Genomic DNA, 57,671 nt, shown 5'->3' on the forward strand with positions numbered 1-57,671 from the left:
ACCTCGGGACCGGCGAGGTGCTCACCCGCCGGCTGGCCACGGCCGGCGTCGGGCTCGCCGGCGGCTGGGTCGACCTGCGCTTCGCCGACCCGGACGGGTTCACCGCGGACCTGGCCCAGCTCGACGCGGCCCTGGACGTGTTCACCGCCGCGCCGGTCGACGACCCGCGCTTCGCGCCCCGGCCCACCCTGGCCTGCTCCGCCAACCCGGCCCGGATGGCCCGGCCCGGCACCCCGCCGGACCTGGCCTCGGCGCTGCCCGCCGCCGCCTGGCCGGGCTTTGCCGCCCGGGTGCAGCAGGCCGTCGACCGGTGCCGGGACCGCGGCCTGGAGCCGGTGTTCCACTACCACCTGGGCACCGACGTGGAGACCGAGGCGGAGGCCGACCGGCTGCTGGAACTGACCGACGTGGCGATCTGCCTCGACACCGGGCACCTGACCCTGGCCGGCGGCGACCCGGTCGCGGCGGTCCACCGCTGGGCCGGCCGGACCGGCCAGGTACACCTCAAGGACGCCGACCTGGCCGCGCACCGCCGGGTCCGCGACGCCGGCGGCGGCCTCGGCGAGGTGGTCGCCGCGGGCGGGTTCTGCGCCCTGGGCGCCGGCGACGTCGACCTCGCCGGGGTGCTGCGCGGGCTGGACGAGACCGGCTACACCGGCTGGCTGGTGATCGAGCAGGACGCGCCCGAGCGGGGCCGGAACCTGGACCGGATCCGCGCCGACCAGCGGGCCAACCTGCGCTGGTTGGCGGAGGTGCGGCGATGACCGAACCGGGCAAGCGGATCCGGATCGCGGTGGCCGGGCTGGGGGTCATCGCCCGTACGGTGCACCTGCCCCTGCTGCAGCGCCGCGCCGACCTGTTCGACGTCGTCGCGCTCAGCGACCTGTCCCCCGCGCGGCTGGCCGAACTCGGCGACCGGTACGGCGTCGAACCGGCCCGAAGGTATGCGGACGCGGCCGACCTGCTGGACGGCGGCGGCTGCGACGCGGTGCTGCTGGCGACCTCCGGGTCACACGGCGAACTCGCCGCCGCGGCGCTGGACCGGGGGCTGCCCGTGCTCTGCGAGAAGCCGCTCGCCTACACCCTCGCCGAAACGGACCGGCTGACCGGGGCGGCGCTGATGGTGGGCTACATGAAGCAGTACGACCCGGCGGTGGCCGAGGCCGCCCGCCTGCTGGACGGGATCGGCGGTGCGGCGGCGGTGCACGCGGTCGAGGTGACCGTCCTGCACGCCGCCGGGGAGCAGCAGCTCGCCTTCGCCCACCTGCCCCCGCCACCGCGGGACGTGCCGGCCGCGGCGGAGGCGCGGCTGCGGGAGGCCGACGCGCGGCTGCTCGACGCCGCAGTGGGCCGGGACGCCGGGGCGCGCACCCTCTACCAGATCCTGATCAACAGCATCTCGCACGACCTGTCCCTGCTGCGGTTGTTCACCGGGCCACCGGCCACGGTGGACCACGTGGCGACCTGGCCGCTGACGCCCGACGGGCCGGCCGAGCCGTCGGTGGAGATCTCCGGCCGGCTGCCCGCCGGCGGCCGGTACGGCATCCGGTGGCTCAACCTGCCCGACTGCCCGGCCTACCGGGAGACGGTCACCCTGCACCACGCCCGGGGCACCCTGGAGCTGGTCTTCCCGTCGCCGTACCTGCTCAACGCACCGACCACGCTGACCGCGGTGGACCGGCACTCCGGCGGCGAGCGGCGAGCGCAGTTCCGGTCGGTGACCGAGGCGTTCGAGCAGGAACTGGTCGCCTTCCACGCGATGGTGACCGGGGGTACGCGCCCGCTGACCGGCGTCGCCGAGGGCGCGGCCGACCTACGCACCAGCCAACAGGTGGTACGCCGCTACGGGGAGCTGACCGGGGCGGCGATCGGCGGAGAGGCGGCGAGCTGATGGACCGGCTGACCGAGATCATCGTGGTGCCACACACCCACTGGGACCGGGAGTGGTACGAGCCGTTCCAGCGGTTCCGGCTGCGGCTGGTGGCGCTGCTCGACGAGGTGTTCGACCGGATGGCGACCGACGAACGCCAGCGGTTCACCCTGGACGGCCAGCTCGCCGCGGTCGACGACTACCTGGAGGTACGCCCGGAGCGCCGGGAGCAGGTGATCACGCTGGTCCGGGCGGGCCGGCTGGCCGTCGGGCCGTGGCAGATCCTGCTCGACGAGTTCCTCTGCTCCGGGGAGAACATCGTCCGCAACCTGGAGCGCGGGCTGGCCCGCAGCGCGGCGCTGGGCGGGGCCATGCCGGTCGGCTACCTGCCCGACATGTTCGGGCACATCGCGCAGATGCCACAGCTGCTGGCCGGCGCCGGGCTGGCCCACGCCTGCGTGTTCCGGGGCGTACCGGACCGCGTCCGGTCGCACGCGTTCGCCTGGCAGGCCCCGGACGGCACCACGATCCGCACCGAGTACCTGCCCGGCGGCTACGGCAACGCCGCCGGGCTGATGGACGACCCACGACTGGTCACCCGAAGGGCCACCGACCTGGCCGAGCGGCTGCGCGGCTGGCGGTCCACCGGCGACGACACTCCGATCCTGGCGATGTACGGCACCGACCACGCCGCGCCGGCCCCGGACGCCCCGGACCGGCTGGCCGCCGCGGCCGTCGACGGGGTGCGACTGCGGCTCGGCACCCTCGCCGAGTACTTCGCCACCCAGCCGACCACGGTGGACGGGCTGCCCACGGTGGCCGGCGAGCTGCGTTCGCACGCCCGGGCCAACATCCTGCCCGGCGTGATCTCGGTACGCGCCCACCTCAAACAGGCGATGGGCCGGGCCGAGCGGCGCGTCGAGCGGTACGCCGAACCGCTCGCCGCGCTCTACCACGACCCGTCCGTGCAGCGGTTCCTGGACATGGCCTGGACCCGGCTGATCGACGCGAGCTGCCACGACTCGGTGACCGGCTGCGGCTGCGACGAGACCGCCGAGCAGGTGGCCGCCCGGCTCGCCGAGGCGGACCAGCTCGGGCGGGCGGTCTGCGACCTGGTGGGGGCACGGCTGGCCGGCGCGGTGCCCCGCGACGGGTACCTGCTGTTCAACCCGACCCCCGCGGCCCGGACGGCGCTGGTACGGCTGGACGTCGAGGCCCCGGCGGACGGGCCGGTCGGGCTGGCCGGCGCGGACGGCAGGGTCGCGCCGGCCCAGGTCCTCGACCAGGCACGGACGCTGCTCGCCGACGACGTGGTGCCGGCCGCCGACCTGCCCGCGATCCTCACCCGGGTGCACGGCACCGAGCTGTACGGACAGGAGATCACCGCCTGGTCGGTGTCCCCCGCCGACGCCACCCTGACCTTCCAGGTGGCCCGGCACGGCGACCCCGCCTTCGACGTCGAGGACGTCCGGCTCGCGCTCGCCGCGGCCACCGGCCCGGACCGGTGGCGGGTACGCATCGTCGCCGCCCCGCGGATGACCGTCGCCGCGCTGGTGGACGTCCCCGCGCTGGGACACGCCGCGGTCCGCCCGGTCGCCCTGCCGCCGGGCACCCCGGCCGCCGCAGCGGTCCCGGCGGGCCCGGCGCGGGATGGCAGCACGCCGGTCACGGTGGCCGGCCGGACCGTCGACAACGGTCTGCTGCGGGTGGAGGTCGCCGAGGACGGCACGTTGCGACTGTCCACCCCGGACGGGCTCAGCGTCGCCGGGGTCGGCCGGCTCGTCGACGGCGGCGACGTGGGCGACAGCTACAACTACGCCCCACCCGTCGCCGACGAACTGGTCGACAAGCCCCGGGCGGTGCGTACCGTCGTCGTGCACGACGGCCCGGTGGTCGCCGTGCTCGACGTGATCCGGGAGTACCGGTGGCCGGTCGGCGCGGACGTGGACGCCGGCTCGCGCCGGGTGGAGCGGGAAACGGTCTCGGTGACCACCCGGGTGGAGGTCCGGGCCGGTGAGCCGTTCGCCCGGCTGCGGCTCGCCTTCGACAACCGTTGCGACGACCACCGGGTCCGGCTGCACCTGCCGCTGCCGGCGCCGGCCCGCTCCTCGTACGCCGAAGGCCAGTTCGCGGTCGTCGAGCGTGGGTTGACCGCCGAGGGCGGCGGCGGCGAGGTCCCGCTGCCGACCTTCCCCGCCTCCGGGTTCGTCGCGGCCGGGAGTGCGGAGGGCTCGCTCGCGGTGCTGCTGACCCAGCCCACCGAGTACGAGCTGACCGAGTCCGGCCGGGAGCTGGCGATCACCGTGCTGCGGGCGATCGGGATGCTGTCCCGCAACCGGCACGCCCTGCGGGACGAACCCGCCGGCCCGCAGCTGCCCACGCCGCAGGCCCAGTGCCGGGGCGAGCGCAGCGTCGAACTGGCGGTGCTGCCGTTCCGGGGCGACTGGGACTCCGCCCGGGTGCCGGCGGCGGCCGAGGCGTACCGGCACGAACTGCTGGCATTCCCGGGCACCGGTGATCCGTCGGCCGGACTGCCGGCGCCGGTGACCGGGCTGACGGTCGACGGGGACGGCGTCACGCTGACCAGCGTCCGGGACCGGGACGGCCGGGTCGAGCTGCGGGTGGTGGCGACCCGCGGCACCGCCGCCGTCATCGGAGCCGGCCGCCGCGTACGCGGCGCGTGGCGGGCCGACCTGCGCGGCCGGCCGGGCGAGGCCCTGCCGGTCGACGGGGAGGGCCTGGTCCGACTGCCGCTGCGGGCGTGGGAGATCGCCACCGTCCAACTGGACCTGGCGAGCTGAGGCGAGGGCCCGGCCCCGCCCCGCCCGGCCCTCAGGCCGTCGGCGTGACCGCCCGCAGCCAGGCCTGGGCGATCAGGGCGTGGCCGAACGGGGTCGGGTGCACGCCGTCGCGGGTCCACACCCGGTCGTCGACGTCGGCGGCCTGGAACAGCTCGTCCACGGCGACCAGCGTCGCGTCGAACTCGGCGGCGAGGCGGCGGACCACGTCGACCTTCGGGTCGAGGTCCTCCCGCCAGGCGCGCTGGGCGTCGTCGAGCGGGATGACGAAGGGCTCGACGAGGATGATGCGGGCACCCAGCCGCCGGGTCTCCTGGAGAATGTGCCGGTAGTCGCGGGCGAACTCGGCGACGCTGGTCGGGTCGTCCCGGTCGTACCGCCGCCAGGTGTCGTTGACACCGATCAGCACCGACACCACCTGAGGGGCGAGGGCCAGGCAGTCGGTCTCCCAGCGGACGCGCAGGTCGCGTACCCGGTCGCCGCTGATCCCCCGGTTGCGGAAGCTGACCCGGTGCTCGGGGTGCCGGGCGGTGAACCAGGCCGCGGCCATCATCGCGTACCCGGTGCCGAGGTCCTCACCACCGGACCGGTCCCGGCCGGCGTCGGTGATGCTGTCGCCGATGAAAAGCACCCGCCCACCGTGAGGCACCGCCACCGTCATCCACCCGTCTCCTCCCGCTCGACGACCCGCCCATGATCATGCCGCAGCCGTACGACGGCTGACTTCCGGCCGAGACGTGAGGGAAAATCCGCCATCCGGCTGTTGCGTTCCGGCCCTCGAACCCGATCAAGCATTCGTGGCTGCGCGGCGGCGGGCGGGAAAATCCCCCTAAGTTGACCTTGTCCGTTGCAATCGGCACACAAACGATGGTTGACTGCTGCACCATGCCAGAGCCGACGACCACGGACAGGCCGGTAATTTCGTGAGAAGCTCCGACATCACCCCAGTGTCCACAGTTGGTCGACGCCGGGTCACCTGGCGACAGCGGGCGGCGCGCTGGTTGGATCCGACCGTCGCGCAGTGGGACGTCGCACCACAGGAGACGCACGAGCCGCCCCCACCGCCCTCGGACGAACCGCCACCCAGTCCCTGGCCGGCGATCTGCGAGCAGTTCGCGATGCGGATCATGGCGTCGGCGTACCAGATGGGTTCCCACCTGGAGGCGATGGAGACCGACGAGCAGGATCCCGACCGGCTGGAGCGGCTCTACCGGATCGACCACGCGAACACCCGGATCCGGCGGCACGCGGAGAACCTCCAGGTCCTGCTGGGCCGCCGGGTCGAGGACGCCAACCCGCAGACCGTCACCCTGGTCGACGTCGTCCGGGCGGCCAGTTCGGCGGTCGAGCACTACCCCCGCATCCGGATGGGTCACGTGCTGGACCTGGCGGTGGTCGAGTTCGCCGCCGACGACGTGATCCGGGTGCTCACCGAACTGCTGGACAACGCCACCCGGTTCTCCCCGCCCACCTCCCCGGTGATCGTGTCGGCGTTCATCACCGAGGACGGCAGCGTCCTGCTGCGCATCGAGGACGCCGGGGTTGGCCTCCACCCCGATCATGTCGTCCAGCTCAACGCGTTGCTCGGCGGCCGACCGCTCAGCCCGGCCACCCTCGACCCCGCAGCCCACCTCGGGCTCGCCGTCGTCGCCCACCTGGCCGGCATCCACCGGCTGCGGGTCACCCTGACCAACCGACCCTCGGGCGGGACCACCGCGACCGTGCTGGTCCCCGGCGCACTGCTCTGCGAGATCCCCACCCCGGCGGGCCCGGACCCCGCCACCCCGTCGCCGGTCTGGCCGCCCCCGCCCGGACCGGTACCCGGCCAGGCCGGCGTGCCCATCCCCCCGCCGCCGGCCTGGCCACCCCCGCCTGCCGGACGCGGCACCGAAGCCTGGAGTACGCCGATGGCCACGCCCCCGGACAGCACCCACGCGCCGACCGTGCGCCTGGCCACGCTGGCTGGCCAGGCCGCCGAACCGCAGCCGTCCGGCGGCCTGCCCCGGCGGGTACCGGCGAGCGTCCGGGACGACCCCGCGGCGGCGCCCCCGCCCCCGGGCGACCCCGGCGCCGGATCCCCACCCGAGGCGTGGCCGGACGAGACGGCGGCCTTCGCCGCCGGCGTCAGCGACGCCCGGACCACCAGCGACGAAGGGCAGCAGCGATGAGCCACGCATACCGCCGCACCGGCCCGGCGGCCACCGGCCAGGGGCTGCCCGACTGCGCCTGGCTGATCCGTCAGTTCGCCGAGGACGTACCCGGGGTCACCCACGCGATGCTGGTGTCCCTGGACGGCCTCCAGCTCGCCGCCTCCCGCAGCGTCAACCGCGACCTCGGGGACCAGCTCTCCGCGCTGACCGCGGGCCTGCTGAGCATGGCCGACCGCAGCGCGTCCCTGCTGGACCTCGGCGCCTCCGAGTACCTGACGGTCCGGCTGCCCCGCGGGCACCTGCTGTTCATGCGGGTCGGCGAGTCGGCGGGCCTGGCGGTCGCCGCCGCCCCCGGCTGCGACCTGCGGGTCGTCTCGTACCAGATGACCCAGTTCGTCGGCGCGGTGTGGCACGCCCTCACCCCACAGGTCCGCCACGAGCTGCACCGGATGACCGCCGGTCAGCCCGGCTGACCGGGGCGAAGGAGATCATGTCGATGACCTACTGGAAGGTGCGGCCGTACGTGCTGACCGCCGGACGGACCCGCACCCGGCAGCCGCTGCTGGTGCACACCCTGGTGTCGGTGCCGCACTACGACGCCGTCTTCGCCTCCGCGCTGCTGCCCGAGGCCCGGACGCTGTACGAGCATGCCCGCCCGGCGGCCCGCTCCGTGGCCGAACTCTCGGCGGTCTGCGGGATGTCGCTGGGGGTGACCCGGGTGGTTGTCGACGACCTGGCCGCCACCGACCGGCTGCTGATCCACACCGACCACCACAACGTCGACTTCCGCCTCCTGGAGAGACTGCGCGATGGCCTCCGCAAGCTTGCCTGACGCCCCCCTGCTGACCTCGGCGAAGATCGTCATCGCCGGCGGCTTCGGGGTCGGCAAGACCACCTGCGTCGCGTCCATCTCGGAGATCCCGCCGATCAACACCGAGGCGTGGATGACCGCGGCCAGCGAGACCGTCGACCGGATGGACCCGGGGATCGACAAGAAGACCACGACGGTGGCAATGGACTTCGGCCGGCTGACCATCGGCCCCGACCTGGTGCTGTACCTGTTCGGCACGCCGGGCCAGCCCCGGTTCTGGCCGATGTGGGACGACCTGTGCCGGGGCGCGGTCGGCGCGCTGGTGCTCGCCGACACCCGGAACCTGGCCGCCGCGTTCCCGGCGGTCAACTACTTCGAGCAGGACAGCGACCTGCCGTTCGTGGTCTGCGTGAACCTCTTCGACGGGGTGCTGCACCACCCGCTCGAGGAGGCACGCGAGGCGCTCGCGCTGCCCGCCGGCGTACCGCTGACCGCCTGCGACGCCCGTGACCCGTCGTCGGTGGCGCGGGCGCTGCTGACGGTCGTGGAACACACCATGTCCCGCACCGCCCGGCCGACCGCGGGCGCGCTCGCCGGCCGGTAGCTCAACCTGGAGGAACGATGCGCAAGATCCTGATCGTCGGGGCCGGACAGTCCGGGCTCCAGCTCGCCCTGAGCCTGCTCGCCGAGGGCTACGACGTGACCGTCATGTCCGCCCGTACGCCGGACGAGATCCGCCGCGGCTGGGTGATGAGCACCCAGGCGATGTTCGGCACCGCGCTGGCCACCGAACGCCGGTACGGGCTGGACCTGTGGCAGGACCTGGCCCCCCGGATCGAGGGGCTGCAGGTCTCGCTGTCCGCCCCGCCCGGCGAGCGGGCGCTGCGGATCCCGTGCCCGATCGACGAACCGGCGCAGAGCACCGACCAGCGGATCAAGATGGCCGCCTGGCTGGAGCTGTTCGAGCAGCGCGGCGGGACCGTGCTCTACCAGACGGTGACCACCGCCGACCTGGACGGGCTGGCCCGGCTCGGCCGCTACGACCTAACCGTCGTGGCCGCCGGCAAGGGCGACCTGGTGGCCGTCTTCGACCGGGACCCGCAGCGCTCGGTCTACGACACGCCGCAGCGGGGGCTGGCCGTGGCGTACGTGCACGGGATGGCCCCGGACCCGCTGCTGCCGATGCCGCACGTCGGCTTCAACGCCGTTCCGGGGTTGGGTGAGCTGTTCGTCATCCCGGCGCTGACCCACTCCGGCCCCTGCGAGATCCTCTTCTGGGAGGCGGTGCCCGGCGGCCCGCTGGACCTGTGGACCGAACGGCGCGACCCGGCCGAGCACCTCAAGCTCACCCTCGACCTGACCCGTCGCTACACCCCGTGGGTCTACGAGCGGTGCCGCGATGTGGAGCTGACCGACGGCCGGGCCACCCTCTCCGGCCGGTACACCCCGACGGTCCGCCGCCCGGTGGCCGAACTGCCCTCGGGCGGGCTCGTGCTCGGCATGGCCGATGTGGTGGTCGCCAACGACCCGATCACCGGTCAGGGCAGCAATACCGCGGCCAAGTGCGCGTACTCGTACCTGGGGTCAATCATGGAGCGCGGCGACCGGCCGTTCGACCGGGAGTGGATGACGCAGACCTTCGAGCGGTTCTGGACGGCCGCCGGCGAGGCGGTCACCGGCTGGACCAACGCGATGCTGCAACCGTTGCCGCCGCACGTGCAGCAGATCCTGGGCGCCGCCGCGGGGAACCCGGTGGTCGCCCGCCGCTTCGCCAACGGCTTCAGCGACCCGAACGACTTCCGGGACTGGTTCATGACGCCGGACGCCGCCGAGCGTTACCTGGCCAGCGTCCCCGGCTGACCGGGCGGGCCGGCATCCACCCATCCCGATGGATCCGGGCTGCGGGGCCGATCAGCACCCGGCTCCCGCCGCCGGCGTCGCTTGGCCGCCGCCTTGCGCGGCATCGGCGCGGCCTGCCGCGGCACCGCGACCAGGGTCGACCGCCGGCGACGACAGCCCCGGTTCCGCCAGAGATCCCGGCCACCCGGTCCCGGAGGCCCTCCTGGCGGGCGAGACCGGGTGGGCCGGAAAGGCGAGGCTGGCCTGTAGATCTTGACGACTTCGCGTCGATGCGGGTGGATAGGGCCTACTCAACTGAAGGCCAGCGCTGCCCTGGCTTTCCCGGAGAGAGGATCCCCATGACCATCCCACGCCTGCGCGGCGCCGCGCTGGCCACGGTCGCCCTGGTGGCTGCCGGGTCGGCGGTGGCACCGGACGCGGCCGGCGCGGCACCCGGCGACCCCGGTGCCCCGCGCTACTCTGCCGGTGCGGCGAGCGTCCACGACCCGTACTTCCCTGACCAGGGCAACGGCGGGTACGACGTCCAGCACTACGACCTCAACTTCGCCTACGACCCGGCGACCCGGTTCATGGACGCCACCGCCACGATCACCGCGGTCGCCACCCAGGACCTCGACCGGTTCAACCTCGACTTCCGCGGTCCGGACGTCACCTCGGTGACGGTCAACGGGCACGCGCACGAGTTCACCCGCGAGGGCCAGGAGCTGATCGTCACCCCGCGCCCGAAGCTCAAGGCCGGGCAGACGTTCACCGTGGTGGTGAAGTACGCCGGCGTACCGGGCCCGATCACCGACCCGGACGGGTCGATCGAGGGCTGGGTGCCGACCGACGACGGCGTCTTCGTGGCCGGGGAGCCGCAGGGCGCGCCGGCCTGGCTGCCCACCAACGACCACCCGACCGACAAGGCCACCTTCCGGTTCACCGCGAAGGTGCCGGAGGGCCTCACCGCGGTCGGCAACGGCCAGCTCCTCTCCCAGGAGACCAAGGACGGCTGGACCACCTTCGTCTGGGACTCGACCGAGCCGATGGCCACCTACCTGGCGACCATCACCATCGGCAACTTCGTGGTCACCGAGTCGACCACGCCGAGCGGCATCCCGGTGTACGTCGCGGTCGACCCGCGGCTGGTCGCCGGCTCGGCCGCCGCGGTGGCGCAGATCCCCAAGATGATCGACTTCTTCGCCTCGAAGTTCGGCCCGTACCCGTTCGCCTCCACCGGGGCGATCATCGACCGGGCCCCGAACGTGGGCTACGCCCTGGAGACCCAGACCAAGCCGATCTTCTCCAGCACGGCGAGCGTCGGCACCATGGCCCACGAGCTGGCCCACCAGTGGTACGGCGACAGCGTCTCCCCGGAGCGCTGGTCGGACATCTGGCTCAACGAGGGCTTCGCCACCTACGCCCAGTGGATGTACACCGAGTACAACGGCGGCGCGTCGGTGAGCCAGACCTTCAACAGCAGCAGCAACTACGGGCGGGCCGCCTCGTCGTCGTTCTGGCAGACCGTCCTCGCCGACCCGGGCCCCGTGGACATGTTCAGCAGCATCCCGTACAACCGGGGTGCGATGACCTTGCACGCGCTGCGCGGCAAGGTCGGCGACGACACCTTCTTCCGCATCCTGCGCGAGTGGGCGGCGAGCAACCGCTACAGCCACGCCACCACGGCCGACTTCATCGCCCTGGCCGAGAAGGAGTCCGGGCAGGACCTCGACGCCTTCTTCGACGTGTGGCTCTACCAGAAGGGCAAGCCCACCAGCTGGTGACGCCGACGGGGCCCCGCGACCGGTCGGTCGCGGGGCCCAGCCCGCCCTGGGCGCTGACCGGCGGCCGCGACGACGAGGGCCAGCGCGGCGAACGCGGTGGGCCGGGGTGCCGGATCGGCCCCGCCGCCGTCCCCGGTCTGCCACCGTTGACGGCAGAGTCCGCGCAGGTCGGGGGTGACAGGGGTGACTGAGCAGCCGCCCGTTGAGCCCAACGCCGCTGGTCAGCCCGCTGGTTCCTGGTTGACCCGGAACCTGAAGGTCCTGTCCGGGGTGTCGCTGCTGCAGGACGCCGCGTCGGAGTTGCTGTACCCGATCCTGCCGATCTTCCTGACCACTGTGCTGGGGGCGCCCGCTGCCGTGGTGGGTGCGGTGGAGGGTATCGCCGAGGGCACGGCCGCGTTGAGCAAGGTCGTCAGCGGCCGGGTCGCCGACCGGTTCCGGGCCCGCCCGATGATCGGCCTCGGGTACGGGCTCGCCGCGCTCGGCAAGGTCGCCATCGCCGCCGCCACCGTCTGGCCGATCGTCCTCGCCGGTCGCAGCGTCGACCGGTTGGGCAAGGGCATCAGGGGTGCACCCCGGGACGCGTTGATCGCGACCGGCGTGCCGGAAACCGCGAAAGGGCGGGCCTTTGGTTTCCACCGGGCGATGGACACCGCCGGCGCGGTGATCGGACCGCTCATCGGTCTCGCCGGCTACGAACTGCTGCACCACCACATCCGGCCGCTGCTCGTCATCGCCGTGGTGCCCGCCGTGGCCAGCGCCATCCTGGTCGTCGCGGTCCGCGAGCCACCCCGCCGCCGCCACCGCACCGGCGGCTGGCACCCACGGCACCTGCCCAACCGCTACTGGCGGGTGGTCGGCGTACTGGCGCTGTTCAGCCTGGTCAACTTTCCCGACGCACTCCTGCTCCTCCGCCTGCACGAGATCGGTTTCTCCGTCCCCGCGGTCATCGGCGCCTACGTCACCTACAACGCGGTCTACGCCATGCTCAGCTATCCGGCCGGGGTCGTCGCCGATCGGCTGTCACCCCGCACGGTCTTCGGCGCCGGCCTGATTCTCTTCGCCCTCGCCTACACCGGGCTCGGTCTGACCCACTCCCACACCGCGGCGTGGCTGCTCCTGGCCGCCTACGGCGGATTCACCGCCTTCACCGACGGCGTCGGGAAAGCCTGGATCTCCGGCCTCCTGGCCCGCCACGAACAGGGCACCGGCCAGGGCCTGTTCCAGGGACTGACCGGCCTGGCGATCCTGGTCGCCGGCCTCTGGGCCGGATTCGCCTGGGGTCACGACGGCACCCTCCCCCTCCTGGTCTCCGGAATCGCCGCCGCCGTCCTCGCCGCCTGGCTCCTCACCGGCCCCGTCCGACACCGCGTCAAACTGCTCTCGGCAGGTGGCGGCCGGACCTGACCCGGTGCAGCCACGATCCGCTACGGCGTCAGCCGCCGCAGCAACCAGGCCGGCTCCGGGTTCACCACCGCCTCGCCACGCACCACGACGGTCGGGACCGTCTCGTCCCCGCCGGCGACCGCCCGGACCGCCGCGGCCCCGGCCGGGTCACGCCAGATGTTCACCCAGTACGCCCCGCCAGCCCGGTGGCCGAGCCGGAGCCGCAGCCGCAGGCAGTACCGGCAGCCGGGCCGCCAGTAGACGACCGGCCGGCCGTCCCGGGCGCTGCGCTGCTGCGCCTGCCCGGCCGGCAGCGACCGCGGGAAGACCAGCGGGGAGAACAGGGCCGCCAGCACCAGGAAGATCAGGAACTGGGTCACCGCGAGCCCGGGCGTGTCCTGGGTGACCGCGACGAGCACCCCGCACGCCAGCATCACGCTGGCCATCCACCAACTCCGCAGCACGCCGCGGAATGCTACCCGCCACCGATGGTCGACCTGCGCGCCCGGCCTCGGCGGCCGGACGGAGGCTTCAGGCCGTCGCGTCAGCCAGGAGTTCGAGCAGGTGGCGGTACGGTTGCCCGGTCGCCCGGGCCATTCCGATCTCACAGGTCCGGTTGACCGAGGCGTACCCGTCGAAGGGTCGGGCGGACACGGCGGCCGCCTCCTCGCGGGTGGCTGCGGCGGTCAGCTCCGGGTGCAGCAGCCCGCGGTCCCCGGCGAAGCCGCAGCACTGCCAGCCGTCCGGAACCACGACCTCGTCGGCGATCGCCCGGGCCACGGAGAGCAGCGCCTCGTCCAGCCCCAGCCGGGTCGACGAGCAGGTCGGGTGCAGCGCGAGGGCGCCGAGCCGGCGCCGTACGGTGAGCCGGGGCAGCAGCTCCGTGGCGGCGTACGCGACGGCGTCGACCACTCGCAGCGGGCCGGCGTCGGCGAGCAGCTTGGCGAAGCCCTCGGTGCAGGAGGCCGCGTCGCTGACCACCGGCAACGCCCCGTCGCGGCTGGCCGCCCGCAGCGCCGGCGGCACCCGGTCGTGGACGCGCTGGTAGCCGGCGGTGAGGCCCTTGGACGACCAGGGTGTGCCGCAGCACATGGTGGCCACCCCGTCCGGCACGAGCAGGCGCAACCCGGCCCGCTCGGCCAGGGTGAGCACGGCGGCGGCGACACCCGACCCGCCCTCGGCGGGGGCGAAGAGCGTGCCCAGGCAGGACGGGACGAAAACCGCGTCCGGCTCGTCGACCGGGCGCGGCCGGCGGACCTGGCCACCACGGGGCAGGTCGCGTCGCCACTGCGGGACCCGGTCGGCGCCGAGCACGGCGCGGGCCGCGCGGGTGGCCGCCTCGGGGAGCGCGGGCGGCAGCGCGCCGGCCAGGTCCAGGCCGCGGGCCATGCCCCGGGTGGCCGCGCCCCACCGGTTGGCCGCCCCGCGCCAACCAGCCTGCGCCACGCTGCCGGTGCGGTCGCTGCGCAGCCGTCTCACCAGGTCGCCGGTGTTGATGAGGACCGGGCAGGCGGTCGCACACATGCCGTCGACCGCGCAGGTGTCGACCGCGTCGTAGCCGTAGGCGTCCGCCAGCTCCCGGGCCAGCGCGAGGTCGCCGTCGGCGCGGGCGGCGGCGATCTCCCGGCGCAGCACGATCCGCTGTCGTGGGGTGGTGGTCAGGTCGCGGCTGGGGCAGACCGGCTCGCAGTAGCCGCACTCGACGCAGCGGTCCACCTCGGGTTCGACCGTGGGCACGGTCTTCAGGTGCCGCAGGTGGACGTCGGGGTCGTCGCTGAGCAGCACCCCCGGGTTGAGCACCCCGTCGGGGTCGCAGAGCGTCTTCACCTCGCGCATCACCGCGTACAGCTCGTCGCCGAACTGGCGCCGCACGTACGGGGCCATCACCCGGCCGGTGCCGTGCTCGGCCTTGAGCGTGCCGCCGTGGCCGAGGACCAGATCGACCATCTCCTCGGTGAAGTCGGCGTACCGGGCCGGGGCCCCGCCGTGCGCGAACCGCTCGTTGAGCATGAAATGCAGGTTGCCGTCCTTGGCGTGGCCGAAGATCACGCTCTCCTCGTACCGGTGCCGGTCGAAGAGGTCGGCGAGCGCGGCGCAGGTGTCGGCGAGTGCCGCCACCGGGACGGCGATGTCCTCCAACAGGGCGGTGGTGCCCGAGGGACGGGCGCCGGCGACGGCCGCGTACAGGCCCTTGCGGATGTGCCAGAGTGCGGCGCGGGCGGCCGCCTCGCCGCTGAGCCGGGCCGGGGTGGTCAGCGGCAGCTCGGCCAGCACCGGTCCGGCTGCCGCCACCCGCTCGGCGAGCGCGTCCGGGTCGGACTCCTGCCACTCGACCAGCAGCGCCGCGTGGTCGCGGACCGCGAGGCCGCGCAGCGCGGCGTCCGCCTTCGGGTCGCGCTGGGCGACCCGCAGCGCGGCGGCGTCGAGCAGCTCGATCGCCGCCGGCCCGGCGGCCACCAGCGCCGGCATCGCCGCCATCGCGGCGGCCAGGGTGTCGAAGACCAGCAGGCCGGTCGCGGCGTGCCGGTGCGCCGGTACGGTGCGGAAGGTGGCCGCCGCGACGAACGCGAGGGTGCCCTCGCTGCCGACCACCAGGCGGGTGAGCAGGTCCGCGGGCGAGTCGTGGTCGAGGAAGGCGTTCACGCCGTACCCCATGGTGTTCTTCATGGCGTACTGGGCGCGGATGCGGCGCACCGAGTCGGGGTTGCCGCGGACCCGGTCGCGCAGCCGCAGCAGGCCGGCGTGCAGCTCCGGCTCGGTGGCCCGGAGCCGGGCGTCGGCGTCCGGGGCGCCGGTGTCCAGCACCGTGCCGCTGGGCAGCACCAGCAGCAGCGACTCCAGCGTCCGGTAGGTGTTGAACTCGGTGCCGCAGGTCATCCCGCTGGAGTTGTTGGCGACCACACCGCCGACCGTGCAGGCGGACTCGCTGGCCGGGTCCGGCCCGAGCCGCCGGCCGTACGGGGCGAGCCGGTTGTTCACCTGCCGCAGGACCACCCCGGGCTGCACCCGGACCCGGCGGCCGTCGTCGAGCACCGCCAGCCCGCGGAAGTGCCGGCGGGTGTCGACGAGGAGCTGGTCGCTGACCGCCTGCCCGCTGAGGCTGGTGCCGCCGGAGCGGAAGGTCAGCGGCGTGCCGGTCTGCCGGCTGTGTCGCAGCAGCGCGGCGATCTGGTCGGCGTCGGTCGGGGTGACCACCGCGCGGGGGTGCAGCAGGTAGTGGGAGGCGTCGTGGGCCAGCCGGAGCCGGTCGGCGGCCCGGGTCCGCACCCCGCCGGGGACCGCCGCCTCCAGCCCGGCCAGCAGCGTCCCAGTCATCTCCGGCGTCATCGCCCACCTCCCCGGTTCCACCCTAACCAGCGGTGATCCGTCGGCGATCGACCCCTTGCAATGTGCATCGACACGGATGGATACTCGCGGCTGAAGCGTTCGCCGAGGTCAACCCCGACGCGCTCCCCGGCGACGTCCCCAGGCGCCGACGCAACCGGCGGCCAGCACCCTCCTAGGAGGAGACCGTGAGAATCCGCCGACTCACCCCACTGCTCGCCGCGGCCGTCGGCCTGGTGGCCGCCGGCGCGTTCACCGTGCCGGGCGCCGCCTCGGCCGCCCCGCAGACCTACGCCGCCGACCAGCTCGCCCGGGTCGAGGCCGCCGTCGGCGCCTCCGGAGTGGAGGGCATCGCCTGGCACGTGGACAAGGCGTCCGGCCGGGTCGTGGTGACCGCCGACGAGAGCGTCTCCGCCGCCGAACTCGCCACGCTCAAGAAGAGCGCCGGTGCCCAGGCGGGCGCGATCCGGGTCGACCGGGCCCGGGGCACCTTCCGGCCGCTGCTGTCGGCCGGCAACGCCATCTACGGCGGCGGCTACCGCTGCTCCCTCGGCTTCAACGTGGTCAAGGGGAGCACCTACTACTTCCTCACCGCCGGGCACTGCGGCGACGTGGCCAACACCTGGTACACCAACTCGAGCCAGACCACACTCATCGGCCCGACCGTCGGCTCCAGCTTCCCCGGCAACGACTACGCCCTGGTCCGCTACGACAACACGTCGCTGACCCACCCGGGCGGCTACACGGCCGCGAACGCGTTCGTCGGTGAAGCGGTCAAGCGCACCGGCTCGACCACCGGCACGCACAGCGGCACGGTGACCGCCCTGAACGTCACGGTCCGCTACGTCGGCAGCGGCACGGTGAAGGGCATGATCCAGACCACCGTCTGCGCCGAGCCGGGCGACTCCGGCGGCCCGCTCTACGACGGCACCAAGGCACTGGGCATCACCTCCGGCGGCAGCGGTGACTGCCGGTCCGGCGGCACCACCTTCTACCAGCCCGTCCCGGAGGCGGCCAGCGCCTACGGCGTGACCGTCTACTGACCCACCGCCGGCCCGGCACACCGAGGACCCGTACTGGGGAGAAGTGCGGGTTCTCAGGTGTGCGGTCCTAGAAGCTCCGAATGGGGGGATCGACAGGGTCAGCCCGCCGCAGCGGCGGTAGGCCCGACACCGCGACAATGGCCTTCCCGGCTGCCGCACGCCGGGAAGGCCATTGTTGATCGATTAGCGGAGCATCTCTCTGCTTCGGACTACCTGCTCGGACCGGAGCGGCAGGTAGATCCCCTGGGCTCTGACGAGCTGCTGGCCCTGTTCGCTGAGGATCAGGCGGAGGAGCTCCGCGAAGATTGGGTTCACCGGTCGCTGCGGGTCACGGTTGAAGTTCAGATAGATCAGCCGGCTCAGCGGGTAGTCTGCAGTGGCGATATTCTCATAGGTCGGCGCGTATACCGGGCCGTTGTTGTGATCGGACAGGGCCAGCATCTTCACCGGCTGATCCACGTACGCCAAACCGGTGTAGCCAAGGGCGTACCTGTCGTTGGCGATATGCTCGGCAACCTTGAAGACGGTGCTCTCCCAGGTGACGTCCGGATCCTTCGGGACACCCGGGGCGGCAACGCCGGAGCGCCATTCACCGCGGTTACCGTTGTAGTTCAGCACCCGCTGGCGGGTGAATTCCTCGAAGCCGTTCCACGGCGCAATGCCATAGATGTGGATCGGCTTGTCCGCCCACTCGCCGGTGAGCCCCAGGTCGCCCCAGGTCCGGATCGGCGCACCGCCGCGGTGACGGGTGATCGACAGGATGGCGTCGAGCTGGTCGAATGAAAGCCTTCCGATCGGATTGTCCTTGTGCACCGCAAAGCCGATGGCGTCCAGGAATCCATAATGCCGGTAGCTGCCACCTGAAATCGGCACGCTGAACGGGTCGTAGCCGAAGGCATCGCGGAAGCCGGAGACATCCGTGGGCTTGAGCTCCCGGGACACGAAGACGCAGTCCAGATTGCCCTCGATCAACTCCAGGGCACCCAGGCTGCCGGCGTAGGGCGGGTCGACCGAGATGTTGACCTTCGGGTAGTACTCCTTCAGCTTGGCGATCCACGCCTTCGCGAGGCTGGGCAGGACGTCAGACGAGGCGCATTTCAAATCACCCCTGAGTTCGTTGCGCTGGTACGCGGGCTGAAAGGTGGGTAGGGCGGGGTCAAGGGACGGCTGGAGCAGCTCCGGGTGCGGCAGGGCGCGGCCCTGCTCTCGCCCCCTCGCCTTCTCCTCCTCGGTGAGTGGGATGTTCGTCGGCAGATGCGGAACGCCCCAGGAGACCAGCCCTGCCGAGGAGTCGTTACCAGTCGCCTGCACGACGGTTGCGCCACTGACTGCGAGGACCGAAACCAGACCGAGGACGCTAACGCCCCGTGAGAGTCTGTTCATGATGGGATCTCAACTCACTTCCAGGAGAAATCTGACACAGCTTGCCTCGGATTCCGCGAGAAACCGACACCATTGGCCAGTCGACCAATGGTCGGCCACGTGGCGAGTGCGGCGCCTCGCCAGGACGGAACAACAGCTTCGGCAATTAGGGTCCTGGGCGATCACCCCATTTCCATGCAGAGTTCGGTCGTTGTCCACCGTCCACTCGGCCGCGGCAATCGTCGCGGGCCAGGCCGAATGGACAACAATGTCCATTGTGTTTCATAGATGTCATGGATGACCTTGACCGCAGACTCTAGGCATGAACGCTGATGCCGCGCATCCCTTGTGTAATTTATGACCATAGATTTCGTAGCGGTTGCTGTCGGGGCGCGTCGAGCACCCGCATTGAAGGTTCGCGGGCCCGTAAGCCGGCCAACTTCCACGCACTGACCGCCGTAGGTGTCAACGCCAGCGGCCAACGGGAGGCCCGCAGTCGGCGGCCAACCCGGCGAACGTTGGTGGACGTCGCAATAGCGCCTGCCCGTCACCCCGGGCAAGCGACCGTCGGGTCCCTGTCACCGGAAAGACCTGAGTAGACGTTCAGCCACCCCGGACGGGTCGGGGGGCCCGTCGTCGGACCCATGGTTGTCGTCCGGCCAGCCGGAACCTTCGCGCTGTTGCGCCGTAGGCGCGGGCAACCGCGGTGACTTCAATCGAGGTCGACACTTCCACGGCCGAGAGCGAAGGGACCCCGCATGACCGCTCCGACCGGCCTGCCGCTCGTACTCTGCGGCCCGATCGTGCGCCGCGTCGACCCGACCAGCGTCACCGTTTTCGTCGCCCTGCGCACCGAGTGCACGGTGACGCTGACCGTCTTCCCGCTCGGCCCCGGCCCCGGGTACGCCCGCGGCGCCGCCGTGGGCACCGGCAGCCGGGCCACGGTACGGCTCGCCGACCGGCTGCACGTCGCGGCGGTCACCGTCGCCGGGGTCACCCTGCAGCCGGGCACGCTCTACGGCTACGACCTGGCGTTCTCCGGCGGCTTCAGCGCGGGCAGCCTGTTCGACGCCGACGTGGTGGCCGCCAGCGCGGCGAGCGCCCGGGCGGCGCTGACCTACCAGGGCCACCCGCAGGCGCCGGCCGCGATGCCGGCCCTGCCCACCTTCGTCACGCCGCCGACCGACCCGAACCAGCTGCGGATCTTCCACGGCTCGTGCCGCAAGCCGCACGGCGAGGGCCAGGACGCCTTCCCCGTCCTCGACCCGATCATCGCCGCCGCCGGCGCCGACCCGGCGCTGCGCCCGCACCAGCTCATCCTCGGCGGCGACCAGATCTACGCCGACGACGTGGCCGACCCGCTGCTGGCCATCATCCACGGCCACGACGCCCTCCCGGCCAGCGGTAGCGACCCGGCGGTGCCCGCGTATCAGGGCGTCGCGGCACGGCTCGGGCTGGTACCGGAGGCGATGCCGGTGGGCACCAGCTCGCCGCCGACCGACCTGACCTACCTGCCGGGCAAGCGGGCCACCCCGATCGAGCGGGACGCCAAGTTCACCTCCGGCGCCGCCCACAGCCACCTCATGTCGCTGCGCGAGTTCCTGTGCATGTACCTGCTGGCCTGGTCGGACGTGCTGTGGCCGGCGAGCTGGCCGACGTTCGAGCACGTGCTGCCCGCCGACACCCGCATCCTGCGGGACCCACAAGGCCGCCGGCCCGGCGAGACGGTGTACGACCTGATGCGCGCCGGCCGGGCGTACTCCCCGAGCGCGCAGCAGAAGGAGATCATCGAGCGCTGGGAGCGCTGGCAGCAGCAGGCCATCGCCCTGGCCACCTTCCGGACCGGCCTGACCGCGGTGCGCCGGCAGCTCGCCAACGTGGCGACGTACATGGTCGCCGACGACCACGAGGTCACCGACGACTGGAACATGACCCGATCCTGGGTCAACGACGCGGTGGTCAACTCGACGCTGGGCCGGCGCATCGTGCGCAACGGGATGGCCGCCTTCGTGGTCTTCCAGGCCTGGGGCAACACCCCCGAGCGGTTCGCCGAGACCGGCGACGCCGGGGAGCCCGGACGCGTCGCCCTGACCGCGCTGCGGGGCTGGTGCACCGCGCCCGACGACGAGAACAACGACGTCATTCTGCGCACCCGGCTCGGCCTGCCCACCGGAGTCACCCCGGAGGGCAGGCTGGTTCGGCCGGCCGGCGCGCTGACCTACCACTACACGGTCACCTGGCCCCGCTACCAGCTGATCGCCCTGGACACCCGCACCTGGCGGCAGTATCCGGGCGGCAACGGCAACCCCGGCGGGCTGCTGCTGGACGACCACCCGCTCAACGACATGCTCACCGGCGGCGGGGTGCTCGGCGACGACGCGGTGACCGTGGTGGCCCAGCCGGTCGCGCTGTTCGGCGTGCCCATCCTCGAGCAGGTCGCCCAGCCGCTGGCCAAGGCCACCGCCGGCCGGTGGACCGCCGACGCGGAGGACGCCTGGGTGGCCAGCGACGCCGCCGTGCACAAGATCCTGGCCCGGCTCTTCGCCGCCGCGCCGCCGGGACCGGACGGGATCCGCCGCCGGCGGCTGGTGCTGCTCGGCGGGGACATCCACTTCGGCTCCGCCGAGCGGATCCGCTACTCGGCGACCCTCCCCTACGCCTGCGGCCCCGACCCGACCAAGCCGTACGAGGGGATCAACCGCACCGAGGGCGTGCTCGCCGGCTTCGTTGCCAGCGCCTTCCGCAACGAGGACTCGATGACCCGGATCCTGCACGACGTCGGGTACGTGCCGCTGCTCGACGTGACCGGCCGGATCGACCTGGTCGGCTGGGCCAACGAGCTGCCCGGCAAGGAGGGGCAGCGGATGCGGGCCGGCGTACAGGTGACCGTCGGCGCCGACGCCACCACCGGCTGGTGGGTGTCCGGTCGGCCGGCCGTCAGCGACCTCGACGCGCTCAAGCTGCTCGGCCGGCAACCCGACTGGAACGTGTACGTGCAGTTCCTCCGGCACGACGAGGCCGACCCGACGGTACACCGCGACGGCGTACCGGAGCCGGTGGCGGACCCGGCCGGGCTGCCCCGCGACCAGGCCCTCTCCCAATACCTGGCAGCCGCTCGCAACCTCGACCACTACAAGGGGTCCTGGGGCAACGGCAAGGAGATCGTCGGGCGGAACAACCTCGGCGAGATCACCTTCAGCTGGCCGCCTGGCGAGTGCAAGTCGGCCACCCAGCGGCTCTGGTGGCACCTGCCCGGGGAGGACCGGGCCGCCGCGTTGACCACCTACACCGTGGACCTCTCGCTCGGCTGCTCGCTGACCAAGCCGCCGCCCTACGGGGGCTACGTGCTGCAGCCCGACGACCACGACGCCACCACCAGCGCGAAGGCCCACTACGACGGGGTGGAGCGGCCGGCGGAACTGGTCACGGACCGCTGGGTCAGCCGCCTCCAGCACGACCTGGCCACCCTGGGCTTCCGCACCCCGGGCGAGACCGACGGGACGTACGGCATCGTCACCTACTGGGCGGTCCGGGAGTTCCAGGCGTACGCCCGGCGGGAGCGGGCGGCGATCGAGCCGGCCGGCGCGACCGCGCCCCGCTGGTCCGACCGGCTGCAACCGGTCGACGTGCCGGAGGCCGACCGCTACCTCGGGCCGATCAGCGGGGTGGCGGACCTGGCCACCCAGGTGGCGATCCAGCACTGGCTGGACAAGCGGTGGCGCTGCCCCGTCGTGGTCGAATCCTGGCAGGTCTCCGGGGACACCCCGCAGCGTCTCGACCAGCCGAACGTCTGGCTCTTCGACGACGTCACCGCCACCGACCGGCGGCTCTACTCCCGGGTGGTGACCGGCCGGCCGGCGGGTGCCGGCGGCGCGCCGCCCGGGCATCCGGAGCTGATCCGGCTCGGTGGGTACCGCGCGCACCCGACCGACGCGCAGTGGAGCGGGCCGGTCCTCGACGGCGAGTCGGAGCTGCTGCCGGAGTCCGTCCTGCCCGTTCCGCCGGGACACGGCACCGGTCCCGCCCTGACCGACCTGGTCGCCACGATCGGCACCGGCGGCGACGCCGGTACCCGGGCCGCCCGCCAGCTCTCCACCTTCAAGGTGCTGCGCGCCGTCGCCGAGAACCAGGTGCCTGACGCGGCCGGCGGCTGGCTGGACTGGGTGGCCGCGGACGACCCCGCGGTGCTCCGGTTCGGGCCGTTCGGCTGGCGGGCGCACGGGCCGCAGACGGCGCCCACTGCGCCGCCGCCCGCGCTGGACATCAATGCCGAGCCGGGCGAGATGTGGGCGTACCTGGCCTTTCTGCGGGCCACCGACCGGGACGCGTACGACGCGCTCGGCGGGCAGGGCGGTGTCAACGCCGTGCCCGGCTGGGGAAAGGACGGCGGCGGGCTGCTCTACCCCGAGCTGCGGGTGCTGCGGGCCCGGCCCGCGGAGACCGACTCGACCGGCGCGGCCCGCGAGGCGGTGGGCACCACGCTGGAACTGCTCGGACTGCGTTCCTGGCACTGGATGCACCGGTACGCGCTGGCCCTGCGGACCCACGACGGGGTGCGCCGGGGCCTGTGGACCGTCGCCCGGCAGCGGCTGCACGATCTGCTGGTCACCGACTGGGACTCGCCGGACCCGGCGGTGACCCCGACCGTGCCGGACGTGACCGGCGCCGACGGCAATCCGCGCCGGGCCCGCATCGGCGACGTGTTCACCTCCGAGCGGTCCGTGGCGCTGCTGGCCTGCTGGCAGCAGTACCGGGCACACCATCTCGTCGCGGTCGGGCCGCCGGCCTCCCGCGCGGAGAAGGCCGAGTTCCGCACCCGGGCCCGGGCGGCCAGCGAACTGCACACCGTGCTGACCCGGGCGAAGACGCTCGGCCCGGACTTCAGCGGCCCGCCGACCGGCTGGACCGACCTGCACGAGACCGCGCTGATCACCGCAGTCGGGCAGGTCGTCGCCGCCGACGCGCCGGTGGCCGCCGCGCTGACCACGCTCGTCGGCTGGCCCGGCTGGCCGACCGGGCACCGCTACACGCTGCCCGTCGCGGTGCTGCCCGCGGCCGAGCGGACCCTCTCCCCCGCCCGCGGTTCGCTGCGGCTCGACCTGAGCGACCTGCCGAGGGTGACGGCATGACCGGTGGCACGGAAGGACGTGAGCTGCGATGACCGAGCCGAAGAACGCCCTCGCCCTGCTCTGGGACGAGGTCCGGCTGCTGGCCGAGCCGGTGCTGGCCGCGTACGACCCGTGGCGGCGGGCCCGGCTGATGCGCGCGCTCGGCTGGGACCTGGAGGCGGTCAGCGGCTTCGACGCCGCCCACTTCGAGGAGTGGGCCGCCACCCTCGAGGAGGCCCTGGCCGCGCTGTCGGTGGTCCGCAACGACAACAAGCTCGACACCCTGGCCGGGCTCGGCAAGCTGGCCGAGGCGGCCGGGAAGGCGTTCGGGAAGATCGGCGAGCTGCCGACCGTGAAGGGCGGCCTGCCCGACGTGCCCGGGCTGGCCGCCGAACTCGCCGACGACCTGGTCGACCTGCTGGTGCTGACCTACCTGCTGCGTCGGGTGCCCTGGTCGGTGCCGGTGCTCGACCTGCTCGGCCTGGTCGATCCGGCCGCCGCCAACCCGCCCAGCCTGCCGATGCCGCCGACCGACTCGCCGATCCGGCTGCCCAAGCGCCGCGACGAGCTGCACCTGGACCGGGTCGTCGACCTGGTCCGTGACCCGGGCGGCTACTTCCGCGCGTTGTACGCCCCGGACGGCTGGGACACCCCGGCGGGGGTGGCCGAACTGTCCGCGCGGCTGCTGCCCCGGCTGGCCCGGGCGCTGCGGGCGTTCGGCCTCGACGCCGACCAGGGCGTCCGCCCCGACCTCGGGCCGGACCAGGGCGAGGTGGGCCGGCGGCTGGCCGACAGCCTGCTGCGGCTGCGCTTCAGCGGCCGGCGTACGCCCGACGGCGCGCCACCGCCCGGCGCGGGACTGGCGCCGTGGAGCCCCACCTTCGGCGTCGGGGTCACCGCCGGCCTGGCCAGTTGGGACGGCCGGTTCACGGTGATCCTCGCGCCCACCGGCGAGGCGCACCTGGAGGGCTCGATCGGGGCGTGGAACGTCGCCACCGACCTCAGTGGCGCCGGGCCGGCGCTCGCGATCAACAGCCAGGGGGTGACGTTCAGCGGCGACAGCGCGGTGGTGAAGTGGGCCGCCGAGGTCGCCCGGATCGCCCCGGCCGGGCAGCCCGGCTGGATCCTCGGCGCCCCTGGCGGCACCCACCTCGCCGTCGGGCAGCTCGTCATCGGCGGCAAGGCCAGCCTCGGCGCCGGCCGCGACGACGTCGAGCTGAGCATCCGGGCCGGCCGGGCGGAACTGGTGGTCCGCCCCGGCGACGGTGACGGGCTGCTGGCCAAGCTGCTCCCCGCCGACGGGCTGCGGGTCGGGCTCGACCTCGGGCTGGCCTGGTCGCTGCGGGGCGGGCTGCACCTGTCCGGGGCGGCCGCGCTCGCCGCCGAGTACCCGCTGCACCTGTCCTGGCACGGCCTCGGCCTGGAAGGGCTGCGCGTCGCGCTGGAGGCGGACACCGCCACCCGGGCGCTGAGCCTGACCCTCACCACCACGGTCCGGGCCGCGCTGGGCCCGCTGCATGCGGTGGTGCAGAACATCGGCGTCCGCGCCGACCTGACCTTCCCGCCGGCGCTGCCGGCCGGCTCCGGTGACCAGGCCACCGCCGGCAACCTCGGCGCGGCCGACCTGCGCCCCCGCTTCAAGGGACCGGACGGCGTCGCGCTGCGGATGGACAACGGCATCGTCTCCGGCGGCGGCTACCTGTTCGTCGACGAGGCCCGCGGCATGTACGCCGGGGTGCTGCAGCTCGGCATGACCTCCACCACCCCGCTCGCGCCGATGAAGGGGTTCCGGCTCCAGGCCACCGCCATCCTCAACACCCGCAACCCGGACGGCAGCCGGCTCACCGAGGCCGACGGCGGGCACACCTTCTCGCTGCTGCTCGCCGGCACGTACGAGTGGTTCCCCGGACTGATGCTGTTCTGGGGCATCTCCATCACCGGGCTGGGCCTCGTCGTCGGCTGGAACCGGCGGACCAACCCGGAGGAGGTACGCAACGCCGCCCGCACGGGCACCCTGGACGCGCTGCTCTTCCCCCAGGACCCGGTGGGCAACGCGCCCGCCGTCATCGCCACCCTCGGCCGGATCTTCCCGGTCGACACCACCGGCACCGTGCTCGGCGCGATGGTGCGGCTGAACTTCCTCAACGGGCAGGTCACCGCCGACCTGGCCGTGCTGGTCGAGTTCCCCGACCCGGTCCGCATCCTGCTGCTCGGCAAGCTGGTCATCGACTTCAAGGAGGCCGGAAAGTTCCGGCTCGACTCGGCGGGCATCGTGGACTTCGCCCGCCGTGAGATCAGCGTCGACGCCGCCCTCATCGACTCCAAACTGTTCGGCCGGCCCGTCTCCGGAGAGATGGCGCTGCGCGCCCGGTGGGGCGCGGGCAAGGCGTTCGCCCTGTCGATCGGCGGCTTCCACCCCAAGTTCACCGCCCCACCCGGGTTCCCGCCGGTCAAGCGGTTCAGCATCGCCCTGTCGAAGTCCGGCAAGGGCCTGGACCTGACCGCGTACCTCGCCGTCACCAGCAACACCGCCCAGTTCGGGGCCGAGCTGAAGCTGCACTTCGAGGGCGGCGGTTTCGTCATCGACGGCCGGGCCTGGCTGGACGTGATGTTCCAGTTCAAGCCGTTCTGGTTCACCGCCGAGATCGGCGCGACGGTGTCGCTGAAGTACAAGGACACCGAACTGCTGGCGGTCAACCTGCTGGTCGGGGTCAGCGGGCCGAAACCGTGGCGGGCCTGGGGCGAGGCCCGGATCAAGTTCCTGTTCTGGGAGGTGTCGGCGAAGTTCTCCTGGACCGACGGGGACACCGCCGCCACCGACGAGCCCACGTACGTCGACGCGGCCGAGGCGCTGCACAACGCCCTGAGCGCCCCGGACGCCTGGGAGGTCCGGCCCGCCCTCACCGCAGGGGAGCCGGTGACCCTGCGCGACCTGACCGGCTGGACCGGACCGGTGCTGCTGCAACCGGGCGCCCTGCTCGCGGTGCGGGAGAACGTGCTGCCGCTGGACACCGACCTGTCCCGGATGGGCACCTCCAAGATCAGAGGTGCGAACCGGTTCACCCTCACCGGGGTGAGCGTGGGCGCCGGCGACGACGAGCTCACCGGCCAGCTCGGCGAGCCGGTCGAGGACGATTTCGCCCCCGGCCAGTTCCGCGACCTGTCGCCCGTGGAGCAGCTCACCACCCCCGGCTTCGTCCGCCTCGCGGCCGGTCGCACCGTGGCGCTGCCCGACGGCACCGCGCTGCCCCCGACCGCGCTGACCACCTTCGCCGCGCTCAACGACGACTCGGCGTACGACCGGATCATCATCGACGACCCGGACGCGGCCGGCCGGCCGCTGCCCGCGGCGCGCCGCCTGGCGGCGGTCGACGGCGGCGACCTGCTGGCCCGGTTCGCGGCCACCTCGCCGGCCGCGTTCGCCGGCAGCCGCCGCGCCGGGCCGGCTCGCTTCACCGGCCCGGCGTTCACCCTGGCCGACGCCGGCCCCGGCGACGCCGGCCTGACGGTTCCCGCGCCCCGCCGCGCGGCCCGGGCGACGGACGCCGGCCCGATTCCCGGCCCGCGCCGCGGCGCCGACACCCCCGAACGGTCCCCGTCCCGGCGCGCCGGGACCCTGCGCCGCCCCCGGGTCCGGGTGCCGCAGCCCCGGATCGTCCCCGCCGAGCTGGAGGTCCGCTGACATGGGTGGCCTGCGTTTCCTGCCCTGGGTACGCGACGGGGTCACCCGCGTCGTCGCCGACACCGATCCGCTGGCCGGGGCCCTGCCGCACGCCCGGGCCACGGTCAGCCTCAAGGTCACCGCCCTGGGCACCGAGACCGCGACCGGTACGACCCAGGAGATCGTCGGCACCTCGACCGCGCTGCTGCACGGCCCCGGCGACGTCGTCGGCATCGACGCGCAGGAGATCATCCGCAGCTACCCGGCGCCGGGCGCGGAGAACGTCGAGGTGTCCCTGCTGGCCGCGGTCGAGTTCGACCGGCCCGACCTGCCCTGGCTGTACACCCCGGCGAAGCCCGACGCCCGGGGCGCCCTGCGCCCCTGGCTGGTCCTGGTCGTGGTGCCCGTCGACGGCGGCGGCGAGCTGCGCACCGAGGCGGGCCAGCCGCTGCCCCGGCTCGCCAGCACCGTGCGGCAACTGCCCGCGCTGGCCGACTCGTGGGCCTGGGCGCACGCCCAGGTGCTGGTCACCACCGAGGACGAGGACGTCGCCACGGTGATCCACGGCGCGCCGGAACGTACCCTGTCCCGGCTGCTCTGCCCGCGCCGGCTCGCCGCCGGCACCGACTACCTGGCCGCCGTGGTCCCCGCCTTCGAGGCCGGGGTCCGCGCCGGCCTCGGCGAGCCGGTCGACGACGCCGGTCCGCTCGCGCCGGCCTGGGGACCCGGGTCGGCGCACCCCGGGCCCGACGACCGGTGCTGCTGCCCGTCTACCACCACTGGACGTTCCGCACCGGGCCCGACGGCGACTTCGAGTCGCTCGCCCGCCGGCTACGGGCCCGACCGCTGCCCGACGACGTCGGCCGGCAGCCGGTGGACATCGCCGCGCCCGGCGGCGGCCTGCCGCAGCAGCCCGACGACGGCGTCGAGGGCCGCTCGGTGCTGGGCTTCGAGGGCGCCCTCGCCGCGCCCGGCATGACCCCGACCAGCTGGGCCGACGACGTGCGCACCGTCTGGCAGACCGCGCTGACCGGGCTGCTGCGGCACTCGGCGGACCGGCTCACCCCGCCGCTGTACGGCGACATCCACAGCCAGGAGACCCAGCTGCCCGCCCCCGGCGCGGAGCCGCGCTGGCTGGCCGGGCTCAACCTGGACCCCCGCTACCGCACGGCGGCCGCGCTCGGCACCCAGGTGGTGCAGCGGCACCAGGAGGACCTGGCGGCGGCGGCCTGGCAGCGGGCCGCCGAGATCCGCGAGGCCAACGAACAGCTGCGCCGGGGCCAGGCGGCCCGGGACACCGCCACCGCCCTGTACGCCCGCCGGGTCGACCCTGCCGCCCCCGGCCCGGCGGTCGACGACGACCGTCTCGTGGCCCTGACCCAGCCGGTGCACGACCTCGTCGAGGTGCCGACCCGCGGCCTCGCCGCCGACACCGCCGACCCGCTCGACCAGCAGTTGGCGGACAACCCCGGCGCGAAGGCGGCCACCTCGGCGCCGGTCCGCCGGCTGCTGCGTTCCCGCGGGCCGCTGGCCCGCCGGGTGGACACCGACGCCGCGGCGGCGGCGCTGACCCGGCTGGCCGGTGGCGCCAGCGCGGTACCGCCCGCCCGGGTGCCGGCCGGCGGCACGGTCCTGGACAGCCTGGTCAGCGACGGCCGTGGCGTGGGCGACCTGACCCGCGCGGTGATCGAACAGGCCGCCGCGAACGGCTGGTGGCGCACCGGGACCAGCGGGCTGCGCGCCGCGGCGGCCCCCAGCACCGCGCTGGCCGCCGACGACCCGGTCACCCGGGTCGTCACCAACGGCGGTGACCTGCTCACCGGCGACCGGTTCTTCGTCGGGGCGGCCGACGGCCGGCTGTTCGAGCGGCGCCGGCTCGGTCCCGACCGGTGGGTCTGGCGGGACCACGGCACCCCGCCGGGCACCGCCGTGGCGACCTCCGCCGCCGTCCTGCCCGGCCGGGTGTACGTGCGTACCCGGAACAGCCGGCTGTTCGAGCGGAGCTGGGACGGCGACCGGTGGGTGTGGGCCGACTGCGGCGCCCCGACCGGCGGCGTGCACAGCCGGCCGGTGGTCGGCGGTTCGTTGCTGTACGCGCTCGGCGGCGACGGGGCGCTCTGGCGCTTCGACCCGACGGGCCGCTCCTGGACCTCGCTGGGTACCCCGGTCGGCGGCAACGAACGCCTCTGGGGCACCCCCCGGCCGTCGTTCGTCGGCGTGCTGGTCGCCACGAGCGCCAACCGGCTGTTCGCCCACAACGGGCAGTGGCGGTCGTTCGGCGGGCCGGCCGTCTGGGGCTCCCCGGCCGCTGAGCACCGCTACCCGAACGGTCAGTTCGGCATCGAGTACGTCACGCCGGACGGACGGCTGGTGTCGCTGTACGGAGACGGGTCGACGTTCCTGCACGACCCGGCGCCGGACGGCCGCCGGGTGGTGTCGCTGGCGCAGGAGGCGGCGCCGTTCGGCAACGACGAGGAGCTGGGCATCGTCACCCTCACCGCCAGCCCCGGCAACCCCGCCGACGTCCGCCTGATGACCCGCTACCTCTGGTACCACGACGTGCAGGAGCGCTACCTCTGGGGCTGGCGCGCGGAGACCACGGCGGTCCCGGCCGGCGGGTTCGGCGCGCACCGGCCCGGTCCGCTGGTCGGTGACTCGCGCGACGGGGAACTCTTCGCGGTCACCGCCGACGGCCGGCTCACCTCGTACCGCTGGGCCTACCCGCGCCCGTCCGCCTGGCTCGACCACGGCACCCCGGCCGACCCGCGCGGCGCCGGACCGGTCGACGCCCCCGCCCCGGCCGACGTGCGGTTCGCGCCGAAGGTGGGGCTGCTCACCTCGCTGCTCCTGACCCACACGGTCACCCAGGGCACCGGCAGCCGGCCCCGGATCCAGGTGGCCCACAACCTCGGCGAGGACGGCGCGGTGCAGGAGCAGGCGCTGACCGCCGCGGTGGACGGGCCGGCGATCCCGGCGGTAGCCCGGGCCACCGCCACCACCCTGGGCACCGTCCTGCCGACCGGCCGGCCCAGCCTGGTCACCGCCGCGCTGCTGCCCGGCACGGTGACCGGCACCTGCCGGATCGCGTACTGGGTGGGCCGGGACGCCACCGCGAACGGAACGGCGAGCGGCGGCTGGACCGGACCGTACGAGCTGCCCGACCCGGTCAGCGGGGAGGCCGCCGGGCTCGATGTGGCCCTGGCCGACCTGGACGGCGACGGCCGCCCCGAACTGATCGTCGGGTACGCGCTGAACCGGGCCGGCGGCGCCGACAACCGGGTGCTCTACCGGATCGGCTGGCGGCTCGACGAGACCGGCACGGTCAGCAACGGCTGGACGGACTCGCTGCCCACCCCGATGCAGCTCGACCGGATCACCTCGGTCGGCATCGACGTGGTGGACATGACCGGTGACCAGGTGCCCGACCTGCTGGTGTTCGCCGTCGGCACGGTGGGCGGCACGGGGGTTGCCCGCTACCTCACCGGGCGGGGGCTCAACCGGCGCGGCCGGGTGCTCGGCGGGTGGACCGCACCCCAGCCGGTGCGGGACGAGGTGGCGACGGCCACCGCGGAGGCGGCCGGCGTGGCGGTGGCCGACATCACCGGCACCCGGCGGCCGGACCTGGTGGTGGCCCGACGCACCGGCGGCACCGTCACCTACCGGGCCGCCTTCGACCTCGACCCGGACGGCGTACCGGTGAGCTGGACCGACACGGCCACGCTGACCGGCGCCGCCGACACCGGCGCCGCCCGGGGCCTGACCGTCGCGCTGGCCGACCTGCGCGCCGACCTGGTCGCCGACCGGGCCAAGATGGGCGACGACTTCATGGCCGCCGCCGCCCGCCACCAGGGCCGGCTCGCCCCGGCCCAGGCACTGGCCCGGGACCACCGGCCCGCCCCGGTGGACGTGGCCACCGCCGCCACGGCGGTACGCGAGACGGTACGCCCGGAGACCGCGGTGGCCGGCGAGGTGCTGGCCGGGCTCACCCTCGGCGACAGCGACCTGGTCGACGCCCTGCCCGACAGCGGCGACCCGCTACGCCGACTCCTCGCCGGGGTCACCTTCGACGTGCCCGCCTACGAACTGCTGCGCGGACTCTCCCAGGAGCACGTGGTGCCGAACCTGCCGGCGGTGGCGCCGGAGACGTTGACCGCGCTGGCCGCCAACCCCCGGTTCATCGAGGCGTTCCTGGTCGGGCTCAACCACGAGATGAGCCGGGAGATGCTGTGGCGGGAGTTCCCCGCCGACCCGAAGCAGACCTGGTTCCGGCAGTTCTGGGACGTACGCGGGGCCGTGTCGGCGGGCGCGCCGCTCACCGACATCCCGCCGCTGACCGACCCGGCCTGGCGCAACGGCCCGCTCGGCAGCCACCTGACCGCCGTCGGCGCGCCCGGCGAACAGTCGCTGGTGCTGGTCATCCGCGGCGAGCTGCTGCGCCGGTACCCGTCCACCATCGTCACCATGCGGGCCGCGAGCTGGACCGGCGCGGAGGAACGCACCCCGACCGGGCCGGACGTGCTGCCGATCTTCAACGCCTGGCTCTCCCCCGACCTGCTGCTGTTCGGCTTCCCGTACACCGCCGCGGTGGCGCGCGGCGCCGCCCGCCAGGCCGACGGGCCGGCCGGGCACTTCTTCGTGCTCCGCGAACAGCCGACCGCGTCCCGGTTCGGGGTGGACCTCACCGGCGACCCGCTGCCGCCGGACGCGGTGGTCTTCGCCGCCCGGCGGGACGGCAACGCCGCCGACACCGCCCGCGCGCTCCTGCAACGCCCCGTCCTCCTGGCCCGCCACGCCAGCGACCTGCTACCGACGCCGGAGAGCCAGCCATGAGCACCTCGTCGTACGCCGCCGACCGGCCGCCGTTGTCCGGCGCGCTCACCGGCACCCCGTGGACGCTGACCCCCACCGCCCCGGCGGTCATGCTGCCGGTACGCCTGGAGACCCGGTTCGCCGGCGCCACCCTGAAGATCCGCGTCTATCCCGACCAGATCCACGTCGACGACCACGAGCCCGGGCTGACCGCCGAGGAGATCGCCGCCGGGCGGGCGTACTGGGGGGAAGGGCGGCCGGGCGGGCTGACCGACACCCCCGACGAGGCGGCCTGGAGCGACCTGGTGCGCCGCTTCGGCGCGCCCCGCGCGGCGTGGATCGCCCGGGTGCTGGAACCGGCCGGCGGCGTCTTCCCCGACCCGCTGACCCGCCCCGGCCCGTGGTGCGAACCGGCCCGGGCCCGGCTGCTGCCCACCCGGTGGTACGCGGTCGGCCGCACCACCAGCGGCAAGCTGTTCACCGGCACGTCCACCTCGGTCACCCCCGACCTCCCGGTCGGCCCCAGCCCGGTGCTCACCGGCGACAGCAGCATCCCGCGGCTCTCCGCCGAGGCGCCCCCGGTCGACGACGGGATGCGCTGGACGGTCGACTTCGCCACCGCCGTCGCCGCCGGCATGGCGCTCACCGTCACCGTCCCCGTCGACGCCAAGGGCCAGCCGGAGCCGGTGGAGCGACTGCTGGTCTTCGGCCTGGACAGCACCACCGGCCCGGCCGGGTCCGCCGCGGCGCTGGGCCGGCTGCTGGAGGCGCACGCCGCCACCGACGGGCTGGCGTTCCTCGCCCCGGGCACCCCCACCAACAACACCGACACGGACACCCCGGCGGCCACCCCGACCGTGACGGCGGTAGCCACCGCGGACAGCGCCGCCGAGGCCGCCGCGCCGGAGACCGCCGCCGCCCTGGTCGCCACCGCGCTCGGCGTCCCGCTGACCGCGGCCCCGGCCGACACGCTCGCCGCCGCCCGCCGGCGGCCAGCCCGCACCGGCGCGCCGACCGCGCTGGCCCGGGTCAGCGGCGCGACCGCCGTCGACCGCCCCACCGGCCGGCTGGTCCGCCGGGTGCTCTGGCCGGCCAGCTTCGGCGGCCTGCTGCGGCACCTGCTGCCGGTGGCCACCCCGGCCGAGCAGGCCGCGGTACGCGCCCACTTCGTCGACCACGTGCACGCCGAGGGTCCACTGCCGACGCTGCGGGTGGGCCGGCAACCGTACGGGCTGCTGCCGGTGGCGAGCCTGCGCGCCTGGCAGCCGGCCGGGCCGGGCGAGGCGAAGGCGGTGGCGCTGCTGAACAACCTGTGGCGGCGGGTCTGGCTGCCCTCCCCCGTCCCGCGGATCGTGCCCGGCCTGCGCGACCCGGAGGGCACCCTGCTGGAGATCCTCGCCACCGACGCCCGGGTGCTGGAGGTCCGGGCCCGCAGCATGCTCGGCAACGAATACGTCAGCTGGCTGTGGCGCTTCGCCCGGCTCGGCCTCGGGCCGGACTGGCGGGAGCAGGTGGTGGAACCGGCCCGGGACCTGCTGGCCGCCGTCGGGCTGGGCGGCCCCACCGACCCCCGGCTGTCCCTGGCGGTGTTCGCCAAGCAGGCGTACGCGCTGGGCACCCCGCTGCTCGACGGGCCCGGGCGACCCCGCGCCGGCCGGGTCCGGGCGTACCTGGACGCGCTGGCCGCCGTCGGGCTGCGCGGCGACGCGATCCCGGTCAGCCCCGGCGACGGCCCCGTGCCGCTGTTCCACCGGCTGCTGCGGGCCGCCCTGATCGCCGAACACTCGGCCGCCGCGAACGCCTTCGCCGCCGAGGCGGCGCTGCCGGCGGCTGCGGAGATCCCCGAGCCGGAGCTGGTGGACGTCCGCCCGCGCGACCGTACCGGGGTGCTGCGGCGGCGGCTGGCCGTGCCGGTGCCGGGCACCACCGACACGGTGGGCGACCACCTGGCCGGCGTCCGGGACGACCCCCGGCAGGTCCGCGCCACCGCCGACCTGCGGTCCTTCCGCACCGCCCTGACCGGGCTGCGCGACGCCCTCGACGCCGGGCTGCCCGCCGCCGACCTGGAACGGCACGTGGCGGGGACGCTCGGGCTGGCCAGCCACCGGCTGGACGCCTGGATCACCTCGCTGGCCACCCGGCGGCTGGCCCAGCTCACCGGCGGGCCGACGCCCGGCGTACACGTCGGCGGCTACGGCTGGCTGGTCGACCTCGCGCCGGCCGGGGCACCCACCCTGGTGGACCGCCCGGCGGACATCCCGGAGTCGGTGGCGCCGCCAAAGCTGCCCATCGCCCCGGCCGGGGCCGGGCACGTGCACGCCCCCTCCCCGGCCCAGGCGGTGACCGCCGCGATCCTGCGCAGCGCCTCCCGGACGCACGGCGGCGAACCGGCACTCGCCGTGGAGCTCTCCTCCCGCCGGGTCCGCCTCGCCGAGCAGGTCCTCGACGGGGTACGCGCCGGGCAGAGCCTCGGCGCGCTGCTCGGCTACCGCTTCGAGCGCGGCCTGCACGACCACCCGACCGGCCCGTGGGACCAGTTCCTGCCGACGTTCCGCGCGCTGGCCCCGGTCCGCGCGCACCGCGTCGACGCGACCGACGACGGCCGCACCACGGTCGCCGCCACCGTCGAGTCGGCCGCCACCGTGGACGGCCTCGAGCTGCACCGGCTGCACCAGGCCGGTGCCCTGGACGCCCGGATCCGCGCCCTGCCGGCCACCGCCCGCGCCGCCGTCACGGAGGTCCTCACCGAGCTGGCCGACGCGGTCGACGCGGTGGCCGACACCCTGCTCGCCGAAAGCGTGCACCAGCTCGCCCTCGGCGACATGAACCGGGCGGCGGCGGCCGTCGACGCCGCCTCCGGCGCGGCCACCAACCCGCCCGAGCTGCACGTCACCCGCACCCCGGTCACCGGGACCACGATCACCCACCGGGTGCTGCTGCTGATCAACGACGACACCCGCTTCGCCCGGCTCCGCAACGACTGGCCGGCGGCCCGCGGCGACCACCCGCGCATCGCCGGGGCCGCCGTGGACGAACTCACCTCCGTGCTGCTGCCGCCCTCGTTCCGGGTGTTCTGGCGCTACCGCTGGCACGCGCCGGACGGGATCACCGCCACCGTCTGGCGGCCGGCGAGCCTGGACCGGATCCAGACCCCGGCGGTGGACCTGCTGGCCGCGCCGCCGCACCCCGGCCGGCCCGACGACGCCGAGCTGGACCGGCGGATCGCCCTGGACGCCTGGGGGCCGCTGCGGCCGGCCGAGGTCGGCGACGACTGGACGCTCGAACTGGACTACGAGCGGCAGCCCGACTGGCCGCTGGACCGGGTCAGCCTCGCCGAGTTCCTGCACGCGGTGACCGTGCTGCGCGACCTGTACGGCCGATCCCGGCCGGTGGTCGCCGCCGACCTCGGCACCGACCCGTCGGTCCCGCCGCAGGTGGACGAGAGCAGCAAGGCACAGGCCGACGAGACCTGGCAGGCGGCCCGGCGGATCGCCACCGGGCTGGCCGCGCTGCCCGCCGAGCCGCCCGCCGGCTGGGACGAGACCAGCGCCCGGAACCTGCTCACCGTCGCCGCCGGTCTCGGCGTGGTCGGCGCGGTGCCCCCACCCAAGCGCCCGGGCAGCGCCCGGGCGGTCGCCGACACCGCCGCCACCAGCCGCTTCGAGCTGGATCGCCGGCTCGCCGCGCACTGCCGCGTGATCGCCGAGCTGCACAACCGCCCGTCGTGCCCGCCCGGCGGCTGCACCTGCAACCCGACCACCGACTTCGACCGGCCCGACGCGCCGCCGGACCGCCGCCGGGAGGCGCAGATCGCCCGGCTGCGGGCCCTGCTCGGCCCGGACATGCCGGTGTTCCCCAAGGCCACGGCACCGCAGCCGGCGCCACTCGCCGCCGCGCTCGGGGCCAGCGATGCGCTGCAGGGCGGCTCACCCCATCCGGTACGCCGCTGGCTGTCCCGCTACGGCCGGGTCCGCCCGGCGGTGGGCCGGCTGCAGGAGGTGCTCACCACCGCCGACGCGCTCGACGCCGGCGGCGTGGTGAAGGTGCCCGCCACCGTCCGGGTGGCCCAGCTGCCGTACGCCCCCGGCGACCGCTGGGTCGGCGAGGCCCCGCCGAAGGCGAACACCCAACCGCTGTCCCTGGTCGTGGTCGCCCCCGGCGACATCGACCCGAGCCGCCCCGTACAGGGCCTGGTGGTCGACGAGTGGACCGAGGTGGTGCCGGCCGGGAAGGTGCAGACCGGCCTCACCTTCGAGTACGACGCACCCGGCGCCGCCGCCCCGCAGGCGGTGCTGCTGGGGCTGGCGCCGCAGGGGGCGACGAGCTGGCAGCCGGCCAGCCTCGCCCAGGTGCTGGAGGAAGCGCTGGACCTGGCCCTGGCCCGGGCCGTGGACGTCGACTCCCTCGGCGCGGCCGGGCAGTTCCTGCCCGCCCTCTACTTCCCGACCAACGTCGCCGAGACCACGACCACCACCGACTTCGTGCCGGACGCGACGCTGACGCCGCAAGGCGGACAGGAGGCTCAATGACCACCGTGGACCAGCCGCTGACCGCCACCGAGGCGCCGTCGGTCACCACCTGGACCCGGCTGGAGCCGCGTACCCGCCGGGCCGACCTCGCGCCGGCCGTGGACGCCCGGATCGCCGACCCGTTGTGGCTGCTCGCCCGGCAGTGGCAGCTCGGCGAGTTCACCGGCGAGGACGCCGGTTCCCCGGTGGCCGCCCGGGTGCACGCCGAGGTCGCCCGGTTCACCCGCTACCGGCCAGGCCCGTACGCCGGGGCGGTCGGGTTGCCCGCCGGGGTGCCGTGGGAGGCGCTGGTGGAACGGGAGTCCGCCGCGACCGCCGGGGACCTGCGGTTCGCCGTGGAGAGCGGGCAGCAGCTGCTGCGGCTGCTCGCCTCCGCCGACGCCGGCGAGCTCGCGCCCCGGCTGTGCGACACCTACCGGGTGCCGGCCACCCCGCCGGACGGCGCCTCGGCGGCCGACCCGGAGACCGTCGGCTACCTACGTATCGCCGCCGGTCGGGTGCCGCACGGGGGGCTGGCGTTACGGGCCTGGGCGGAGGGCCGCTTCGTCCGCGAGGTGCAGGTGCCCGAGGCCCTGCTCGGCGCCGTCAACCGGGCCGTCGCGGACTGGCTGGCCTGGCTGGGCGTACCGCCCCGGCCCGCCGGGCCACCCCCCGGCTACCTGCTGCAACTGCCGGCCGTGCTGGCGCCCGGCAGTTCCCGGCCGGCCGAGCCGCCGTGGCCGCCGGCCGACTTCACCCCGCTGTTCAGCGCCCCCGGGCTGGAGGGGTCGGCGTGGCGCCGGGAGCGGATGGAGTACGAGGCGGCCGTCGCCGCGCACGACGGCCGGGCCGAGCTGGTGCTCACCGCGCACGAGTACGACGGGAACCGGCTGGACTGGTACCACTTCGACCACGAGCCGGGCACCACGCTGGAGGCGCGCAAGGCCGTCGACGACGTGGTGAAGGTGCTGCTGCCCAGCCCGGTCGCGTACGCCGGCATGCCGTCGACCCGGTTCTGGGAGCTGGAGGACGCCCAGGTCAACCTGGCCGGCATCGGCGCCGGGGCCGGCGACCTGGCCCGGATGTTCGTGGTCGAGTACGGCCTGGTCTACGCCAACGACCATTTCCTGCTGCCGCTGGAACTGCCGGTCGGCTCGGCCACCCGGATCCGCTCGCTGCTGGTCACCGACACCTTCGGCGGGCAGACACTGGTGCCCGCCGCCCCGGAGTCCACCGCCCTGTTCCGGCCCGCCGCCGCCGACGGGCGCGGCGCGACCGACGTGCTGGTCCTGCCGGCCACCGCCGCCGCCACCCTCGACTCCACCCCGGTGGAGGAGGTCCGCCTCGGCCGGGACGAGATGGCCAACCTGGCGTGGGCGATCGAACGCACCGTCACCGGCGCCACCGGCCGGCCCATCGACCGCACCGCCCAGGTCGGCCGCGCCGCCGTGCCGCCGCGCCCGCCGGTCGACGCCGACGCGGACGTGCCCTCCATGTCGTACGCCTTCGCCACCACCGTGCCGGAGAACTGGGTGCCGCTGCTGCCCGGCCCGACCCAGGACCGCCCCGACGTGGTCCGGCTCCGCCGGGTGCCCCTGCAGCAGCCGAACCGCGACGGGGCACCGGTCGCGGTGACCGGCTACAGCCGGCTGCTCGACTGGCGCGAGCGGGACGGGCGGCTGGTGGAGCTGGCCTTCCCCGAGGAGGAGGTGCCGCGCGCCGGCAGCCGGGTGCTGCGCCAGTGGCAGCTGGCCCGGTGGACCGACGGCTCGGTGCACCTCTGGCTCGGCCGCGCCCGGCACGTCGGCGCCGGCGAGATCTCCAGCGGCCTGCGCTACGACACCGTCCAACCGCGCTGACCCACCCGCCCGCGACCGACACAGACAGCGGAGAAACACATGACGATCATCTGGAAGAAGGACCTGCCGCTGCCGATGGCGCGGCCCCGGTACTACGACTACGAGTACCTGCGCGCCGACGACCTCACCCAGGCGCTGGACTACCTGCTGGCCCGGCAGAACCTGGCCGCCCGGCTGCTGCGACCCATGGGGGTGGTCAGCGGCCTCGAGCTGACCGCCACCGGCAGCGACGTGACCGTCGGCCAGGGCGTCGCGATCGACAGCGACGGCATCGTTATCGTGCTGCCGGAGAGCCGGCGCACGACGCTGCCCGGCGACGGCACCTTCTTCGTCTGGGTGGAGTACCACGAGTTCCTGTCCGACCCGCGCGACGAGGGCGGGGCCGCCGGGGAGACCCGGTGGACGGAGGAGGGGCTGGTCAAGGTCAGCGCCACCGCCCCGACCGACGCCGCGCACTCGGTTTTGCTGGGCAAGGTGACCCGGACCGGCGGCACGGTGACCGTGCAGGGCACCGGCCGGCAGGTCGCCGGGCTGCGGGTGCCGGTCGGCGCGATCGTGCCCGCGGTCGGCTCCGGGCCCCAGGCCGGCATCACCTTCCCCACCGACCCGGGCGGCGGCTCGGGCGACGAGGCGTTCATCCGCTACTGGCCGTACAGCGGGGAGAACACCCTCCTACGGATCGCCAACAACAACGACCCCGACGACCTGATCGCGTTCCAGCAGTACGGCGCCGACCGGCTGCGCATCGGCGGCGGGATGCTGCACCTGGGCAGCATGGAGGGCAGCCTGGTGAGCGCCGGGCAGGTGGTCACGGCGCTCGGCTTCTGGGGCCCGGGGATACAGCACGCCCAGCTGTCGTTCCGTGCCGGCAAGGGCTTCGAGCTGGTCGACCGCAGCGCCGACGGGCCGAACCTCAGCTACGCCGAGGGCAGCAAGCCGTACGCCGACCTCGGTGTGCGGGAGCTGCGCGCGAGCGCCCTGCGCGGGCGCGGCGGCCTGTCGCTGACCGCCGAGGGCAACTTCGCGGTCCGGGCCAGCGGCGGCGTCACCGTGTTCAGGGACGGCACCGGCAACGGGGACCTGACCGTCCAGGGCAACGCGTGGGTAAACGGGAACCTCACCCTGCCCAACTGGAGCTGGATCAACGGCGGCACCCGGCTGCACATCGGCGGTCCGGAACGCCTGCACCTGCTCAACGCCGCCGGCGTGTACGTCGGCTTCGGTGGGGTTGCCGGCAACGACAGCGGCTGTCTCTGGGTGGAGAACCGCAGCTCCTTCGGTGGCGACATGCGGGTGACCGGCAAGATGGTGGTCGGTCCGGCGACGCCGCCGCTGGCCTCGTGGAGCGGCGGCGGCATCAGCACCTTCGACCTGTTCTCCTCCGGCGCCATCTACCTCGGCCTCAGCGAATCCAGCGGCTACACCATCAGCCTGAACGCCGGCAGCGGCATCATCAAGGGCAAGTCCAAGCAGTTCGCCATCGACCACCCGCTGGACCCGCCGGACGCCACCGAGCGCCGCCAGCTCATCCACGCCGCGCTGGAAGGACCGGAGAACGGCGTCTACTACCGCGGCGAGGGCCGGCTCACCGACGGCGCGGCCACGGTCGAGCTGCCCGCGTACTTCGAGGCGCTGACCCGCGCCGAGGGCCGAACCGTCCACCTCACCCCGGTCTTCGAGGACGACGAGCCGGTCTCCCCGCTCGCCGCCGGCCGAGTCCGCGACGGCAGGTTCCGGGTCCGCACCGTCGACGGGTCGGCCGCCACGCACGCCTTCTACTGGGAGGTGAAGGCGGTCCGCGCCGACCTGGAGCCGCTGGCCGTGGAGGTGCCCGCATAAGCCCACCGGCTGGTGCGGCCTGGGCGGCGACGCGGCGAGCAGCCCGGAGCCGAGGTGGGTGCGGCGTGCGCACGGCGCGGTCTGCGGCAGCCGGTGCAGCAGGTCCGCCCCGGCTCCGCGCACTGCCGACGGGACGGGCCGTGTCGGCGGGCGGCGTGGGCGGCCCGACCAAACCGGTGGGCCGCCGCGCCGATCGGGCCGGCGCACCACCGCCCGGCGGAGCCCGGGGCTCCCCCGATCCCCGGCCGCCGCCCCGCCGGTCGGCGGCCGCGCTGCTCGATCGGCGCGGATCGGCCGCCGCTCGGATCGCCGCGTTGCCGATAGCCGACTCATGCCTTGCCGCGCTGACCTGCGCTTTCGACAGTGGACACAGCCCTCGCCCGGCCAGCCCCGACGGTCCGCGGCAAAGCGGCGACCCGCCGGCGTGGACGCCGCCCGCGCCGGTCCTAACGGAAAGCGGAGGCACGGAAATGGACAGCGTCACGGTCGATCCGGAATACCAGGTGACCGTCTTCGAAGAGGACGACGACCCGGAGTCCCTGATCGGCGACGAGGTCGACTACGACCTGGCCATGGACGAGGAGCACTGACGTGAGCGCTCATCTGGCACCCACCCTGCGGGTGCTGCGCGAGGAGATCAACACCCGGTGGCCGCACCGGGACCGCAGCTCCGACGGCTGGATCGGCGACGCCGCCCACCAGGCGCGCGGCTCCCGCTCCGACCACAACCCGGACGGTGACGACCGCTCGGTCAATGCCATCGACGTGGACGTCGACGGTATCGACCCGCTGCTCGTGGTCCGCCACTGCATCACCCACCCGTCCTGCCAGTACGTGATCTACAACCGGGTGATCTGGAGCCGCGTCCGCAGCTTCGCCCCGGCGCGCTACACCGGCACCAACCCCCACAACAAACACCTGCACGTCAGCGTCAGCCACCAGCGTGCGCTGGAGGACAGCCAGCGGCCATGGGGGATCGCCACCGCAGCGGTGACCCGGCTGGGCGACCGGGTGCTGCGCGCCGGGTGCCAGGGCAGCGACGTACGGGAGTTGCAGACGCTGGCCAACCGGGTCGGCGCCCGACTCACGGTCGACGGGGCGTTCGGCCCCCGAACCATCGCCTGGGTCCGCAGCTTCCAGCAGGCCCGGTCGCTCACGGTGGACGGCCTCGTCGGCCCGGCCACCCTCGCCGCCCTACGCAAGGCCACCGTGCCGCCCCCACCGCAGCCCGGGCGCGCGCCCGGCGCCCGCACCGTGCGGCGGGGCAGCACCGGCGACGACGTCGCCTTCGTCAAGCGCTTCGTCGGCACCCGCCGCTGCGGCCCGCCGGGCGTCGACTTCGACGAGCGCACCGACGCGGGCGTCCGCTGGTACCAGCGGATGCGCGGGCTCACCGACGACGGCATCGTCGGCCGGCTCACCTGGGCGCAGATGGGCGTCCGGGTCACCTACTGAACAGGCTCGGGAGTTCTCATGCGCGTGTCCTTCCGTCCGGCCCGGGACGGCTTCGCCTTCACCAACGCCTTCGTCAACCACATCAAGATCATCGGCCTGCCGATCACCGAGACCAAGGGCCGGTGCGGCGGCATGGCGTTCGCCGCGCTGGACCACTGGCACCGGCGGCTCCCGGTGCCCGACGCCAGCGCGCTGCCGGCCGACGGCAACCCGGTCGCCGACTACGTCTACGACCGGCTGATCACCAGCATCATGGACAACTGGGGGATGTACGCCCAGTTCATGAGCACCCCGGACCACCCGACGACGCTGCGTGGGATCGGCGTGGCCCGGATGACCCGGGAGGAGCAGTTCCCCAAGCTCAAGCAACTGCTCGACCAGGGACTGCCGCAGCCGCTCGGGCTGGTGCAGTCCCGCGACCCGGCCGGCTTCGGCAACGACCACCAGGTGGTGGCGTACGGCTACGAGCAGGACGCCACCCGCACCCGGATCTTCATCTGGGACAACCGCTTCCGGCGGCGGGAGGACGTGCTGGAGTTCAAGACCGCGTACGACCCGGCCGACCGGGCGGTGCGGCAGAGCAACGGCGACGAGTGGCGGGGCTTCTTCGTGGAGCGCTACTCCCCCCGGGTGCCCTGGTACCTCGCGGGGGGCAAGCTGCTCAGCGACCGCTCGGACCCGCGGATCTACGTGGTGCACGGCGGGGCGAAGTTCTGGGTGACCAGCCCGCAGGAGTTCGACCGGCTGGGCCTGCGCTGGACCGAGGTGGTCGAGCTGCCCGACGGCTCGACGGCGTACGTCGCCGACCGGCCCGGTGACCGGCTGCTGCTCCGCGAGATCGACCGCCCCGAGGTGTACGTCACCTACGGCGGGTACGGCTTCCACATCCCCGACCCGGACACCCTGACCCGGCTGGGCTTCACCTGGTCCGACGTCCGGGTGGTGCCGCGCGACTCGCTGCGCGCCCTGGCCCCGGTGCCGATCGACGGCACGGTGCTCCGCGAGGAGCACAAGGATCCCGTCTACCTGGTGTCCGGCGGGGCGCTGCATCACGTACCGGACCCCACCACGTTCACCGCGCTGGGGCTGCGCTGGGACCGGGTCGGGGTGGTGCCGGACGGGGCGCTGGCCAAGTTGCCGATGGGTGACCGGCTGCCCACCTCCCACCTGCCGGCCTGGTCTGAGCTGCCGGCGGGTCAGCTGATCACCCGGGACCACGATGCGGTCGACTACCGGATCGAGGCCGGCGCCAAGCCGGCCGACGAGGTGGAGTTCGTGCTGACCCTGGGCTCCGGCCTGACCTGGCGCAAGGAGCTGGGCCTGCACGCGAAGGACGGCGACTGGACGATCGCGGTGCAGGACGCCAAGCGCACCGACGCCAACGGGCTCTACCGCTACCAACTCCCGCAGGGGCAGCTCCGGCTGCGCAAGGCGAAGCTGTTCGGCGCGGTCACCGGCGTGCTGGAGCTGAACGACCTGGATCGGCTGCCGGCCGGTGCCCGGGTCACCTTCACCTGGGTGCGGGACTGATCCGCGGATCCCGGCCGCCCCGGCATCGCGCCCGGGCGGCCGGCCGGGTCAGCCGTTCTTGCGGCCCACCGCGCAGTATTCGGAGGTGGGGGTGGTGTCGTTGCCGTCCGGACGCCACCGGGAGCAGGTGACCAGGCCGGGGTCGAGGAGTTCGAGCCCGGCGAAGTACCGCCCGATCGCCGCCGGGGTTCGGACGGCCATCTTGGCGGCGCCGCCCTCGTTCCACATGGCCAGCGCCCGGTCGACCGCCTCCGCGTTGACTTCGCGGGTCGGGTGCGACAGCACCAGGTAGCTGCCGGCCGGCACGGCGTCCACCAGCCGCCGGACGATCTGGATCGCCTCCTCGTCGTCGACGATGAAGTTGACGATGCCGAGCAGCATGATGGCGACCGGCTGGTCGAAGTCCAGCGTCCGGCGGGCCTCGGCCAGGATCAGCTCCGGGTCGCGCAGGTCCGCCTCGATGTAGTCGGTGGCGCCCTCGGGGCTGCTGGTCAGCAGAGCGCGGGCGTGCACCAGCACCATCGGGTCGTTGTCGACGTAGACGATGCGCGACTCCGGCGCGGTGGCCTGGGCGACCTCGTGGGTGTTGTTGGCCGTCGGCAGGCCGGTGCCGATGTCGAGGAACTGCCGGACACCGGCCTCGCCGGCGAGGTGGCGGACCGCACGGCCGAGGAACTCCCGGTTGAACCGGGCCGACTGGACGAGCTCCGGCATGAACGTGAGGACCTGCTCGGCGGCCTGCCGGTCGGCCGCGAAGTTGTCCTTGCCGCCGAGGAGGTAGTTCCACAGGCGGGCCGAGTGCGGGACGCTGGTGTCCAGCGCGTCGGCGCGGGCCGGGGCGGTAAGCGGCTTCTCGGTCACCGACGCTCCTTTGTGTCTGACGGTCGCGCACAGCCTAGGTGCCACAGGGGACCTGCGGCAACGCCGCATGGTCGGGGTGACCGGTGGGCGCCGCCGGGTCAGCTCTGCCGCAGGGGCGGCATCGGCACGGGGACGGCCAACGCCGTCGCCCCGGCGCCGGCGCCGCGCTCGCAGGTGTTCGGCGGCACCGTGCCGATGCCCCGCGTGGCGGGGCGTTCAGCCGCCCAGAACATGAAGCCCAGCATGCCCGGGGTGGCGCCGGCGCCGTGCGGGGCGACGCTCTGCACGTACGGGGCGGCGGTGCGCTGCACCGAGGTGGCGTAGTCGACGCACTCGGGCAGCGGCTTGCCGCCGTAGGCGAGGTAGACGCCGCCGGTGAACTTGGCCGGGGCCAGCGGCGGCACCGGTGGGCTGTACTGCGGCTTCCCGTCGACGTGCTCCTGCCAGCTCGCCTGCGAGGTGCTGGCGGAGGCGGGCCGGGCCGGCACCATGGCGTTGGCGTAGTCGAGGACCGGGGCGTCGGTGCGCAGCCAGTCGGCGGTGGCCTTGCGGTTCAGTTCGATCAACCACCGGTCGCCGGCCGCCACGTCGATGGTGAGCCGGGCCTCGGGCCGGGCGCCACTGGCGTCGTACGGGTGGACCGCCCGGTAGGCGTCGATGAAGGACTGGAGGCCGGCGAGGTTGGGGCCGCTGTTCTGCTCGTAGTCGATCTCGATGCCGACGCCGAGCCGGGTGGCGACCGTGGCGGCCCGCTGGCCGAGCAGGGTGGGGTTCTCAGCGAGGGCGGCGTTCCAGTCGTCGGTGTAGGTGATGCCGCCGACGGAGAGCATCACCCGCACGCCGTGCGCGGTGAACCAGCCGACGAGCTCGGGGGTCATGCCGCGCGGGACGCCGTCGAGGGTGGTGGTGTCGGTGCTCTGGTGCAGCAGGTCGAGCGGGTTGACGAAGCTGAGCACCACCAGGTTGACCGACGGGCGGCCGTCGCCCCGGTCGATCAGCCAGTGGTTCTGGCTGTCGAACTCGGCGACCGTGCGGGCCGTGCCCCAGGTGCAGTAGTCGTTGCCGCAGTGCCAGGCGCCGTAGACCTGGATCGGGGTGGCCGCGGCGGGTGCGGGCGCCGGCCGGGGTGGCGGCGCGGCGGCGGCGGGCGCGGCGTTGGCGAGCGCGAGCAGGAGCGTGGCCAGCGGTACCGAGCGTCGCATGCGGCCTCCCCGACTCAGCGGTACACCTTGTTTACAGTAGGGGGTCGAGCTCCGTCAATGCGTAGCGGCGATCTCGTCGAGGACGCGGCGCTGGAAGGCGCGGGCCTCGGGGCCGCTCGGCGGCGGTCCGCCCCGGCGGGCCTCGATCGACCGCCCGATCAGGTCGGCGTCCTCGCGGCCGACCCGACCGGGTCCGGGCCGGACCGGGCCCGCGGCGAGCCGCCGCCCGGCGTCCGCCTTGGCGAGCCAGACGCCCTCGCGGCAGCGGACCAGGGAGCGGCAGGCGCCGAGCACGGCATCCTCCGCACCGGGGGCCGGACCGTCCCCGGGCGGGGTCGGCAGCGCCAGCCACCAGGTCAGCGCCGCGACCAGCAGCCGGCGCAGGTCCTGCGGCGTGGGATCGGCGAACACGTCGGCCGCGGGCGGGCCGGCCAGACTCAGCCCGGACTGGCGCAGGATGCTGCGGTCGAGGGCGTACCAGAACCGCCCGTCCGCGGCGGGCCGGTCCGCCGGGTCGTACGTGGCGCGGAACGGCATGGTCTGGCCGGTGTTGAGTTCGACCTCGAACCCCGGCTCGGGGGTGCCGGAGGCGGCGACGTCCCGCCGGTAGGCGACCAGTTCCAGGCCGCGCGCCGGACAGGGCAGGGCCTCGTGTCGCAGCCGGTCCACCAGCGCCCGCTTCGCCGCGCCGTCGAGCGGGCGGGCCACCACCAGCGCCACGTCCACGTCGCTGCGCCCCGGCTGGTACGCGCCCAGCCCCACCGAGCCGGCCGCGTACGCGCCGACCAGATTGTCGCCGAGCGCCGCCCGGGCCCGGTCCACCAGTTCGGCGAGGTATCCGCGTACGTCGTCGTTCATGCCCGCATCCTGCCCGGCCCGTTCCGGGGTGGGCCGGTCGGGTCAGCGCGGCGGGTCGGGGCAGCAGACGGTCAACGCCCCGGGCACCGCCTTCACCTTCAGCCGCCGCGTCGTGCCCCGCGCGCTGCCGTCCAGCTCGTACGTCTTGGGCGCGGCGAAGCGCACCCGGACCTGGCGACCGCGGGTGATCCGGACCAAGGGTGAGTCGGCGGAACGTCCGGCGGCCATCCGGCCCAGCGTCCGCGCCCAGTCGACGGCGCCGCTGGCGGTGGAGACGCCGATCTCCAGGGCGCCGTCGTCGGGGCGGGCGTCGTCGAAGGCGGGGATGCCGCCGGTGATGGTGCCGACGTTGCCGAAGAGCACGCAGCTGGCCTCGCCGTCGAACCAGTCGGCGCCGTCCACCCGGATCCGGGTGTGGATCAGCTCGCCGCGCACGTGCCGCAGGCCGGTCCAGACGTACGCGATCCGGCCCAGCCGGCCCTTGAGCTTGCGGTCGGCGTCGCGGATCAGGTCGCCGTCGAAGCCCGCCCCGGCCATCACCGCGAAGTGCTCGCCGTTGAGCCGGCCCAGGTCGAGCTTGCGCCGTGGGCCGTGCAGGGCGGTTCGGAGCGCCTCGGACAGGTCGGTGGGGATGCCCAAATTGCCGGCGAAGAGGTTGGCGGTGCCGGCCGGCAGGATGCCCATCGGCACGTCCGTACCGGCCAGGGTGTCGGCGCAGCGCTGCACCATCCCGTCGCCGCCCCACACCAGGATCAGTTCGGCGCTCTGGTCGAGCGCCTTGCGGATCTTCTTCGGCGCCTTGCGGCTCTTCGGCACCTCGTACCAGATCAGCCGGCCGACTCCGGCGGCGACCAGGCGGGTCCGCAGCTCGTCCAGGCCGCCGCCGAGGGTCTTCTTGCGGTGGGCGACGACCGCGACGACGCCGGCCACCTGGGTGGCCGGTTCGATGCCGGGGCGGTCAGCGGTGCGCGTGCTCATGGCCACGGAGGTACCCAACGGCCGGAGCGTCCACGCCTCACCGCGGTACGACGCGCCCGATTCCGATCAGCCGCAGGCTGTGATCGATCGACCGCGTTCGGTAGAGTACGGGCGTTGATCGCTGGCGATGGCCGAGGTCGGAGGGGCGCTGGGATGAGTCGACGAGGCGGGCGGTGGACGCGCGTCGCGCTGCGCCTCGGGCTCCTGCTCGGCGGAGTCGTCGCGGCCTGGGGCGCCCACGAGGCCGCCATCACCGCGGCCGCCTACGCCGCCGACCGGCCGCCCGCCGCGCCGGTGGGCACCGCCGTCGACCTGCTCACCGGCGTCCTCCGCCCGGTCCTCGCAGCGGTGACACCCCCACCTGCACCAGAAGCGCCGACCGATGTCGCGGCCCCACCCGCCCCGCCGGCGGCACCTGCCTCCCGTCCGGTGCCGCCGCCGACCCGGACGGCGCCCAGCCACCCGGCCCCGGCCGGGGCTTCGGCCCGACCGGGCCGGGTGTCCGCCCCGCCGGCCCGCCAGGTGGAGCCACCCGCACCGGCAGGCGCGCCGAAGCCCGCCGAGGCGCCCCGCCCGACCACCGGGCAGCTCGGCGAGGACGTGCTGACACCCGTGGGTGACGCCCTGGGCGCGGTCACCGACCCGGTCCGGACGGGGGTGCTCACCCCGGTGGCCGACGCGCTACGGCCGGTCACCGACCCCGTGCGGGTCGGGGTGCTCACCCCGGTCGCCGAAACGCTAAAGCCGGTCACCGACCCCGTGCGGGCCGGCGTGCTCACCCCGGTGACCGACGCCCTCCGTCCGGTGACCGAGCCACTCGCCCCGGTTCTCTCGCCCATCTGGCAAGGGCTGGATCCGGTGCTCGAGCCGCTGGATCCCGTACTCGAGGTCCTTGAACCGGTGACCGACCTCGTGGATCCGCCACCAACGGCACCACCCGCGACGACGCCGCCGGGCGGCCCGGTCGGCGACCCGATGCCGGGCGCCGGCGCAGGCGGCGTCGGGCCGACAACCGGGCCGGTCGCCGGGCCGGTCGCCGGGCCGGTCGCCGGGCCGGTCGCCGGGCCGGTCGCCGGGCCGGTCGCCGGGCCGGTCGCCGGGCCGTTCGCCGCCCCAGCCAGACCTGCCTCGGCACCCGCACCCACCAGCGCCCCGACGGACCGGCACACCACGACACAGCTCTCGTCCCTGCCGCGCCTCGCCGCGTTGGACGCGCCGCGCCCGCCCGGACCGGACGCGGACTCCGCGCCAGCCACGCCCACCCCCGGCACCAGCGGATCCGGCTCGTCCGGCACCGTCCACGGCAGCCCGGCCGACGCCCCCACGTCGGTATGGACCCCGCCCGGCCTGGCCGGGCGCCGCTGCCACCCGACCGGTGGCGACGCTCTCCCCTCCCGCTCGCCCCGCCCGGGCACCCGGCCCGCCTGACCGGCGGGCCGCTCCGTGCCGTCCGCGCGGCACCGGCGACCTCCGCGTACCCGTATGCCTTGCCGGCCCCTGGTGGCCCGTGCCGGCCCGCGACGACGCCGGCACTCCCAATCGACGTACCCGATCACGATGGTGACCAGGAGTTACCCATGAACGTGACCATGCCCGTCGTCCGGGCCCGGTGGTGCGACATCGGCCGGATCGCCGATCTCGTCACCGAGGCCCTCGCGCCCACCAACCTCGGCGCCTGGCTCGTCCCCGACGAGCGGCGCCGGCCGACCATCCTCACCGCCGTGGCCCGGATCTGGACCGAACACGCGCTGCTCTTCGGCGACGCGTTCCTGCTCCCGGACCGCACGGCCGCTACCGTCTGGTTCCACCGCTACCGGCCGATCCCGCCCCCGGCCCGGTACGCCGACCGGCTCGCCGACGCGTGCGGTGCGCACGCGGACCGCTTCCTCCTGCTCGGCCGGAACCTCGCGGCGCACCGGCCCACCGAGCCGCACAACCATCTGGCCCTGCTGGCCGCGCCGGGCCCGGCGGAGTCGCGTCGCGCCGCGGCCGTCCTCAGCGCGGCGCAGCGCTGGATGGACACGCTGAGCCTGCCGACGTACGCGGACGTCGTCACCGACGACGACCGTGAATTGTTCGGGCGGCACGGATACCGCCACCGGGACGCCTTCCCGCTCGACGGCCACACGACCATGCACTCGATGTGGCGGTTGCCGCCGTTCTGGAGCGGCCGGGCCAGCCGCAACGCCCGCACGCCGGCGCGGCGCCCACTCGCCCTGCCACGTAACGGCCCGGTACACGGGTGGATGCTGCGCTGAGCAGGGCCGGATCCGCGACGGTGACCGGCATGCCCCTCCGGCCCGGTCACCGTCGCGGCGGCGTTCGGTGACGTCACCGTGGCCACGCCGGGTAACCGAGCCGTTCCTCAGCGATCGATGTCACACCCGCCGACGGCGACTGCCGGCGGGGTCAGCACAGGTCCGCTAGCCTGGCGGGCCGAGGCAGGGACACGATTCGGCCGAGCAGTCGGAGGGTATCGGGTGCGGATGCTTCCAACCGGTGACAACGGCAACGCAGGCGGTGCCACCGCCCCGAGCCCGGGGCGGCCGCGTCGGCGCCGGCGCATGCTGATCTTCCTGGCGGTCTTCGCGCTGCTGGCCGGCTCCGGCCTGATGGCCGGCGGCTACTACTTCGACAGCGTGCCCACGCCCACCGACCTCAAACTCCCGGAGTCCACCACCGTCTACTACGCGGACGGCCGCACGCCGATGGCCAAGCTGGGCGCGGAGAACCGCACCATCGTCCCGTACGACCAGATGAACGACTCGGCCAAGCAGGCCATCGTGGCGGCCGAGGACCGCACGTTCTGGACCAACAAGGGCATCGACTTCAGCGGCGTGCTCCGGGCCGCCTGGTCGAACCTCACCGGCGGGCAGCGGCAGGGCGCCTCCACCATCACCCAGCAGTACGCCCGCGTCGCCGCGGACCTGCGTGGGGTCACCTACTCGAGGAAGCTGCGCGAGGCGGTCATCGCCTGGAAGCTGGACGACAAGTACAGCAAGGAGGAGATCCTCGGCTTCTACCTGAACACCGTCCCGTTCGGCCGGGGCGCGTACGGGATCGAGGCGGCCGCGCAGACCTACTTCGGCAAGACGGTGCGCCGGGACGCGCCGGCCTCCCAGCAGCTCACTCAGGCGGAGGCGATGGTGCTCTGCGCGATGGTGAAGCAACCCGAGGCGGACCCGAACGACCCCGAGGGCTCCCCCGGCTACGACCCGCGGCGCAACGCGAAGGCCCGGCAGAACTCGATGGACCGGTGGAGCTACATCCGCGACGGCATGGTGAAGCTCGGCTACCTGACCCGGGAGGACGCGGCGAACCTGGCGTACCCGGACGACGTGAAGCCGATCGACCCGAACGCCGGCCAGTCCGGGCTGGACCGGCCGACCGGCCTGGTGGTCGAGCACGTGCTCAGCGAGTTGCGCCAGACCGAGCAGTTCCGGGGCAAGAGCGACGAGGTCATCCGCGACGGCGGCTACAAGATCGTCACCACCATCGACAAGCGGGTCCAGGACGCCGCCGAGGCGGCCGCCGACATCCGCCGCGGCACCGCCCCGGAGGCGGTCCGCGACCAGCCGAAGAACTGGCAGGCCGCGCTCGTCGCGGTGGAGCCGGGCAGCGGCCGGGTGCTCGGCTACTACGGCGGCAACGGAGGCTCCGGCGGCGCCGACTACGCCGGCTGGTACTACGACGAGAAGGGGCAGGCGCGGGGCTTCGGCCAGCACCCGCCGGGCTCGTCGTTCAAGGTGTACGACCTGGCTGCCGCCGTCGAGAACAAGATCTCCGTGAAGCGGCACTTCGACTCGCCGGACACCAAGGAGTTCCCCGAGTCGGGACGGACCAAGGACAGCCCAGCCGGCCCGATCCGCAACGCCGAGCACGCGCCCTGCCAGCCGAACTGCGCCCTCTGGGAGGCCACCGTCGCGTCGCTGAACGTCACCTACTTCGAGCTGACCGAGAAGCTGGGCATCGCGAAGGTCATGGACATGGCCAAGCGCGCCGGCGTCGACTCGATGTGGGAGACGGTGAAGGGCAAGCCGCAACCGCAGCGGGTGGACCTGCGCGACGAGCCGACCGACGAGGTCGCGAAGCGCTTCTCCACCGAGGTTGGCATCGGCCAGTACGGCATCACGGTGCAGGACCACGCCAACGGGATGGCCACCTTCGCGGCCGGGGGCAAGCGCGCCGAGGCGCACTTCGTCCGGTCGGTGACCAAGGGCGAGGACAAGATCTACAGCGAGCAGCTGAGGACGACGGACCTCGGGCTGGACGAGGAGGCGCTCAACCAACTCGACTGGACGTTGCGCCGGGTCAAGGCGGCCAAGTTGGACAACGGTTGGGACTCCGCCGGCAAGACCGGCACCTGGCAGGCCGGGCAGAGCACCACGCAGAACGTGCACACCTGGATGGTCGGCTGGACCGGGGCCCTCGCGGCCGCCGTCTGGCTCGGCACCACCGACGGCAAGCCGCTGCGGACGAAGGATGGCAGCTACGAGGTGTACGGCTCCAGCGGCCCCGGGCCGGTCTGGCGGCAGTTCATGGCACAGGCGACCGCGTCCCTCAAGCTCGACCCGGACAAGTACCGGTTCGACGACCCGAAGTTCCCGGACGACGCCCCGTCGACCACCGGCCCGGCGCAGCCGGCGCCGACCACCTCCGCGCCCCGGCCGACGGCGCGCCCGACGCCGAGCGCGACGCCCTCGGACGCCAGCCCCAGCCCGACCGAGCCGCCGACACCGGATCCGACGGGGTCGCCGTCGCTGCCCCCGCTGCCCACCCTGTCGCCGTCGAAGAGCCGAAAACCGGGAGGTACCGCGTGACGGGTGAGCTGCCGGAGTTGATCGTCCCGGATGCCGCCGCCTGGCGGCGGTGGCTCGGCGAACACCACGCCGACCCCGCTGGGGTGTGGCTGGTGCTGGCCAAGCGTGGCAGCCAGCGACCGACCACCCTCAGCTACGACCAGGCGCTCGAGGAGGCGCTCTGCCACGGCTGGATCGACGGCCAGGTCAAGGGGCGCGACGAGAGCACCTACCGGCAGCGGTTCACCCCGCGGCGGGCGCGTAGCTCATGGTCGGCCCGAAACGTCGGCATCGTGGCCCGGCTGCTGGCCGAGGGGCGGATGCACCCGGCCGGGATCGCCGAGGTGGACCGCGCCAAGGCCGACGGCCGCTGGGACGCCGCGTACCCGGGGCCGGCCACCGCGGAGGTCCCTTCCGACCTCGCCGCCGCGCTGGCCACGGAGCCCCGGGCCCAGGCGATGTTCGAAATCCTCACCGCCCAGAACCGGTACGCCATCCTCTACCGCCTCGCCGGCGCCAAACGCGCCGACACCCGCGAACGCCGCATCGCCCAGTTCGTCGCCATGCTGGCCCGGGGCGAGACCGTCTACCCGCAGCGCCGGACACTCGCCGAATAGCGGACCCCTCCGCTCTACCCTGGTCGGGTGATCCGGGCTGTCGTGGTCGACGTGGACGACACGCTGTGCCTCACCGAGGCGGCGTGCTTCGAGCTCGAGAACGAGGTGCTGAGCCGGATCGGTCGCGCACCGATGCCGCGCGCCGTGCACCTGGCGACCTGGGGGCAGCCGCTGCTGGAGGCGATGCGGCAGCGCTCACCCGGCGTGGACCTTGACCAGTTCGCGGCGGCGTACGCGGGTGTGCTGCGCCGCTACGTCGCGGCCGGCCGGCTCGACGTGATCCCGGCGGAGAACCTGCGCGCGTTGGACCGGCTGGTGGCGGCGGGGCGGACGGTGATGCTGCTGACCTCGCGGACCGAGTCGGAGATGGCGCACCTGCTCGCGCCGGACCACGTCCTGGCCGAGCGGGTCAGCGCCGTCTTCCACGCCGGCAACACCCGGTACCGCAAACCCGATCCCCGAGCCTTCGACGAGCTGCTCGCCCGCACCGGGCTCGCCCCGCACGAGTGCGTGTACGTGGGCGACTCGCCGGGTGACGCCGAGGCCGCCGGGAAGGCGGGACTGTCCTTCGTCGGCTGCCTGCAGAGCGGCGTACGGCGGCGCGAGGATTTTGAGCCACGCCACGTCGACCTGTTCATCGAGGCGTTCCCTGAGGTGGTGGACGCCGTGGCGCGGCTCGCGGCGCGACGCCCCTGAGCACGGGCCCCCGGGTCAGGGGGCCAGCACCAGCTCGCGCAGCTTGCCGTCGAGGGCAGGCCCGTCCACGCCGCCCGGCCAACCCCGCAGCAGCGCACCGCCCTTCGCGACCACCACCACGGTCGGCGGCTCGCGGACCGCGTACGACCGCCAGATCGCGCCGTCGTCGTCGACCACGACCGGATACTCCACCCGGTGCTCCCGCAGGTAGCGCTGCAGGTCCTCCGGTTTGTCCTCGGTGGCCACCCCGACGAAGACGACCTTGTCCCGGTGGGTGCGGGCCAGCTCGCTCAGGGCGTCCTGCCGCTGCGCGCAGAGGCTGCACCACGAGCTGAAGAAGACCAGCACGACCGGGCGGTCGGCCCACAGGTCGGCGAAGGCGAGCCGGCTGCCGTCGGTGAGCCGGCCGGTGACGGCCGGGGCGCCCGGCACACCGGACGGGACCGGGCGCAGTGCCAGACCCGCCGGCACCGGGCCGGGCAGCGCCGCCGCCCCACCGGCAACCGGCTCGGTGCGCGCCGGCGCCTCGTCGCCGCCGGAGCAGGCGGCCGAGGACAGCACCACCCCGAACGCCAGCGCGACGGCCGCCAGCCGGACGGCGTACGTGCGGGTCACGAGGGCACCACGGCGACCAGCGCCGGTCCCTCGCTGGTGTTCCGGGTGAGATCGACCGGGGGACGGCCGTCGACGACGAGCCGGTAGGCGTCCCGGGCGGCCAGGTCGACCGGCACCGAGAACTCGCAGTACGTCGGGACGCGCTCCACTTCCAGGTCCTCCTCGAACGTGGCCACGGACGTGCCGGACGACAGGGAGCCCTCGGCCAGTGTCCGCCCGGCGGCGTCGATCACCTGGAACGGCGCCCGGTTGTGGAAGTGGGTGTAGGGGCCGGTGCCCGCGCACTCCACGCCCACCGGCCGGATGTTGATGTCCCGCACCAGCACCCGCAGGGTCATCGCCGATCGGGCCTCCTCAGCCTCGCCGCACCCGGCCACTGCGCCGGTGAGCAGCGACGGCAGCAACAGCGCTGCCAGCAGGCGCCGCATCTGTCCTCCAGACGGTCGGGGGGCCCGGGGCGGCGGGACACGCCCACCGCCCCGGGCCGTTCGTGGGTCAGCTGATCAGCGCCCGGGGTCGTTCGACCCGGCACTGGCTGGTCACGGTCTTGCTCGGGTCACTCACCGACGTGGCGGTGAGCGTCACCAGGGTGGTCGCGGCCGCGTCGGCGGTGGCGCCGACCGAGACGTTGACCCCGGTGGTGGCGCCGAACTTGGCCGTGGCCAGCTCGTTCGGCAGCTCCACCTGCCAGCCCTTGCCGGGCACGCTCGCCGAGAGACGGTACACGTCCGACTGCAGGTACTCGCTGGCGTCCTCCGGGTGCTGCTGCTCGCCGGCCACGTACTTGCCCGTGTTGGTCAGGTCGAACGTGCAGAACGCGCCCTTGTCGGTCGGCTTGCTCCGGGTGATCAGGGAGCCCTTGGACAGGGCCACGCCGTGCTCGCTCGGGCCGGCGCCGTCCAGCGACTGGACCGCCACCGTGTACGACAGCACCCCGTCGGCGTTCCGGCGGAGGTTGAGCACGTAGAAGTGCAGCCGGTTGGCCTCGTCCACGTACTCGTACTCGCTGCCGGAGTTGGCGCCGGCGTGGAACAGCGCGTCGGACAGCTGCCGGTAGTCGCCCATGGTGATCTTCTGCGGGGTGCCGTTCGGCTGGTAGAAGTCCACCATGTCGATGTCCTGCGGGTTGGCGTCGACGACCCACACGAACGGCGCGCTGTCGGTGTTCTTGGTCTTGCTGATCAGCACGCCGTTGTCCGGGGTGAACGAGTCCGCACCCATCCGCTGGACGACCTCGACGGTGTAGTTGTTGTAGCGGCCGCCGTCGCAGAGTGGGTCGGTCGTGGTGCTGCACGTTGGCGAGCGGTCCTGGTTCATGGCGATGTTGATGCCGGTCAGGCCGCCCTCGCCAGCGTCCACCGCGCGGGCGGTGACGTCGGCGACGACCAGGCCGGAGGAGGCGAGCCCCTCCCGGGACAGCCGCAGCGCGTGCTCCTCACCGAGCAGCCCGATCTTCAGCTTGTCCCGCAGCGTGTGCAGCGACCCCATCGAGCCGCCGTTGACCGGCGGAATCTGCCAGCGGGTGTGCGGACCGCCCGGACCGTTGAAGGAGCCGCGCGACATCATGCTCCAGATGCCGGTGTACGCGCGGCGCAACGGAACGCCGTACGGGTTGTTGTAGTTGTCGCCGATGCTCAGCAGGTGGCTCAGCTCGTGCGCGTACGTGCCCATGCCCGAGCTCTCCGCCTGGGTCGACGAGCCACCGCCGGCGTTCGGCCAGATGGTGGCGGCCGCCTTCCAGGACGTCCAGTCGACGTACCGGGTCTTGGCGTAGTTGGGCAGGTTGGGGTCCGGCGGGCCCCACGCGTCCGGCACGTCCTCCTTGGTCTGGAACATCATCTGGCCGAACTCCTGCCAGGTCGAGGACTCGTCCTGACCGGCGGAGAGGATGAAGACCAGCTCGTAGCTGTTGGCCACCTCGTCACCGACCGCCGCGCGCCAGGCGCCCAGCCCGTCGGTGCGGATGTTCTTGGCGCACGTGTCCCCCGACGGGCAGGCGCCGGGGTTGAAGCCGTTGTCGATGCCGTACTGGTACGACTTCGACGGCATCTTGTACGGCCCGAAGCCGGTGAGGTCGACGCCGTAGCGGCCGTTGGAGTCCTGCATCCAGTACTCGTGCAGGGTGTGTCCGCGGTTCAGCTCGTTCGGCTTGTTCAGGAAGTCGCTGTAGAACTGCGGGACGCCGTCGCGCGGAATGTTCGAGGCGGTCGCCTGGGGGTTGCCGAAGACCGAGGACTTGGCCGGCTGGGTGACGACGAACGGCTGGTCCGGGTAGTCGAGCGTGACCAGCGCGATCTTGAAGTTTCGGACCGACCCGCGCACGGCGGGGTCGTTCCACTTCTTGTTCGGCACCTTGACGAAGTCGTCCCAGGTCATCGTGTCGGGGTTCTGCCAGTTCTGTGCGTCGATCGCCTGGAACGGGCCTGGCCCGTCCGGCGACACGTCGGGTGCGGCGGAGGCCGGCCCGGTGGCGCCGGACGCGACCACGACGGACGCGACCGCGGCGGCCAGCACCGAACGCCACACCGCACGCCTGGGGGGTAGAAGGTGCATCGGGTCACCTTTCAGGTCGAGGGCTTAATCGGCGGGGCGATCGGGCGACGGCTCCGGATCGCGGGCGGCGTCAGACGCGCCCGAGCCGGAGTTGTCGCGAGACGGACGGGGTCGCCGTCCCGCATGATCACACCCGGTCCGAATCTATGAGCCGGCCGGCGCACCGGTCACCGTGCAGATGTCGGCAGGTGGACCGACCACTTCCGACACGTGCAGGACGGCATCGCGGCATGCCCGTCGCGGCTACCCGTCGGCATCGGCCCGCAGCGCCCGCCGCACGTCCCGGCACAGCTGCGTCTCGGTCTCGGGCGACAGCCCGCCGCGGGGCGGCCGGCACGGCCCGCCGTACCGCCCGACCAGCCGCATCGCCAGCTTCACGGCCTGGACCACCTCCGGTCGGGATCCCCAGCTGAGCAGGGGGTGCAGCTGCGCGTACAGCGGCAGCGCCGCCGCCAGGTCGCGGGCGGCGCACAGCCGGTGCAGGCGCCGGCTGAGCCGGGGCAGGGCGTTCGCGCAGTGCCCGATCCACCCGGTCGCGCCGCACACGGTCAGCTCCAGCAGCACGTCGTCCGCGCCGGCCAGCACGTCGAGGTGGGGGCACAGGTCACGGACGCGGTGCAGCCGGCGTACGTCGCACTCCCGCACGGCCACCACGCCGTCGATCTCGGCGACGCGGGCCAGCAGTTCCGGCGTCAGGTCCGTTCTCGCGTCGACCGGATCGTCGGACACCACCACCGGCAGCCCGACCGCGGCCACCTCGCGGTAGTGGGCGACGACCTCGGCGGCGCCGGCCGGGTAATCGACCGGCGGTGGGGCGAGCACCGCCTGCGCACCCGCGGCCCGTGCCTGCTCGGTCCAGCGCCGGGACTGCCGGCTGCCGTACCCGCCGACGCCCGGCACCACCGCGCAGCCGGCCGGTGCCGCCTCGACGACGGCGCGGACCACGTCGGTGCGCTCGCCGTCGGACAGGGCCCGGTACTCCCCCAGCGAGCCGCACGGCGTCACCCCCTGGCAGCCCTCGTCGGCGAGCCACCGCACGTGCTCCTGAAGCCGGTCGTAGTCGACCGACAGATCAGCCCGGAACGGGGTGGGAATGGCGACGATGACGCCCTGCCAGGGCCTGGTTTTGGCCACGACGGTGTTCCCTTCTCGGACACTCCGCAGCCGTACCCAGTCGGCAGGACGGCCCGCCCTGGCCCCCGTCGGGCCGGCAAACGCACACGCTAGGTACATCACCGGCCGCCGGTCTTCCGACAGATGCCGAAACTGCTCAGGCGGTACCGGATACGGGTGTCGCGCTGCCGGCACGGGGGATTGCGCGCCGGCCAACATCATCGGAAGGTAGGCCAACGGTCC

36 protein-coding genes (1 of these 36 cut by a window edge) are annotated in these 57,671 nt (G+C 74.2%); 24 read left to right on the forward strand and 12 right to left on the reverse strand.

What is annotated here, in order from left to right; genetic code table 11:
• The 3 genes in view from ACFYM6_RS16850 to ACFYM6_RS16860 are tightly spaced (each overlapping or abutting the next) and all read left to right on the forward strand, a layout consistent with a single transcriptional unit that may run on beyond the window.
• A protein-coding gene (locus tag ACFYM6_RS16850) for a sugar phosphate isomerase/epimerase family protein (protein ID WP_387276363.1) crosses the window boundary here: on the forward strand, nucleotides 1-764 show its 3' portion. The gene continues 148 nt to the left of window position 1, outside the view; 764 of the gene's 912 nt are visible here — the last part of the coding sequence; the start codon falls outside the window, past its left edge; the stop codon is at nucleotides 762-764.
• On the forward strand, nucleotides 761-1,891 hold the full coding sequence (locus ACFYM6_RS16855) for a Gfo/Idh/MocA family protein (RefSeq protein WP_387276365.1): 1,131 nt from the start codon (nucleotides 761-763) through the stop codon (nucleotides 1,889-1,891). Before ACFYM6_RS16850 ends, ACFYM6_RS16855 begins: the two co-directional genes overlap by 4 nt.
• Nucleotides 1,891-4,671 (forward strand): hypothetical protein, encoded by a 2,781-nt coding sequence (locus ACFYM6_RS16860; RefSeq protein ID WP_387276367.1) that lies wholly within the window; start codon nucleotides 1,891-1,893, stop codon nucleotides 4,669-4,671. The genes ACFYM6_RS16855 and ACFYM6_RS16860 overlap by 1 nt, the downstream gene beginning before the upstream one ends.
• A 31-nt stretch (nucleotides 4,672-4,702) precedes the next feature.
• On the opposite strand, the gene ACFYM6_RS16865 is transcribed toward ACFYM6_RS16860, so the two are convergent.
• On the reverse strand, nucleotides 4,703-5,329 hold the full coding sequence (locus tag ACFYM6_RS16865; RefSeq protein WP_387276369.1) for an SGNH/GDSL hydrolase family protein: 627 nt from the start codon (nucleotides 5,327-5,329) through the stop codon (nucleotides 4,703-4,705).
• Between the two features lie 340 nt (nucleotides 5,330-5,669).
• On the opposite strand from ACFYM6_RS16865, the gene ACFYM6_RS16870 reads away from it, so the two are divergent.
• The 7 genes from ACFYM6_RS16870 to ACFYM6_RS16900 all read left to right on the forward strand — a co-directional run bounded on the left by ACFYM6_RS16870 (nucleotide 5,670) and on the right by ACFYM6_RS16900 (nucleotide 12,659).
• The gene (locus tag ACFYM6_RS16870; RefSeq protein WP_387276371.1) at nucleotides 5,670-6,836 is read left to right on the forward strand and encodes a sensor histidine kinase; all 1,167 of its coding nucleotides are present in this window, start codon (nucleotides 5,670-5,672) and stop codon (nucleotides 6,834-6,836) included.
• Nucleotides 6,833-7,291, forward strand: coding sequence for a roadblock/LC7 domain-containing protein (locus ACFYM6_RS16875; RefSeq protein WP_387276373.1), 459 nt, complete (start codon nucleotides 6,833-6,835; stop codon nucleotides 7,289-7,291). The genes ACFYM6_RS16870 and ACFYM6_RS16875 overlap by 4 nt, the downstream gene beginning before the upstream one ends.
• A 23-nt stretch (nucleotides 7,292-7,314) precedes the next feature.
• Nucleotides 7,315-7,650, forward strand: a complete 336-nt coding sequence (locus ACFYM6_RS16880; RefSeq protein ID WP_387276374.1) for a DUF742 domain-containing protein — start codon at nucleotides 7,315-7,317, stop codon at nucleotides 7,648-7,650.
• Nucleotides 7,628-8,233, forward strand: coding sequence for an ATP/GTP-binding protein (locus ACFYM6_RS16885; protein ID WP_387276376.1), 606 nt, complete (start codon nucleotides 7,628-7,630; stop codon nucleotides 8,231-8,233). Before ACFYM6_RS16880 ends, ACFYM6_RS16885 begins: the two co-directional genes overlap by 23 nt.
• A 17-nt stretch (nucleotides 8,234-8,250) precedes the next feature.
• Complete coding sequence (locus tag ACFYM6_RS16890; RefSeq protein ID WP_387276378.1) at nucleotides 8,251-9,489, forward strand: styrene monooxygenase/indole monooxygenase family protein; 1,239 nt, start codon at nucleotides 8,251-8,253, stop codon at nucleotides 9,487-9,489.
• A 338-nt stretch (nucleotides 9,490-9,827) separates the two neighbouring features.
• Nucleotides 9,828-11,252 (forward strand): M1 family metallopeptidase, encoded by a 1,425-nt coding sequence (locus ACFYM6_RS16895; protein WP_387276380.1) that lies wholly within the window; start codon nucleotides 9,828-9,830, stop codon nucleotides 11,250-11,252.
• Nucleotides 11,253-11,492: 240 nt separating this feature from the next.
• On the forward strand, nucleotides 11,493-12,659 hold the full coding sequence (locus ACFYM6_RS16900; RefSeq protein ID WP_387276381.1) for an MFS transporter: 1,167 nt from the start codon (nucleotides 11,493-11,495) through the stop codon (nucleotides 12,657-12,659).
• Between the two features lie 20 nt (nucleotides 12,660-12,679).
• Here the strand turns inward: ACFYM6_RS16900 and ACFYM6_RS16905 are convergent, their stop codons facing one another.
• On the reverse strand, nucleotides 12,680-13,102 hold the full coding sequence (locus ACFYM6_RS16905; protein WP_387276383.1) for a glutaredoxin domain-containing protein: 423 nt from the start codon (nucleotides 13,100-13,102) through the stop codon (nucleotides 12,680-12,682).
• 67 nt (nucleotides 13,103-13,169) lie between these two features.
• Complete coding sequence (locus ACFYM6_RS16910) at nucleotides 13,170-15,965, reverse strand: FAD-binding and (Fe-S)-binding domain-containing protein (RefSeq protein ID WP_387276385.1); 2,796 nt, start codon at nucleotides 15,963-15,965, stop codon at nucleotides 13,170-13,172.
• Between the two features lie 185 nt (nucleotides 15,966-16,150).
• Here ACFYM6_RS16910 and ACFYM6_RS16915 point away from each other — a divergent pair, with 185 nt between their 5' ends.
• On the forward strand, nucleotides 16,151-17,005 hold the full coding sequence (locus ACFYM6_RS16915) for a S1 family peptidase (protein WP_387276387.1): 855 nt from the start codon (nucleotides 16,151-16,153) through the stop codon (nucleotides 17,003-17,005).
• A gap of 183 nt (nucleotides 17,006-17,188) precedes the next feature.
• Here ACFYM6_RS16915 and ACFYM6_RS16920 read toward each other — a convergent pair whose 3' ends face one another.
• Complete coding sequence (locus tag ACFYM6_RS16920) at nucleotides 17,189-18,388, reverse strand: PstS family phosphate ABC transporter substrate-binding protein (protein ID WP_387276389.1); 1,200 nt, start codon at nucleotides 18,386-18,388, stop codon at nucleotides 17,189-17,191.
• A gap of 737 nt (nucleotides 18,389-19,125) precedes the next feature.
• On the opposite strand from ACFYM6_RS16920, the gene ACFYM6_RS16925 reads away from it, so the two are divergent.
• From ACFYM6_RS16925 to ACFYM6_RS16960, 8 genes are all read left to right on the forward strand, one after another.
• Nucleotides 19,126-23,496, forward strand: coding sequence for a peptidoglycan-binding protein (locus ACFYM6_RS16925; RefSeq protein WP_387276391.1), 4,371 nt, complete (start codon nucleotides 19,126-19,128; stop codon nucleotides 23,494-23,496).
• Nucleotides 23,497-23,524: 28 nt separating this feature from the next.
• Entirely contained in the window at nucleotides 23,525-27,157 is a 3,633-nt protein-coding gene (locus ACFYM6_RS16930) for a DUF6603 domain-containing protein (protein WP_387276393.1), read from the forward strand.
• A 735-nt stretch (nucleotides 27,158-27,892) separates the two neighbouring features.
• Complete coding sequence (locus tag ACFYM6_RS16935; protein WP_387276395.1) at nucleotides 27,893-31,966, forward strand: hypothetical protein; 4,074 nt, start codon at nucleotides 27,893-27,895, stop codon at nucleotides 31,964-31,966.
• Nucleotides 31,963-36,474, forward strand: coding sequence for a hypothetical protein (locus ACFYM6_RS16940; protein ID WP_387276397.1), 4,512 nt, complete (start codon nucleotides 31,963-31,965; stop codon nucleotides 36,472-36,474). The genes ACFYM6_RS16935 and ACFYM6_RS16940 overlap by 4 nt, the downstream gene beginning before the upstream one ends.
• On the forward strand, nucleotides 36,471-38,312 hold the full coding sequence (locus ACFYM6_RS16945) for a hypothetical protein (protein ID WP_387276399.1): 1,842 nt from the start codon (nucleotides 36,471-36,473) through the stop codon (nucleotides 38,310-38,312). Before ACFYM6_RS16940 ends, ACFYM6_RS16945 begins: the two co-directional genes overlap by 4 nt.
• Before the next feature lie 39 nt (nucleotides 38,313-38,351).
• Nucleotides 38,352-40,151, forward strand: coding sequence for a hypothetical protein (locus ACFYM6_RS16950; protein WP_387276401.1), 1,800 nt, complete (start codon nucleotides 38,352-38,354; stop codon nucleotides 40,149-40,151).
• A gap of 591 nt (nucleotides 40,152-40,742) precedes the next feature.
• A complete protein-coding gene (locus ACFYM6_RS16955) occupies nucleotides 40,743-41,606 on the forward strand; it encodes a peptidoglycan-binding protein (protein WP_387276403.1) in 864 nt (287 codons plus the stop codon).
• A gap of 18 nt (nucleotides 41,607-41,624) precedes the next feature.
• Nucleotides 41,625-43,136, forward strand: coding sequence for a hypothetical protein (locus tag ACFYM6_RS16960; RefSeq protein WP_387276405.1), 1,512 nt, complete (start codon nucleotides 41,625-41,627; stop codon nucleotides 43,134-43,136).
• 48 nt (nucleotides 43,137-43,184) lie between these two features.
• Here ACFYM6_RS16960 and ACFYM6_RS16965 read toward each other — a convergent pair whose 3' ends face one another.
• The 4 genes from ACFYM6_RS16965 to ACFYM6_RS16980 form a co-directional block, all read right to left on the reverse strand.
• Nucleotides 43,185-43,997, reverse strand: coding sequence for an SAM-dependent methyltransferase (locus tag ACFYM6_RS16965; RefSeq protein ID WP_387276407.1), 813 nt, complete (start codon nucleotides 43,995-43,997; stop codon nucleotides 43,185-43,187).
• A 98-nt stretch (nucleotides 43,998-44,095) separates the two neighbouring features.
• Entirely contained in the window at nucleotides 44,096-45,199 is a 1,104-nt protein-coding gene (locus tag ACFYM6_RS16970; RefSeq protein ID WP_387276409.1) for a hypothetical protein, read from the reverse strand.
• A 54-nt stretch (nucleotides 45,200-45,253) separates the two neighbouring features.
• On the reverse strand, nucleotides 45,254-46,057 hold the full coding sequence (locus ACFYM6_RS16975; protein WP_387276411.1) for a nucleotidyltransferase domain-containing protein: 804 nt from the start codon (nucleotides 46,055-46,057) through the stop codon (nucleotides 45,254-45,256).
• 42 nt (nucleotides 46,058-46,099) lie between these two features.
• Nucleotides 46,100-47,035, reverse strand: a complete 936-nt coding sequence (locus ACFYM6_RS16980; RefSeq protein WP_387276413.1) for a diacylglycerol/lipid kinase family protein — start codon at nucleotides 47,033-47,035, stop codon at nucleotides 46,100-46,102.
• Between the two features lie 153 nt (nucleotides 47,036-47,188).
• Between ACFYM6_RS16980 and ACFYM6_RS16985 the strand changes: the two genes are divergently transcribed.
• From ACFYM6_RS16985 to ACFYM6_RS17005, 5 genes are all read left to right on the forward strand, one after another.
• A complete protein-coding gene (locus ACFYM6_RS16985; protein ID WP_387276415.1) occupies nucleotides 47,189-48,463 on the forward strand; it encodes a hypothetical protein in 1,275 nt (424 codons plus the stop codon).
• Between the two features lie 149 nt (nucleotides 48,464-48,612).
• Complete coding sequence (locus tag ACFYM6_RS16990; protein ID WP_387276417.1) at nucleotides 48,613-49,293, forward strand: hypothetical protein; 681 nt, start codon at nucleotides 48,613-48,615, stop codon at nucleotides 49,291-49,293.
• A gap of 306 nt (nucleotides 49,294-49,599) precedes the next feature.
• Entirely contained in the window at nucleotides 49,600-51,855 is a 2,256-nt protein-coding gene (locus ACFYM6_RS16995) for a transglycosylase domain-containing protein (RefSeq protein ID WP_387276419.1), read from the forward strand.
• Nucleotides 51,852-52,451 (forward strand): YdeI family protein, encoded by a 600-nt coding sequence (locus ACFYM6_RS17000; RefSeq protein ID WP_387276421.1) that lies wholly within the window; start codon nucleotides 51,852-51,854, stop codon nucleotides 52,449-52,451. Before ACFYM6_RS16995 ends, ACFYM6_RS17000 begins: the two co-directional genes overlap by 4 nt.
• Nucleotides 52,452-52,478: 27 nt before the next feature.
• Nucleotides 52,479-53,147 carry an HAD family hydrolase gene (locus tag ACFYM6_RS17005; protein ID WP_387276423.1) on the forward strand — a complete coding sequence of 223 codons (669 nt, stop codon included), beginning with the start codon at nucleotides 52,479-52,481 and terminating at the stop codon, nucleotides 53,145-53,147.
• Between the two features lie 15 nt (nucleotides 53,148-53,162).
• Here ACFYM6_RS17005 and ACFYM6_RS17010 read toward each other — a convergent pair whose 3' ends face one another.
• The 4 genes from ACFYM6_RS17010 to ACFYM6_RS17025 all read right to left on the reverse strand — a co-directional run bounded on the left by ACFYM6_RS17010 (nucleotide 53,163) and on the right by ACFYM6_RS17025 (nucleotide 57,449).
• The gene (locus tag ACFYM6_RS17010) at nucleotides 53,163-53,762 is read right to left on the reverse strand and encodes a TlpA family protein disulfide reductase (RefSeq protein WP_387276425.1); all 600 of its coding nucleotides are present in this window, start codon (nucleotides 53,760-53,762) and stop codon (nucleotides 53,163-53,165) included.
• Nucleotides 53,759-54,190, reverse strand: a complete 432-nt coding sequence (locus ACFYM6_RS17015) for a hypothetical protein (protein WP_387276427.1) — start codon at nucleotides 54,188-54,190, stop codon at nucleotides 53,759-53,761. The genes ACFYM6_RS17010 and ACFYM6_RS17015 overlap by 4 nt, the downstream gene beginning before the upstream one ends.
• Before the next feature lie 67 nt (nucleotides 54,191-54,257).
• On the reverse strand, nucleotides 54,258-56,315 hold the full coding sequence (locus ACFYM6_RS17020) for a M6 family metalloprotease domain-containing protein (RefSeq protein WP_387276429.1): 2,058 nt from the start codon (nucleotides 56,313-56,315) through the stop codon (nucleotides 54,258-54,260).
• A gap of 243 nt (nucleotides 56,316-56,558) precedes the next feature.
• Complete coding sequence (locus ACFYM6_RS17025) at nucleotides 56,559-57,449, reverse strand: dihydrodipicolinate synthase family protein (protein ID WP_387276431.1); 891 nt, start codon at nucleotides 57,447-57,449, stop codon at nucleotides 56,559-56,561.
• Between the last annotated feature and the right edge of the window lie 222 nt (nucleotides 57,450-57,671).

Source organism: Micromonospora sp. NPDC006431 (assembly GCF_042870725.1).
Lineage (GTDB): Bacteria > Actinomycetota > Actinomycetes > Mycobacteriales > Micromonosporaceae > Micromonospora.

What these genes read in the sequence shown, in the direction of transcription:
- ACFYM6_RS16865 (WP_387276369.1), bottom strand. Translation starts at nt 5,329, where the DNA reads ATGACGGTGGCGGTGCCTCACGGTGGGCGGGTGCTTTTCATCGGCGAC.
- ACFYM6_RS16885 (WP_387276376.1), top strand. Translation starts at nt 7,628, where the DNA reads ATGGCCTCCGCAAGCTTGCCTGACGCCCCCCTGCTGACCTCGGCGAAG.
- ACFYM6_RS16940 (WP_387276397.1), top strand. Translation starts at nt 31,963, where the DNA reads ATGAGCACCTCGTCGTACGCCGCCGACCGGCCGCCGTTGTCCGGCGCG.
- ACFYM6_RS16880 (WP_387276374.1), top strand. Translation starts at nt 7,315, where the DNA reads ATGACCTACTGGAAGGTGCGGCCGTACGTGCTGACCGCCGGACGGACC.
- ACFYM6_RS16990 (WP_387276417.1), top strand. Translation starts at nt 48,613, where the DNA reads ATGAACGTGACCATGCCCGTCGTCCGGGCCCGGTGGTGCGACATCGGC.
- ACFYM6_RS16950 (WP_387276401.1), top strand. Translation starts at nt 38,352, where the DNA reads ATGACGATCATCTGGAAGAAGGACCTGCCGCTGCCGATGGCGCGGCCC.
- ACFYM6_RS16960 (WP_387276405.1), top strand. Translation starts at nt 41,625, where the DNA reads ATGCGCGTGTCCTTCCGTCCGGCCCGGGACGGCTTCGCCTTCACCAAC.
- ACFYM6_RS16970 (WP_387276409.1), bottom strand. Translation starts at nt 45,199, where the DNA reads ATGCGACGCTCGGTACCGCTGGCCACGCTCCTGCTCGCGCTCGCCAAC.
- ACFYM6_RS16875 (WP_387276373.1), top strand. Translation starts at nt 6,833, where the DNA reads ATGAGCCACGCATACCGCCGCACCGGCCCGGCGGCCACCGGCCAGGGG.
- ACFYM6_RS16975 (WP_387276411.1), bottom strand. Translation starts at nt 46,057, where the DNA reads ATGAACGACGACGTACGCGGATACCTCGCCGAACTGGTGGACCGGGCC.
- ACFYM6_RS16860 (WP_387276367.1), top strand. Translation starts at nt 1,891, where the DNA reads ATGGACCGGCTGACCGAGATCATCGTGGTGCCACACACCCACTGGGAC.
- ACFYM6_RS16980 (WP_387276413.1), bottom strand. Translation starts at nt 47,035, where the DNA reads ATGAGCACGCGCACCGCTGACCGCCCCGGCATCGAACCGGCCACCCAG.
- ACFYM6_RS16920 (WP_387276389.1), bottom strand. Translation starts at nt 18,388, where the DNA reads ATGAACAGACTCTCACGGGGCGTTAGCGTCCTCGGTCTGGTTTCGGTC.
- ACFYM6_RS16985 (WP_387276415.1), top strand. Translation starts at nt 47,189, where the DNA reads ATGAGTCGACGAGGCGGGCGGTGGACGCGCGTCGCGCTGCGCCTCGGG.
- ACFYM6_RS16910 (WP_387276385.1), bottom strand. Translation starts at nt 15,965, where the DNA reads ATGACGCCGGAGATGACTGGGACGCTGCTGGCCGGGCTGGAGGCGGCG.
- ACFYM6_RS16925 (WP_387276391.1), top strand. Translation starts at nt 19,126, where the DNA reads ATGACCGCTCCGACCGGCCTGCCGCTCGTACTCTGCGGCCCGATCGTG.
- ACFYM6_RS16995 (WP_387276419.1), top strand. Translation starts at nt 49,600, where the DNA reads ATGCTGATCTTCCTGGCGGTCTTCGCGCTGCTGGCCGGCTCCGGCCTG.
- ACFYM6_RS16930 (WP_387276393.1), top strand. Translation starts at nt 23,525, where the DNA reads ATGACCGAGCCGAAGAACGCCCTCGCCCTGCTCTGGGACGAGGTCCGG.
- ACFYM6_RS17020 (WP_387276429.1), bottom strand. Translation starts at nt 56,315, where the DNA reads ATGCACCTTCTACCCCCCAGGCGTGCGGTGTGGCGTTCGGTGCTGGCC.
- ACFYM6_RS16895 (WP_387276380.1), top strand. Translation starts at nt 9,828, where the DNA reads ATGACCATCCCACGCCTGCGCGGCGCCGCGCTGGCCACGGTCGCCCTG.
- ACFYM6_RS16855 (WP_387276365.1), top strand. Translation starts at nt 761, where the DNA reads ATGACCGAACCGGGCAAGCGGATCCGGATCGCGGTGGCCGGGCTGGGG.
- ACFYM6_RS16945 (WP_387276399.1), top strand. Translation starts at nt 36,471, where the DNA reads ATGACCACCGTGGACCAGCCGCTGACCGCCACCGAGGCGCCGTCGGTC.
- ACFYM6_RS16890 (WP_387276378.1), top strand. Translation starts at nt 8,251, where the DNA reads ATGCGCAAGATCCTGATCGTCGGGGCCGGACAGTCCGGGCTCCAGCTC.
- ACFYM6_RS17015 (WP_387276427.1), bottom strand. Translation starts at nt 54,190, where the DNA reads ATGCGGCGCCTGCTGGCAGCGCTGTTGCTGCCGTCGCTGCTCACCGGC.